The organism is Cohnella laeviribosi DSM 21336, assembly GCF_000378425.1.
Classification (GTDB): domain Bacteria; phylum Bacillota; class Bacilli; order Paenibacillales; family Paenibacillaceae; genus Cohnella; species Cohnella laeviribosi.
Map to the genome: position 1 here is coordinate 1 of NZ_KB899817.1, position 57,671 is coordinate 57,671.

Genomic DNA, 57,671 nt, shown 5'->3' on the forward strand with positions numbered 1-57,671 from the left:
AAGGTCCGCTCGACTTGCATGTATTAGGCACGCCGCCAGCGTTCGTCCTGAGCCAGGATCAAACTCTCCATAAAAGGTCCAACGGACCGGTTTATCGAAGAGCCGTTTGGCTCCAATTCATTCTGGCTTGTCTCGCAAGAAAAACTCTTGCTTGACGGTGTTTTGAATTACGCTCGATGTTCAGTTTTCAAGGAGCAATCGCTTGGCCCGAAGGCCTTGTCGACGTCTTCTCACCAGAGCCGACATCAACCGATTATATCGGCTTCTCAAAAGAATGTCAACACTTTTTTTTCGAAGCCTTAAACATGTTTGTTTCGCTTTGCCTTGTCCGCTCTTTCGAAGCGGCGAAAACTAATTTAGCACGAATCGTCCCCCGCTTGCAAGGTCCTTTTTTATCCAATCCAAATTTGCTTATTATCTTGACTTATTAAATGCCGATGGGTTAAGTTGGTTTTAACGGTTCCATTTTTATTCGTGAAATGGAGGTAGGCCTATGCGGGAAATTCCGATGCCTTACGTTAAAGCCAATCAGGTCGGCATCGTTCTGTTCGTCGTTGTGTCCATCGCTTTGCAGACGCCTTGGCTGCTGGCCGTATTATGGGCGATTCAAGTGGCCGGGCTGCTTACGCGAGGGCGCTTCAATTTGTTTGTACGGATCGCCAAGCCCTTCCTCCGGACGGAAGGGAAAGAAACGCAGGCGGAAGTGCTGCAACGTTTTAACAATACGCTTGCGGTCATCTTCCTGACGCTGTCGCTCATCTCATTCGCGCTGGGCTGGACCGCGGCCGGCACCGTATTTGCCGTTCTGCTGCTGGCTGCGGCGGGAGTCGCGCTGCTCGGATATTGCATCGGCTGCACGATGTACTATCAGTACAAGCGCATCACCCATAAGCTGAGACACGGCTGAATCGCCGAAGGGAAAACAAAGAACCGTCTCCTGGCAATCATCGCCTTGGAGACGGTTCTTTTTTGGTTGCGGCGGTTATTCGGAATCGACGCCGAGCAGCCGCATCAGCTCATCCTCGTCCTCCAGCACCGCAACGCCCAGTTCGCGCGCCTTGGTCAGCTTGCTGCCCGCGTTTTCGCCGGCAATGACGAGATCCGTTTTCTTCGACACGCTGCCCGACACTTTGGCGCCGAGCGCCGCCAGCCGCTTGGCCGCCTCGTCGCGCGTAAGCCTGCTCAGCGTGCCGGTCAGCACAACGGTTTTGCCGAACAGCGGATGCCCCTCGTCGGCTTCAACCGGCTTCTCCGCTTCGGCGCGAACGCCGGCGGCGCGCATGCGTGCGATGCTGTCCCGCATGACGGGATCGCGGAAAAAGCCCGCGATGCTCTCCGCCACGACGCCGCCCACATCCGGCAGCGCGGTCAGTTCCTCCGCTTCAGCCGCCATAATCCGGTCGAGATCGCCGTAATGATCGGCAAGCGTCCGCGCGGTGGCCTTGCCCGTGTTCGGTATGCCCAACGCGTTCAAAAATGCCCCCAGCTCGCGCGATTTCGATTTCTCGATGGCCGCGAGCAAATTTTTGGCCTTTTTCTCGCCGAAGCGGTTCAGCCCGATCAATTGTTCGAGCGTAAGGCTGTACAAATCCGCGGGGTCGCGCACGCCGAGCTCCTCGTACAACTGCTCCGCCGTCTTTCCGCTGAACGTTTCGATATCCATGCAGTCGCGGGACGCAAAATGCGTGATCCGCCCGATGATTTGCGGTTTGCAGCCCAATTTGTTGGGACAATACAGATGAGCACCCCGCATCTCCAGCGGCGTTCCGCAGCCCGGGCAGACAGTCGGAATTTCGATCGTGCCGCCCACTTCCCCGTCGTCCGCCTTCCCCAGAATTTCCGGAATGACGTCGTTCGAACGGCGGATGAACACCCGGGTGCCGAGAGCGTGGCGCAAGTTTTTCCGCTCGATATCGCCGATGTTGTTCAGCGTGCAGTTCTGCACCGTCACCCCCGCCAGCTCCACCGGCTCGACGCGGGCGAGCGGCGTGATTTTGCCCGTGCGGCCGACCTCCCAGGAGACGGATTCCAGTACGGTCGTCGTCTCTTCCGCTTCGAACTTGAAGGCGATCGCCCAACGCGGGAATTTGTCCGTGTAGCCAAGCGCTTCGCGCGTCGCGAAATCGGTCAGCTTGACGACCGCGCCGTCGATCAAGTAATCCAGGTCTTTGCGGATGTCGGCCAACCGTTCCAGCTCCGCCGCCACTTCGTCGATATCGGAGTAGTAGCGGACATAGTCGTTGACCGGGAAACGGTTGCCGCGCAGGAACGCCATCATCTCGCGGTGATTCGCGAACGAAACGCCTTCCGCATAGCCGATATTGTAAAAGAATGCGTCCAGCTTCCGGGAAGCGGTCACCCGGGGGTCCAGATTGCGCAAAGCGCCGGCGGCGCCGTTGCGCGCGTTTTTGAGCGGTTCGGCGGCCGTTTCGTTGTATTTTTCCAACACGGACAGCCGCATGAAGCCTTCGCCCTGCACTTCGATGACGCCGTCTTTGAACGGAATCGACAGCGGCACCGAACGAATCGTCCGCACCTGCGCGAGAATGCCTTCGCCGACGGTGCCGTTGCCGCGCGTGGCGGCCTGCACGAGTTCCCCGTTCCGATAGGTCAAATTGAGCGTAAGCCCGTCGAATTTCAGCTCCACGACATATTCCGGATCGGGCAGCGGACGGTCGGGGTTTTTGGCGTTGTAATCGGCGATCAGCCGGTTCACCCGCTGCGCCCAGGCCCGCAAATCCTCGACGTTCTGCGCCTTGTCGAGGCTCCATAGCCGCGACAGGTGGCGATGCGGCTCGAATCCCTTCAGGATCTCGCCGCCCACCCGCCGCGTCGGCGAATCCGGAAGGACGGTGCCGGTCGATTCCTCGAGGCGAACAAGCTCGTCGTACAAAGCGTCGTACTCCTTGTCGCTGATCGTCGGGTTGTCGAGCGTATAGTAGCGGTAAGCGTGCTCGTTCAGCAACTCCACAAGCTCTCGCATCCGCTGCAGCGGTTCGGTTGCCGTCATGTGCAAAACAGCCCTTTCTCGTGAATTGATCCTATTTTCGTCATGCACAGGATCACCCCGTGATCGAGCGAAAAGAACACGGGGTGACGAATAAACGTTCGTTATCCAACGTTAGACCTTGGTAACCGGCGCGAACGCGGCCAGCAGCCGTTTGATGCCGACCGGCGCGGGAAAAGCGATTTGCAGCTCGGTATCCTTCCCCGAGCCCTTGACGGCGATGACCGTGCCGACGCCCCACTTGGCGTGCCGCACCTTGTCGCCGGCCGCCAGCGGCTCTCCCGCCGCCCCGCCGGGCTGCGGCGCGGCGCCGGCTCCCGGCGCGGTTCCCGCCGCGCCGAAACGTCCGGGCGCGCCCGCAGGCCGCGCGCCGAACGTGCCGCCCGCACCCGCCTGCGGGCGGCTGCCAAATCCTCCGGCGGGCGCGGAACCGGCCCCGCCGCCAAAGCGGGCGCCGCCGGGCCGCAAGCCGAAGCCGCCGGGCCGCAAGCCGAAGCCGCCGCCCGCGCCGTAGCGCCCGCCGAACGAGCCGGCCGTCTCCTTCAGCTCGTCGGGAATCTCCTCCAAAAACCGCGAGGGCGCGTTGCTGCTTGTACGGCCGTAAAGCATCCGCATCCGCGCGCAGGTCAGGTAAAGCTTTTTCTCCGCGCGCGTGATGCCGACGTACGCCAGCCGCCGCTCCTCCTCCAATTCTTCGTTGTCCATGAACGCCCGGCTTCCGGGGAACACGCCTTCCTCCATCCCGATGATGAACACGACCGGGAACTCCAGCCCTTTGGCGCTGTGCATCGTCATCAGCACGACCGCGTCGTCGGCCGCTTCCGGATCGTCGTTCATCGAATCGATGTCGGCGATGAGCGCCAGATCGGTCAGAAAGGCGAGCAGCGATTTGTCGTCGTTGCGCTTCTCGAAATCCTGCGTAACCGACAGAAACTCGTCGATGTTTTCCAGCCGCGCTTTGGACTCGAGCGTATTTTCCCGCTGCAGTTCCATCCGGTAACCGGTCATTTCCAGCACTTTTTCCGTCAGTTCCGTCACCGACAAATAATCCGCCATCGCGCTGAGGTTCGCGATCAGGTTGCGGAATTCGGACAGCGCCGCTTTCGCCCGCGGCGTGATGTCGAGCTGGTACAGACCGTCGAGCAGCCCGTCCCCTTCGCTCAGCAGCCGGTACACCGAGACGCCCCTGCGTCCCGCTTCCTCCAGCACTTTCGCCATCGTCGTCTCGCCGATCGACCGCTTCGGCACATTGATGATCCGGGTCAGGCTGATGTCGTCGTCCGGATTGGAAATCAGCCGCAAATACGCGAGAATGTCCTTGATTTCCTTCCGGTCGTAGAACTTGATGCCGCCGACGATCTGATACGGAATTTCCGATTTGATCAGCACTTCTTCGATGACGCGCGACATCGCGTTGGTGCGGTACAAAATCGCATGATCCCCGTAGCGCATGCCCTTCTCGCGGTTGCTGCGGATTTCCTGCGCGACGAAGTACCCTTCATCGTGCTCCGAATCGGCCTGGTAGACGGTGATCTTGTCTCCGCCCTTTTTGTCGGTCCACAGATTTTTCGCCTTGCGGCCCTGATTGTGCTGAATGACGCCGTTGGCCGCGTCCAGAATGTTCGAGGTCGAGCGGTAATTTTGTTCCAGCAAAATCGTCTGCGCTTCCGGATAATCCTTTTCGAAGTTCAAAATGTTCGTAATGTCCGCTCCGCGCCAGCGGTAAATCGACTGGTCGCTGTCGCCCACGACGCAAATGTTGTGGTGCTTGTCCGCCAGCATCCGGCACAGCACGTACTGCGCGCGGTTCGTATCCTGGTATTCGTCCACGTGAATGTAGCGGAATTTGTTCTGATAAAAGTCCAGCACTTCCGGAACGTCCTTGAACAGTTGAATCGTCAACATGATCAAGTCGTCGAAATCCAGCGAGTTGTTCGCCTTCAGCCGCTTTTGATATTCGCTGTATATCTTCGCGACGATCGTCTGAAAATAATCCCCGACCCGCGATTCGTACTGCTGCGGAGCGATCAGCTCGTTTTTGGCCGAACTGATGACCGCCTGCACCGCCTTCGGATCGAACTTCTTCGTGTCGATATTTTGCTCCTTCATGATGCCGCGTATGACGGACAGCTGGTCGCCCGAATCCAAAATGCTGAAGTTGGAGCCGTAGCCGATCCGCTCGATATCTTTGCGCAAAATCCGCACGCACATCGAGTGGAACGTGCTGACCCAGATGTCGCGGCCTTCCGGTCCGACCAGCTTGGATACCCGTTCCTGCATTTCGCGGGCGGCTTTGTTGGTGAAGGTGATCGCCAGGATGCTCCAGGGCGCCGCCAGCCGCTTGGCGATCAGGTAGGCGATGCGGTGCGTGAGCACCCTCGTCTTGCCGCTGCCTGCGCCGGCCATGACGAGCAGCGGGCCGCTGGTCGCCAGAACGGCTTCCCGCTGCTTCGCGTTGAGGCGCTGGATCGCCTCGTCTATATTTACCGACTCCATTTCGGGTTGTACCGGTTCAAAAAACATGGTCTTGCTCCTTTGCGCTGTTAATCACGGCTTCGACCGTGGAAAGTGCCGCCTCCAGATCGTCGTAGACGACATTGCCGACAACGACCGTATGCGCCGAAAGCGCCGCCTGCCTCGCCTGCTCTGCGGTGCGGATGCCGCCGCCGTAAAACAGCCGGGCCTGCGTCAGCTCGCTGCGCACCCGGCGGACCGCCGCCATGTCCCCGAACGTTCCGCTATATTCCAGATACAGCACCGGCGCCCGCCACAGCCTGTCCGCCACCTGGCTGTAAGCTGCAATCTCGTCCGCGGTCAGATCGGTTTTCGCTTCCGTCAATCGGGCGACCGTCGAATCGGGGTTGAGCACGATGTACGCCTCGCCCGCCACTTGCTCCCACGGCAGCAGCCGCCCATAATCGCGAAGCGCCTCCGCCTGCCGGCCGGCAATCCAGCCTCCCTGTTCCGTATTCAGCACCATCGGGATGAAATAGCCGTCAAAGCCGGGAACGCCGCACTCCGCACTCGATAGTTCAAGCGCGCAGGGCGTCTCGAAACGGCGAATGCGCGACAGCAACTCTACCGTATTGTCAAACGTAACGCCGCTCGACCCGCCGACGAGGATCGCGTCCGTGCCGGAGAGGCACACCGCCGCCAGCCGGTCGTCGTCGATCGGCCGGTCGGGATCGAGCTTGAACACATGACGCCAATTGCCGTAAAAAGGGGAACTCATGCCATCCTCCGTCGGTCGTTTACCCCTAGTCTATGCGTTGCCAAAGAGCGTGTCAATTTGCATTCGCTCTCGTTCGGCTCCCGCTTGTCTGCTTCGTTCCGCTTCCGCATGACGTTGCCGCCCGTTTACGTTTGCAGGTCGTTTGAAAAAACCATAATATTTCATTCTATCCAATTTACTAAATGTCGCCATTATGTGTGGTACACTTGCTGTACAACGCCCGGTAATTCAATGAAAAATCGACAAAACCCCGATTCAGGGCTTTGCCGATTTTGCTCGGTCTATTCCGTTTCTCTGTACACAAAATAATCGAAATCCGCGTGCTTTTTCGTGCCGCCGAGGTCCTGCGCGCACATCCCGACGAACGTGCCCGTAAACCGGATGTACTGCGGATCTTCGTCGCAAAGATGGGTAATGTCGACCGGTCCGCCGACCGCCGTCCAGGGTCCGCCGGCTTCGCCTTCGCCGTAATAGAACCGGACGGTATCGCGGTCAATCGCCGCCTTGAGCCGGAAGCGTTTCCCCTGCAAGCGGATGTCCCGATCCAGCAACTCGTCGTAGACGCCGTGCTTGGACCGGATGATGCCGAGGCCCGCGCCTCCTTCTTCGTGATGCGTCAGGCGCAAATAAACGTAGTCTTTCGTGTCGTAATAGAGAATCAGGCCCGCCATTTGCTGAAAATGCTCCGGTTCGAATTCGAGACACGTCTCCGCTTCGCACCGGAAGGCTTGCTGTCTGCGGGCGACGAGGCTTTGCCGGTGCAGCGAGCTCATCGATTCCATGCCCCGCAGCCTCAGGTAGCCGGGACGCTCCGTAAGGCTTAACCAGGATGGGTCCGCCGGAATCCGCAGCGTATTCCAATGCGGGCTTAGCTTCGGCTCGTCAAAGTCGTCCCGTTCCGGCTCCTTCCCGAACGGATGCGGCGGAAGGTCCGGCGCCGGAACGTAAAGCTGCGGATGCCGCGTTCCGCCGGCAAGGCGCAGCCAGCCGTCCTCGGTCCATTCGCAGCGCTGAATCGCCGTTTCCCGGCCGAGGGTGCAGAACCTGTCTTTGACGGGCCGCCCGCACAGATGAACCATGTACCATTCTCCGGTCTGCGTCTCCACCAGGCTGGCGTGACCCGCTTTTTGCAGCGCCAGATCCGGCCTGCCCGCCGAGGTCAGGATCGGATTGTGCGGATCGGCCTCGTACGGCCCTTCGATGCTCCGGGAGCGGGCCATCGTCGCCGCATGCCCGTACTGGGTTCCGCCTTCCGCCGTGAGCAGGTAGTAGTAGCCGTTTCGTTTGTACAGATGAGGGCCTTCCGTCAGCTTCAGTTCCGTTCCTTCGAAAATACGGACGACCGGACCGACCAGCTTCCGCTGCTCAGCGGAGTACTCCTGAAGAACGATGCCGGCGAATTTGTTGCGCCCTTTGCGGAAGTCCCACAGCATGTTGACCAGCCATTTGCGTCCGTCGTCGTCGTGGAACAGCGAAGGATCGAAGCCGCTGCTGTTCAGGTACACCGGTTCGGACCAAGGCCCTTCAATATCGGTCGCCGTCACCAAATAGTTATGGGTGTCCTTGAACGCGCCGATCCGGCTTTTGACATCGGTATAGACCAGGTAGAAGGTTCCGTTGTCATAGCTTAAACAAGGCGCCCAAACGCCGCCCGAATCGATGTTGCCCTGCATATCGAGCTGCGATTTCCGCGTCAGGACATGCCCCGCCAGCCGCCAATGGACCAGGTCTTTGGAATGGTGGATCTGCACGCCCGGAAACCATTCGAAGGTGGACGTGGCGATGTAATAATCATCTCCCGCCCGGCAGATGGAAGGGTCCGGATTAAAACCGCGCAGAATCGGATTCGTGATCGTGTTCATAGAAACAACCTCCGTGACAAAGGGGCCTTCAAGTCAGGCCCAGCGCTTTTTTCCCCGCTTCGAGGACCGTGACGATCCGCTCCACGTCATAAACGTTGCCTTTCCACGTCCCGCCGCTGACGGCCTGAAGGGCGGCCCAAAGCTTCGTGTCGTCCGGCAGATCGGGGTCCGGCGCCAGGCCGGGGTGGAAGGGGCGCGCGGCCAGAACCGCCGCTCCCTCCTCTGGAGAAAGCGCTTCCTCTCCTTCGCCTACGAAATTCACCGTGCCCTCCAGCTTGTGGCGGTCGATGACAATCTCGATCATATCGCCGTCTCTCAGCTTGCCGATGGGACCGCCGGCCAACGCTTCCGGGCCGACATGGCCGATGCAGGCGCCGGTGGAAACGCCGGAGAACCGGGCATCGGTAATGAGCGACACGTATTTGCCGAACGACAGATGCTTCAGCGCCGACGTCAGTTGATACGTCTCCTCCATCCCCGTTCCGGAAGGCCCGCGGCCGATCAGCACCATGATGTCTCCCGCCCGAATGCCGCCGTTCTTGATCGCCGCGATCGCCTCCCGCTCCGTGGTGAACACTTTGGCTTTGCCTTTGTGGCGAAAGACGCCGTCCTCGTCCAGCACGGAAGGATCGATCGACGTCGATTTGATGACGGCCCCTTCCGGCGCCAGATTGCCGGTCGGGAACGTCACCGTGGACGTGATGCCCATTTGCCTGGCCCGGTCCGGGTCCATAATGACGCTGTCCGGATCGACGCCGTCCGCTTCCTGCAACCGCTTTCGAAACATTCGGCGGCGTTCCGACGATTCCCACCAATCGAGCACGGCGCCCAGCGTTTCGCCCGTGGCCGTCAACACCGATTCGTCCAGCACGCCCAGACGCCGCAGATGCAGCATCACTTCCGGCACCCCGCCGGCCAGAAACACCCGTACGGTCGGATGATAAATCGGACCGTTCGGGAGCACGCTGACCAGACGCGGCACATCGCGGTTGATGCGGATCCAGTCCTGGACCGTCGGCACCGCAAGTCCCGCCGCATGCGCAATGGCCGGAATGTGCAACAGCAAATTCGTCGAACCGCCGAACGCGGCATGAACCGCCATGGCGTTGCGGATCGCCGCATCCGTCAGCACGTCCCGCATTCGGATGCCTTGCGCCTCCAGGCGCATGACGGCGCGCGCCGACTGCCGGCCCAGTTCCTCCCACACCGGCTGTCCGGAAGGCGCGAGCGCGGAATGCGGGACCGAAAGGCCCAGCGCTTCGGCCACGACCTGGGAAGTGCCCGCCGTCCCCAGAAACTGGCACCCCCCGCCGGGGGTGGCGCAGGCGCGGCAGCCGAGATCCGCCGCTTCGTCGAGGGACAATTCCCCGTTCGCGTATCGGGCGCCGATCGTCTGAATCTTCCCGGCGTCTTCCCCGGCCGTCGGCGGCAGCGTCACCCCGCCCGGCACGATGACGCCGGGCAGGTCGCGCATGCCCGCAAGCGCGAGCATCATCGCGGGAAGTCCCTTGTCGCAGGTGGCGACGCCGATTACGCCTTTGCGCGTGGGCAGCGAGCGGATCAGCCGGCGCAGGACGACCGCCGCGTCGTTGCGGTACGGCAGCGAATCGAACATGCCGGCCGTGCCTTGCGAGCGTCCGTCGCACGGGTCGCTGACATAGCCGGCGAACGGCACGCCGCCCTGCGCGGCGATCTCGGCGGCGGCCGCCTTCATCAACAGGCCCACTTCCCAATGGCCCGTATGGTAGCCCAGGGCGACGGGCGTGCCGTCGTCCGCCCGGATTCCTCCCTGCGTGCCCAACAGCAAAAACTGCTTTCCGGTCAGGCGGCTCGGCTTCCATCCCATTCCCACGTTCTGGGTCATGCCGAACAGATCGCCGCTCGGGGCATGGCGCAGCAGTTCGTCCGTAAGGGGCAGCTTCCCTTCCGGCCCCGCAGCGTGCGTGACCACCCGGTAAAGGCCGGGGGAAGCGTCGCCCATGATTTGCTCAATCGGTTCGCGCATAGCCGCCTCCTGTTACGCCTTGACGAAAACGGTCTTCACCGCAGTGAAAAACTCGATCGCCGCCTGGCCTTGTTCCCGGGAATGCGAGCTGGACTGCTTCATGCCGCCGAACGGCGCCTGCAGCTCTACGCCCGCCGTCTCCGCATTCACCCGGACGAGGCCGGCATCCGTCTCCCGGATGAAAGCGAGCATGGAAGCGATGTCCTTCGTGAAGATGGACGCGCTTAGACCGTATTCGCTGTCGTTGGCCAATTCGATGGCTTCCTCCAGCGAATCGACCGGAATGAGCGCCAGCACCGGGCCGAAAATTTCCTCTCTGGCGATGGTCATCTCCTTCGTGACGTCCTCAAACACCGTCGGCTGCACAAAGTAGCCTTCCGCCAGGGCGGGATCGGCCGGCTTGCCTCCGCCGGCGAGCAGCCGCGCGCCTTCCGCAAGCCCTTTCTCGATATAGCCGAGGACGGTTTTCTGCTGCTTTTCGCTTACGCAAGGTCCCATCCACACGCCCGCTTCCATGCCGTCGCCGACTTTGATGGCCGACACTTTGTCCAGCAGCTTGGCTTTAAAGGCGTCGTACACTTCCCGCATAACCATGACGCGGCTGGTCGCCGTACATTTTTGCCCGGTCGATCGCAGACCTCCGCTGACGGTCGCCTCGACCGCCTGATCCAAATCCGCATCCGCCGCGATGATAATCGGATTTTTGCCGCCCATCTCCAGTTGGTATTTGGCTCCCCGCGTCAGGGCAATCTGGCCGATTTGCTTGCCGGTCCGATTCGATCCGGTAAACGTAATGCCGCTCACGTCCGGATGCTCCGCAAGGGCCTGCCCGACGACGGAACCGTAACCGCCGACCAGATTCAGCACGCCCGCCGGCAGCCCCGCTTCTTCGAAGCATTCGACGACTTTGGCCGCGGTGACGGAGGCTTCCTCGGACGGCTTCAGCACGACCGTGTTTCCGTAGACGAGAGCCGGGGCCGTCTTCCAGATCGGAATCGCGACCGGAAAATTCCACGGGGAAATGATGCCGACGACGCCGAGCGGAACCCGGGTGGTAAACATCAGCGCATCGCGGTCGGTGGAGGGGATCACCTCGCCGATCTTCCGCATGCCTTCGCCGGCGTAATACCGCAAAATCGCGACGCCGCGCAGCGTCTCTCCCTTGGCCTCCGGAAGCGTTTTGCCCATCTCCCGGGTCATCGTCTCCGCCACTTCATCCGCGCGCCTTTCCAAAATGGCGGCCGCTTTGAACAACAGATCCCCGCGCTCGGCACCGGACAGCTTCCGCCAGGAACGGAAAGCCGCTTTGGCTGCGGCAACGGCGCGGTCAAGGTCTTCCCGGGACGATTCCTGGACGTATCCGACAATCTCTTTCGGATTCGCCGGATTGAGGCTGGGAATGGTCCTGCCGGTCGAAGCCGCCGTCCATTCCCCGTTCATGTAGTTCAAGTAAACTTGCCCAGCTGCATAAGCACACATGCGCCATTCTCCTTTCCCATGCCTTGTACGGGCTCCGTCCAAGCGCTCATTCTGCGCTTGCGACAGGGTTAATCAGCTTGCCGATGCCGTCGATTTCGATTTCGATCCGGTCTCCGCCGGCCAGCGTGAAATCGTTGGGCGGAACGATGCACGTACCGGTCAGCAGCACCGTGCCGTCCAGCACGACGTTGTCCCGTACCAGATACGCGACCAGTTCATCCAGCTTCCGCTTTAGTTGCTTCGTGCTGGCCGTCCCTTCGAACACCTGCTTCCCGCCGCGGTAAATGCGGCAGGCAATGCCCAGATCGTACGGGTCCGGCACCGTTTCGGCCAGCCGGATCGCCGGCCCGAGAGCGCAGGATTGCCTCCACACTTTGGCTTGAGGCAGATACAGCGGGTTGTCGCCTTCGATATCCCGGCAGCTCATGTCGTTGCCGATCGTATACCCCACGATCCGGCCCCGGCCGTCCAGCACGAGCCCAAGCTCCGGTTCCGGGACCTGCCAGCTCGAATCGCTGCGCAGCCGGACCTCGCCGCCCGGACCGACGGTGCGGGCCGGCGTCGATTTCAGGAACAGCTCCGGACGCTCGGCATCGTAAACCTTGTCGTAAAAAGTGGAGGCGTCCATCTTGCCGCCGGTCGCTTCATAATTTCGCGCGTCGCGGCTTCGCTCGTAGGTGACTCCGGCGGCCCAGACTTCCGGCGCGTCAACGGGCGCCAGCAGCGGCAATGCCGTCCATTCGGCGGCAATCGGTTCGGCCCCGGCGACGATCTCTTGAACCAACGCCAGCGGAGAGGCGCCCCTTTCGTCCGCCGCTTTAACCAGCGACATGAAATCGCCGTACGGAAGTTCGTACCCCTTGCCCTCGTCGGTTACGGCGGCCAGCCGCGGCCCGGTGTCCGGAGCGGCAAATCGGATTATGTTCACGAGAACATGCACCACCCAATTTGTTTTATATTATAAAACCAAGTTTGTAATAACGCGCAAAAAAGGGCTCCTCGGACGTCATCTGCCGAAGAAAGCCTTCGGCGCCTGGCGTCTAAGGCCGATAGCCGAGGAGCCGGGAGATGTTCTTCCCTTCCTCTTGAAGCAGAAGGAGATAGCGGCGGAACAGCCCGTCGTCCACCGCCGAGGTCAAGGTCGAAATGCTCATGGCGGCCGCCACCGCGCCGGTATGGTCGCGGATCGGGGTGGCCCCGCACCTGACGCCGGGCTCGTTCTCCTGGTTGTCAACGGCATAGCCCTGCTCGCGCACCCGCTCCAGTTCCCGAAGAAGCGTTTCCTTGTCGCGAATCGTGGCCGGCGTCTGCGCGGTAAAGGCGTAGTCCCGAAGAAGCGCTTCCGTTTCTTCCCGCTTTCCGAACGCCAGCAACACTTTTCCGACCGCGCTGCTGTGCAGGGGAACCCGGCGTCCGATGCGGGAATACCGAATGGCCGCCTTCTCCCCTTCCACCTTATCGATGTATACGCCTTCCTTGCCGTCGCGTATGACAAGGTGAACGGTCTGCCCCGTCCGGGCCGACAGCGCTTCCAAATGCTTGCGGGCAACCGTCCGGATATCCATTCTCTTGAGCACAAGTTGGCCTTTCTCCAGCATTTTCAAACCGAGCTTGTACTTGCCCGTTTCCTCGTCCTGGTCGATGTATCCATGCAATTGAAGCGTTCTCAACAGCGAGTGAACGGTGCTCTTGTGCAATCCCATCCTGGCGCTGATTTCGGTCATTTTCAGTTCCGTCGTGTATTCGTCGAATAAGTCCAAAATTTGCAAAGCCCGGTCCAGCGATTGGATAATCGGCATGGTTTCTCTCCTAAGCGGTGCATTTTGTTCTATATTATAAAACCAAATTTTGTATTGTACACCATTATCATAATCCGCCGCTTTCCTTTTTTCAATCCCCGCTTTCTTTCTTTTCCAAAAATGAAAATAGGGCCCTCCAAGTCGCGGAACTTGGAGCGCCCCTTCGCTTATTCCTATTCGCCCAGCTTTTCTTTGAGGTACGCCCGCACGTCCTTGGCCAAATCGGGACGCTCAAGCGCAAAATCGATGATCGTCTTCAAATAGCCCAGCTTCTCCCCGGTATCGTAACGCCGTCCTTCAAAGTCGTAGGCGTAAACCGGTTCGCTTTGCATCAGCCGGTAAATCGCGTCGGTCAGTTGAATTTCCCCGCCCGCTCCGGTCGTCTGCGTTTCCAACAGCTCGAAGATCGTCGGCGTCAGGATGTAACGGCCCATGATGGCGATATTGGACGGCGCCGATTCCCTGGAAGGCTTCTCCACGACGCCCCGCACCCGGATCACCGCGTCCTCGTCGGACGTTCCCGGAACGGGATCGACGATGCCGTAGCGGGACACTTCGTCATCCGGCACGCGCTTGACGGCGAGCACGCTTCCGTGCACCTTTTCGAACACGTCCATCATCTGCTTAAGGCACGGAACTTCGCTCTTGACGATGTCGTCGCCAAGCAGCACCGCAAACGGTTCGTTACCGATAAACTTGCGCGCGCACCAGATGGCGTGGCCGAGCCCCTTGGGCTCCTTCTGCCGGATGTAGTGAATGTCCGTCAGCTCGGTCGCCCTTTGCACCTCGGACAGCAGTTCGTATTTTCCTTTCGTGAGCAAATTTTGCTCAAGCTCAAAGGAACTGTCGAAATGGTCCTCGATGGCGCGCTTGCTCTTCCCCGTCACGATAATGATGTCCTCGATGCCCGATGCCACCGCTTCTTCCACGATGTATTGAATTCCCGGCTTGTCGATGATCGGCAGCATTTCCTTGGGCATGGCTTTGGTCGCGGGCAGGAAACGGGTTCCAAGTCCTGCCGCCGGAATAATGGCTTTACGAATTTTCATCAAACGGATAACCTCTCTACGACAATAATGACGACCGGTCAGTCTCCGCCCCGCAGGACTCGGAAGCCGCGCCGGGCAGTCTTCCGGTTCCGATGCAGACGACGCCCTGCGCGTTCAGCGCGGCAGCGTCCAGCAGGTTGCGTCCATCTAGTATTATCGCTCGTTTCATCCGTTTTTTAAAGACGTTTGCTGGAATTTGACGGAATTCCGGCCAATCTGTCGCAATAATGGCGGCATCCGTTCCGTGCAGCGCCTCCTCGGCCGAATCGCAAAGGCGGACGGCGCCCGGCAGCAGGCGCTTTGCCATCCGGCCGGCGGCTGGATCGTACGCCGTCAGCGTGATGCCCGGATGGCGCCGCAGCAACTCGGCCGCCAGCCGGAGCGAAGGGGCCTCGCGGAGATCGTCGGTGCCGGGCTTGAACGCGAGCCCGAGCAAGGCGACCTTGCGCCGCGGCAGATCGGACAGCGCGGCCTCCAGTTTGCGCACCATGCGCAGCGGTAGCAGCGCATTCGCCCGAATGGCCGCAGACACAAGCGTCTGCGGGGCGCCGGCCTCGTCCGCGAGCCGGACGAGCCCGCGGGCATCCTTCGGCAGGCAGGAACCGCCGAAGCCAAGCCCCGCGCCGAGAAAATGCGGCCCGATCCGGGGATCGAGGCCCATCGCCCGCGCGATGGCCGGGTAGTCCGCGCCCGTCTGCTCGGCGAGCGCCGCGATCTCGTTGGCGAACGACAGCTTGACGGCCAGCGCCGCGTTGGAAGCGAGCTTGGCCAATTCCGCGCTTCGGCGGTCCATATGAACGACGGGGCCGGACAACGCGCCGTGCAGCTGTTCAAGCCGCGAAGCCGCCTCCGGATTCGCGGCTCCGATAACGATGCGCGACGGCTCGAAGAAATCCCGGACCGCATGCCCTTCCCGCATAAACTCGGGCACCGAAGCGACATGGACGGGGCAATGCGCGGGCAAGCGGCTTCTCAGTCGCGACTCCAGCCGTTCGGCCGTCCCGACCGGAACGGTGCTCTTGATGACGACGATTCGGGCGTTGCCGTCCGGCCACTCCCCTATCCGATCGGCCGCTTCCCACAAATAGGAAAGCCGAAGCTGCCCGTCGGCGGCGGAAGGCGTGCCCACCGCCATAAATATCACGTCCGCCTCCAACGGCAGGCGCTCCGGATTGCAGCCGAAACGCAGGCGGCCGGCCTCGACGTTTCGGGCTACGAGCGCCTCCAGGTCCGGCTCGTAGTAAGGCACCCGGCCCCGCATCAATTGTTTGATTTTCCCCGCATCCACATCGTAACAATCCACTTGGTGCCCCAATTCCGCAAATCCCGCGCCCGTCGTTAACCCAACGATTCCCGCGCCGATTACCGCCAATCGCATCGTTCCCGCCTCCTTCGACGCTCTTGCTTGCTTCGGTAACGTCGATGATAGCACGGTGGCCGCAACGCATTTCTTTGTTTTTGTAAGGGGAACGTTAACTTTTCGGAGGAAGAAAAACGGCCCGGGATTCCGGATCGAATCCGCGGGCCGCATGTTTACTTTTATTTGACCAGTTGTCCGCGCGTTACGCCAAGCTGATTCGTCGCTTTCAGCTTCCGCCACACTTCGCTGCCGGCGATCCGGCCGTCGATGGCGGCCCGGTACAGCGACAGCACCTCGCGCACCTTGTCCGCGCTCTCTTCGAGAAACTCCACGCGGTACGATTCGAGCCCCAGCTCCATAAAATGGCTCAAATACTCCGCGCCCGACTGCTCGATCGCGTTGTATACCGTGTTCCGGCAGCCTTCGTCCACGCGGACCGGATGCGACATGCCGATGCGGTCCCTGAGCGCGGCGCGATGCTGCTCGCACGGCCGGCCGCAGTTCGTATAGTCGGTCCCCTCGCTCAAAAACGTGCAGTAGACGCAGTGCTCGGTATGGAACATCGGCAGATGCTGGTGGATGACCAGCTCGAGCCTCGACGTGTCGGACTCGCGCAGCAGATCGACCATCTGCTGGATGTTCAGATCGTAGGACGGGGTCAGCCAGTCGACGCCCGCTTCGCGGAACAGCTCGATCGTCTTGTGATTGGCCACATTCAGCGAAAAATCGCCGATCAGAAGCGGATGGCGCTCTCCCGGCTTCTCCGCACGCTCCTTCAAATAATAGTACAGCGCGCCCGTATTGCGGACGAGCACCGCATCCGGCTGCAGCCTCAGAATGTTGCGGTGGTAGCCGTTCTCCCCGGGCATATGGATGCGCGGCGTCGCCAGCGCGATCGGCTTGCCGGCTTCGCGGCAGATGGCGATCGCGTCCGGAAACTGCTTGATAAACTCAAAGTCGGCGTAAATCATCGCCACATCCGTTTCCGCCGCCGCACGCACCTGCTCCAGCGTGCGGCAAAGCGCAGTCAGCCGGGTGCTTTCGGGACGGGCCGGCCGCTTCGGCGCCGCTGCCGCCCGCGGCGGCGGCGTCCGCTTCACGTACCGCGGCGGCTGCTCGCGCAGTCGTTCCAGCTGCTCCGCGGCCAGACGCCGGATGCGGTTCAGCTCGCTTTTCGGGACGATGACGTCCCCTTCAAGCGCTATGTTCAGCCCCTCGAGCCGGAACAGCGTGCCGCCGAGGCGGCCGAACTGCTCCTCGAGCACCTCGCGGCCGAGCGGGCGCTTTTCCGCGCGTGCAAGCGGCATTTCCGACTGCACGACCACGGTTGTTCCCCGCGCCGTATCCGTCCAGATCGTCCGGAGATTCGTCCCTTCGCGGCCTTCGACCGTGACCGACACCGGGAACGTGCGGTACGGTTTATCCGTCTCGAACGTAGCGCGCAGCCGCTTGTCGAGCGCCGGGTCGTTTGTTTTCCAGATCCGGTCGCCTTCGTGCACGCGGTGCAGATCGACGTCGCCCCGGCCCATGACGATTTCGACACGGCTGCCCTCCGCGGCCTCGCCTTCGAGCCGCACGCCGGAGCTGCGCAGATCGTAGACGCGCCCGCCCTCTTCCTTCTTCGTCGGGTCCCCGGCGTCGAAGACGATGCCGTCCCCCCGCTTCAGCGGGGATTCGATGATGCACACGACGCCGTCCTTCGTCACCTTCTCGACGCGTCCGAGATAGACGCCCCGGCTTTTCGGAAACGTTCCGTCCACGAGCTGCTTGTTGTTCGTTCCTTTCAAGAAGCCGTGCGTAAAGCCGCGAGAAAAGCTCTGCTGCAGCTCCCGGATGTCCTCGCGGGAAGGTTTGCTGTCTTTGCCCTCGAAATACAGGTCGATGGCTCGGCGGTATTTGCTCACGACATTGGCCACGTATTCGGGAGATTTCAGGCGCCCTTCGATCTTGAAGGACGTCACGCCCGCTTCGATCAGCTCCGGCATAATGTCGATCGCCGCAAGATCCTTGGGCGACAGCAAATAGGCGATATTGCCCATCGGCTTCTGCACGCCGTCGACGATCAAATCGTACGGCAGCCGGCAAGCCTGCGCGCATTCGCCCCGGTTCGCCGAGCGGCCTCCCCATACTTCCGAGGTCAGGCATTGCCCGGAATAAGAGACGCAGAGAGCGCCATGAACGAATACCTCCATCGGCAGCTTCGCCTGTTCGCCGATCTGGCGGATCTGCTTCAGGTTGTTTTCGCGGCCGAGCACGACGCGTTCGAGGTTGAACGGCTTCGTAAACTCGACCGCTTCCGGGGACGTGATGGTCATTTGCGTCGAACCGTGAATCGGAAAGTCCGGCGACAGCTCGCGAATCAGCTTCACCAGTCCCAAATCCTGCACGATGACGGCGTCCACGCCGGCATCGATGCACGCTTCGACCAGCCTTCTCGCCTCTTCAAGCTCGTCCTCGAAAACGAGAATATTAAAAGTAAGGAATCCCTTTACCCCGTACCGGCGCAAAAACGCCATAATCTCCGGAAGCTCGTCCATCCGGAAGTTGTTCGCGCGCGCCCGCGCGTTAAACTTTTCCACGCCGAAGTAGACCGCGTCGGCTCCGTTCGCAACCGCGGCCCGCATGCATTCCCAGTCCCCCGCCGGGGCCAGCAATTCGATATCTTCACGCCGTATTGCGGCTTTTTCCGTCATCTTTTCCAATCCTCCACGACTCTCTAAAGCCATCCATGATTCCCAGTATACCAAACCGGTCAAGGCGGAGCCAAAAGAAAATGAACCTTTTGCGCCCCAAACGAAAAACGGGCTGAAGAGCCGCGCTCTCTCGCCCGTTTTACACCCCTCTTATAGCTTTAACCGTTACCAGCCGCTGACCATCTTTGCGTCCGCGATCAGGAACACGATCAGCGCAACGATCGTAAAGCCGATGGCGAACAGGTTTTTCTTCGGCTTTTCCATCAGCAGGCGCACGAGTCCGATCACGATCAGCAGCGTAAAAATAACCATAAATATGTCGAACGGAGTAAACAAGCTGGCCGATTCCTCCGCCGCATTTGCTGCGTTTGAAGCCAGGAACATTGGGGGGACCTCCTTTTGTTCATAACATTCCCATTATCCTCTATGTTATCCGCAAAAGTCGGGGGTTGCAAGTCCGAACTTGCGCGCGTAACAACTTTGTCACAGGATGGAAATCCTCCAAATCTTTCGATTGCGAATGGCCGCCGGTTGCTATATAACGAACCGTTAACGTTGCCATCAGGAAGTTTTATAAACCGATTTCCCCGCACGCATTGTCGGCTCTATATAAATATGATACGATCAAATCATACCGGTCATATCGGAATTAGGCGGCCGACTTGAGTTTTACAAGGGGGACGATCGTATGGCATACGAAGCGGTATGGATGAAAAATCCGGAAAAGCTGAACAAATTCGAATTTCATAAAATTCAAAAAGACGGTCTCGATATTATTCGCGACATTCTAGATAAATATTCCAAGGAAGGCTACGACTCGATTCCGGAAGAAGACTTCAACCTGTTCAAATGGGCCGGCGTTTACCGGCAAAAGCCGAACAACGGCCATTTTATGATGCGGATCCGGATTCCGGGCGGCATTCTGACCAGCGCGCAAGCCCGTGTGCTGGCTTCGATCGGCCGCGATTACGGCCGGGGTCTCATCGACGTCACGACCCGTCAAGCGGTTCAGTTCCACTGGCTCCAAATCGAGAACTTCCCGGACATTTTCGACCGTCTCGCCTCCGTCGGCATGTCCTCGATCGAAGCCTGCGGCGACTGCCCGCGCACGATCGTCGGCAACCCGCTTGCCGGCATCGATCCGGACGAACTCATGGATACGGCCCCGATCGTCCGGCAGCTTGAAGCGTTTTTCGTCAACAACCGCGACTTTTCGAATTTGCCGCGTAAATACAAAATGTCCATTTCGGCCAACATTTACAACAACGCCAGCGCCGAAATCCAGTGCCTCGGCTTCGTCCCGGCTTCCAAAGTGATCGACGGCGAGGAAGTGATCGGCTTCCATGCGCTGGTCGGCGGCGGCCTTTCGGCCAAACCGCATCTGGGCAAGCAATTGGATATGTTTATCCGGCCGGAAGAAGTGCTCAAAGTCGCCATCGGCGTCACGACGCTGTTCCGCGACCACGGCTACCGCGAGAAACGCCACTATGCGCGCCTGAAATATTTGGTGGCCGACTGGGGCGTCGAAAAATTCCAGGAAGAGCTCGTGAAACTGATCGGACCGATGCCGCCCCGCGGCGAAAACCGGGTCGTCGGCTGGAACGGTTCCTACTTCGACGGCGTTCACAAGCAAAAGCAGGAAGGCCTGAACTATATCGGCCTGAACGTGCCGGTCGGCCGGACCAGCAGCGACGAGTTCGAGCAGCTTGCGGACATCGCCGACAAGTACGGCAACGGCGAGATTCGCACGACGATCTCCCAAAACGTGATCCTCACCGGCATTCCGGACGACAAGGTGGAGGAAGTGCTGAAGCATCCGCTGCTTGAACGCCTGTCGCCGAACCCGAACCGGTTTATGAGCCGCACGGTATCCTGCACGGGGAACGAATTCTGCAACCTGGCCATCGTCGAGACGAAGGAGCGCGCCCGCCGCGTGGCGCAATATCTGGACGAACACGTGAAGCTGGATCAGCCGGTGCGCATTCACTTCATCGGCTGCCCGAACGGCTGCGGCCAGAAGCACGTGGCGGACATCGGTCTGCAGGGCTCCCTGATCAAGACGCCGGAAGGCATGGTCGACGCGTTCGACATCGCCGTCGGCGGCACGCTCGGGCCGGGCGCCAAATTCAACACCGTGCTCAAAGGTCGCGTCAAAGGCGAGGAAGTGCACAAGGTGTTGGCGCAGTTGATCGAATTCTACAAAGAACAGCGGACTTCCAGCGACGAATCGTTCCACGATTTCGTACACCGCGTAGGCATCCCCGTTCTGCAGGAAAAGCTGACGGAAATTTTGGCGGTTGCATCCTGACCGACCGGCCTTTTGCCATCCCCTTCGTTGCGGCCTGGCCGCGGCGGAGGGGATTTTGGTTTTCGGGCGGCTATACTCGCCCCATCCGGCATCGACCCAGCAGTCCAGGCGGAGCCCGGCACGCGCGCGTCACGGACCGGTCTATCGCGAGCACGTCATGAACCGGACTATCGGAACAGCTACAAACCGTTTTATCGCGAACAGCCACGACCCGCTCTATATTGGATTTCATCCAACAAAATCGACCACTCCGTTCCATTTTCTCGTCTATATTGGATAATTCCAGCCTCGTTCACCCATTCAAGCTCAAAAGAGCTCCAATTAGACAAATATATTGGATAAATTCCAGTATAGCTGTCCATCTTCCGCGCATTTGGATTATACATTGGATAGTTTCCAACATAGACACCTATGCGTCTTACAGTGCCAGCAAAGCCCGATAGGTCTGCACCAGAAGAAGAAGATCTGCGTCGCAACCTCCGGAACCGACGATTTCACGCGCCAGCAACCGAATGTGTCCAAATAAACGTAGCACGATACAACAGCATTCCCCCCGGGAAACGCAACGTGTCCCGAATTGCTCCTTGTCCGCATCGCGCCTGAACGGTATACTGAGGTTAAGACGAAGAACGTCCCGAAGCCTGCGAAGGTTTGGGGACGTTTCTTTTTTAGGAGGAATGGAAACGATGGCAAACTTCGATCAGGCGCTTCAGGCATTTATGGAATGGCATGCATCCCGTCGCCAAGGGGAACGTAGAGGGCGATTGCGAAGAGGAAACCGGTATGCCGAGGAATTGTTTCTCCGAAACGTGTGGTGGCCGCTGTTCGGACACTTTGACCACTTGCACCCGGAATACGAAGTATACGATTGGAACCGCAAGTCCCAATTTCTCGACTTTGCCTTCCTTCCTCCTTTCGGCCGATTCGGCATCGAATGCGACGGCTTCCAGGCGCACGTTAAAGATATGGATCGCGAAAAATTCAGCTACAGCCTGAACCGCGACAACTTTTTGACGGGGCTTGGATGGAAAATGCTCCATTTCTCCTTTGACGATGTGCAAACCCGCCCCGAAGTTTGCCGCACGCTTCTGCAGCTTGCAATCGGACAAAATATGCTTCGTTTCTCTAACGGAGAATCGGCTGCTTCTTATATGGAAAAGGAAATCCTTCATTTCGCCTGGAGGCTCGGGCGCCCGGTGCGTCCCAAAGACGTGTCCGAACAATTCGAGCTGGACTTTCGGACCGCCCGTAAGCATTTGCGCGCTATGTGCGCTAAAGGCATGCTCCGCCCCGCATCCAAAGGGAATACGGTCCGCTACTACGAGTTGGATGAAATGTCGCTCGAGCGTCTGCTATAAACCGTCCGCAAGCCGGACACCGCGAACGGTTGGAAAAAGAGCTAAGCCGCCAAGTCAAACAACTGCCCGCTGCCATCGGCTAGCCCTGTCGGACCGCCGTTGCGGGGCCATAGCCGCCAAGCTCTTGCGGACGCAAACAAAACCGCTCGCCATCCTTGTCCGGAGCGCACCCGTTTTAGCGGAGATGATTCAGAAAAAGAACAAAAAAGCCCCCGGAACACCGCAACAAAGGCGGCGCCCGGAGACCGTATTCTTTTCGCCGTATATGATTAAGGGCCTAAAACATTAAACCTGCTGAACCTTAATCAGGTTGGTCGTACCGGATTGGCCGAACGGCACGCCGGCGGAGATGACGATCGTGTCGCCCGACTGCACAAGACCCGTCTTCAGCGCGCCGCGTACAGCGGAATCGAACAATTCGTCGGTTGTCGTCACGGGTTCCCCTTTGACCGGGATCACGCCCGACAGCAGGCTCATCTTCGACAGCACTTCCTCATGCTGCGAAATCGCGATGATCGGCGCCTTCGGCCGATACTTGGATACCATGCGCGCGGTAAAGCCGCTTTCCGTTGCGGTGACAATGGCTGCGGCATTCAGCTCAAGGGAAGCGCTGACCGCGCTCTGGCTGACGATCTCCGTCGTGTTGGTCGCGTGGTGGGCGATTTTCTTGAGGAACTGTTCCTTGTAATCGATCATGCCCTCCGCTTTTTTGGCGATCGTCGCCATCGTCCGGACGGATTGGACGGGATACTTCCCGGCGGCCGACTCGCCGGACAGCATGACCACGTCCGCTCCCTGCAGCACCGCGTTGGATACGTCGCTAACCTCGGCTCTTGTCGGCCGCGGGTTGACCTGCATCGACTCCAGCATGTGCGTGGCGACGATAACCGGCTTGCCGGCGAGGTTGCACTTCTCGATCATTTCCCTTTGAATAAGCGGCACTTCTTCAATCGGCACTTCTACGCCCAGGTCGCCGCGGGCAACCATGATGCCGTCGGACGCCTCGATAATCGCGTCGAGATTCGCCACGCCCTCTTCGTTCTCGATTTTGGAAATAATCTGAACGTGTCCGGCGCCGTTCTCTTCCAAAATGCGGCGGATTTCCAAAATATCCTCGGCCTTGCGGACGAAGGATGCGGCGATCATCTCGACGCCATGCTGAAGCCCGAAATAAATATGCTGCACGTCCCGCTCCGTCACCCCGGGAAGCGACGTCTTGATGCCGGGCAGGTTGACGCCTTTTCGCGGCTTCAACGTCCCGCCGTTTACGATCGTACAGCGGATTTCCGTTCCTTCCACCGCCCGCACCGTCAGTTCGACAAGCCCGTCGTCGATCAAAATCCGGTCGCCCGGCTTGACGTCTTTCGGCAGATCCGGATAGTTCACCGGCAGGCGGGACGCATCCCCCAGCACATCCTCCGTCGTCAATACCAGCTCTTCGCCGGCTTTCAGCTCGCACGACGCTTCCTTCAGCTTGCCGATCCGCACCTCCGGACCTTTGATGTCCATCATGATCGGAACAAACGTGTTCAGTTCCCGGGCGGCCTGACGAATTTTCGCGATGCGCCCGGCATGGTCTTCCAGCTCTCCGTGAGCCATATTTAAACGGGCAACCGTCATTCCCGCCAAAATCATTTCCTTCAAAATGCCTACGTCCTCGCACGCGGGTCCCATGGTACAAATGATTTTCGTTTTGCGCATGTCCAGTCCTCCTCGTCTTACGTCTATTTTACGACGAAAAAACGGAAGGAACTATGAAATATAGTATAATGAATGCAATATAGTACGATACGGGAGAGAAAAGAATGGTAGAAATCGCGGAAGTCCGCCAGGACAGCGGATTTGACTGGTATCAGGAAGGGAACGCGGACCGGGAAACCTATTATCTCGGCCTGGCAACGTACGGCAAATGCCTCTATAGAGCCGATCGGGACAAATACATCTTGGAAAAAGGAGAGCTTCTTCTCATTCCGCCGCATATCCCGTTTTACGGCAAAAGCATCCCTTCCGTGCTGCATACCAAATTCGGCCTTCTGTTCAAGGCATCAAGTGCGCGCTCCGCCCTTCCCATCCTGAACCTGCAAAAACCGCTCAAGCTGAAACTGGGCGGCTACGATCTGATCCACGAACGCATCAAAGCCGCATGGAACCAGTGGCAGGAGCGGCCGCCCTACTACCGGACGATGGCGGAAGCGCTGATGACGGAAGCGCTCGTCTATGCCAACCGCGAATGGGACCGGGGCGCCATCCCGGCGGAGAAGCTGCGCCATGTGGAGAACATGAAGCAGTACATTCAAAAGCACCACCGGGAAAAAGTAACGAAGCGGGAACTGGGCGAAGCGATTCAAAAAACCCCCAACTATGCGGCGGCGCTGTTCCGGTCCGTCACCGGGCAGACCATCAGCGAATACGTGCACGGCCAGCGGATCAAGACCGCCATCTACATGCTGACCGAATCCCGGCTTTCCATCAGCGAAATAGCGGCTTTCGTCGGCTACAGCGACGTTTCTTATTTCCATCGCCTGTTCAAGCGGATGACCGGAAAGTCGCCTTCCGAATTTACGGACGAGCGGCCGCCGACCCCATAACGGCGGCGTTTCGGGATCATCCCCGCAGCGGGGAAACGGCACGGGCCGGGGACTAAGCGTTTAAGACTTCGACCGTGCCGTCGCGATGGCCGATGAAGACCGCCGAGGTCATGCGCACGAACAGGCCGTTTTCCACGACGCCCGGAATTTGGTTCAGCAGCACGGTCAGCCTTTCCGGGTCCGCGATGGAACCGAACCGGCAGTCGGCAATATAGTTGCCGTTGTCCGTCCGGTAAGGCTGCTCGCCATCGAGGCGAATGGCGGGTTTGCAGCCCAGTTCCTTGAGCCGGTTAAGCGTCAGCCGCGTCGCAAACGGAACGATCTCAACCGGAAGGGGAAATCGCCCCAGCGTCTCCACCCGTTTGGACTCGTCGGCCACGATCAGGAGCTTGCCGCTGCTTGAGGCAAGCACTTTTTCCCGCAGCAGCGCGCCTCCCCCGCCTTTGATCAAATGAAACTCGGGACCGATCTCGTCCGCCCCGTCGATCGTCACGTCGATCCGGTCGATTTCCTCGATGCCGATGAGCGGGATGCCCCACTCGGCCGCCAAACGTTCGGAGCGCACGGAGCTTGCGACGGCCTTGATGTCGAGCCCTTCCCGCACGCGCTCCGCGATTCGTTTGATCGCCCAATAGGCGGTCGAACCGGTGCCCAGTCCGACGATCATGCCGTCCTCCAGCCATTCCACCGCTTTTTCCGCCGCCAGTTTTTTCATGTTCGGTTCCATCCGTTTACGCCCCCTGTTCGTTCTCCTGCGCCAAAGCAAAAAAAAACCGCGCGATGCGCAAGAAGACGAAGCCGCTCCGGCAAGAGCGCTCCGTCTTCATTCTGTTCCGCTTATACTTTTGCCATCGCCGCTTCGGTGCGCGCGCGGTCCCGTTCCAAAATCGGGGCGAGGTACTTGCCCGTGTACGAATTTGGATTGGCCGCAAGCTCCTCCGGCGTGCCTGTGCCGACGATGGTTCCGCCTCCGCTGCCGCCTTCCGGGCCGAGGTCGATCAAATAGTCCGCCGTCTTGATGACGTCGAGATTGTGTTCGATGACCAGCACGGTCTCGCCGGAGTCGACCAGCCGCTGCAGCACCTGCAGCAGGCGGGCGATGTCGTCGGCGTGCAAGCCTGTCGTCGGCTCGTCGAGAATGTACAGCGTCTTCCCGGTGCTGCGGCGGTACAGCTCGGCCGCCAGCTTCACCCGCTGCGCTTCCCCGCCGGACATCGTGGTGGACGGCTGACCCAGCGTCATATAGCCCAATCCCACGTCAAGCAGCGTTTGCAGCTTGCGGTGAATACGGGGAATGTTCTGGAAAAACACCGTTGCGTCCTCGATCGTCATCTCCAGCACTTCGGAAATGTTTTTCCCTTTATATTTGACTTCCAGCGTCTCGCGGTTGTAGCGTTTGCCCTTGCAGACCTCGCACGGAACGTATACGTCCGGCAGGAAGTGCATCTCGATCTTGATGATGCCGTCGCCTTTGCAGGCTTCGCAGCGTCCTCCCTTGACGTTGAAGCTGAAACGGCCTTTCTTGTAGCCGCGGACTTTGGCTTCGTTCGTCATGGCGAAGACGTCGCGGATGTCGTCGAACAGCCCGGTGTACGTCGCCGGATTGGAACGGGGCGTGCGGCCGATCGGCGACTGGTCGATGTCGATGACCTTCTCCAGATGCTCGAGCCCTTTCAGTTCCTTGAACTCTCCCGGACGCGTCTTCGCCTTGTTCAGATCGCGGGCAAGCGCCTTGTATAAAATCTCGTTGACCAGCGTCGACTTGCCGGAACCGGACACACCGGTCACGGCCGTGAACACGCCCAGCGGGATTTTGACGTTCAGGTTTTTCAGGTTGTTGGCCTTTGCGCCCCTGATTTCCAGCCAATTGCCGTTCGGCTTGCGCCGCTCCAGCGGCACGGGAATGAACTTGCGCCCGCTCAGGTACGCCCCGGTCAACGATTTCTCGTTGGCCATCACTTCCTGCGGCGTCCCCTGGGCGACCACGGTCCCCCCGTGAATGCCCGCTCCCGGCCCGATATCGATCAGATAATCCGCCGCCAGCATCGTGTCCTCGTCGTGCTCGACCACGATGAGCGTATTGCCAAGATCCCGCATATGCTCCAGCGCCTTGATGAGCCGGTCGTTATCGCGCTGGTGAAGGCCGATGCTCGGTTCGTCGAGAATGTAGAGGACGCCCATCAGGCTGGAACCGATCTGCGTCGCCAGCCGGATGCGCTGCGCCTCGCCCCCCGACAGCGTGCCCGCCGCACGCGACAGCGTCAGGTAATCGAGCCCCACGTTCACGAGAAAGCCGAGCCTGCTGTTGATTTCTTTCAAAATCAAATTCGCGATCGCTTTCTCCTTGTCGTTCAGCTTCAGCTCGGAGAAAAACGACTGCGCCTCCCCGATCGACAGCGAAGTCACGTAGGAGATGTTTTTCCCGCCGACCGTAACCGCGAGCGACTCCTTCCGCAAACGGTGGCCTTTGCAGGTTTCGCAAGGCCTGGAGCTCATATACTGCTCGACGAACTCGCGGATGAAATCGGACGCCGTCTCGCGGTAACGCCGCTCCAGATTGTTGACGATCCCTTCGAAGGGAACCATGGCGTCGCGCGTATGGCCGAACTCGTTCTCGTAGCGGAAACGGATCTTCTCCCCGCCGGTTCCGTACAGGATCATGTTCATCTGCCGGTCGCTGAGCTCGGAGACGGGAACGTCCATCGGAATGCCGTAATGCGCGCAGACCGCCGCCAGAAATTGCGGGTAGTACGTGGAGGCGCCGCCCGCCCAGGCGTCGAACGCGCCCTCTTCGATGCTCTTGGTGCGGTCGGGCACGAGCAGGTCCGGGTCGACGACCATCTTGACGCCCAAGCCGTCGCAATCGGGACAAGCCCCGAAGGGCGAGTTGAACGAGAACATCCGCGGCGTCAGCTCGTCCATGGAGAACCCGCAAATCGGGCAAGCGAGCTTGGAGCTGAACATCAGCTCCTCCTTGTCGATGACGTCCACGATGACCTTGCCGTCCGCCAGCTTCAGCGCCGTCTCCAGCGAATCCGCCAGCCGGGCCGCCACATCCTCCTTGATGACGATGCGGTCGACGACCACTTCGATGGAATGCTTCTTGTTTTTCTCCAGTTCGATCTTCTCGGCCAGATCGCGGATTTCCCCGTTTACGCGCACGCGGACAAAACCCTGCTTCTGCACGTCGGCCAGCAGCTTGCTGTGCTCGCCTTTGCGCCCGGATACGACAGGCGCGAGAATCTGCAGGCGGGTGCGCTCGGGATATTCCATAATGCGGTCGACCATTTGCTCCACCGTTTGCGAGGCGATCTCCACGCCGTGCGTCGGGCAATGCGGCCGGCCGATCCGCGCGTACAACAACCGCAAATAGTCGTAAATCTCGGTGACGGTCCCGACCGTCGAACGCGGGTTGCGGCTGGTTGTCTTCTGGTCGATGGAAATGGCCGGCGACAGCCCTTCGATCGAATCGACGTCCGGTTTGTCCATCTGGCCCAAAAACTGGCGGGCGTACGCGGACAGGGATTCCACGTAGCGCCGCTGTCCTTCCGCGTAGATGGTGTCGAACGCCAGCGAGGATTTGCCGGAGCCGCTAAGCCCCGTCAGCACGACAAACTTGTCCCTGGGAATGGTCACGTCAATATTTTTTAAATTGTGGGCGCGAGCGCCCTTAATGACGATATTCTCGTTGGCCAACGATTTAGCCCCTTTCGCTTTACGGGCAAGGCGGGGCTTCGCAATCGCCCACAGTTGTCCGTACATAAGAATATGTGTTCCCATTTATTATAGCGAAGCCGGAATTAGGATGCAAATGGAAATGAAAACCTTGCCGCGTCTGTTTTTTTGCCATTATCGCTTCGGAAAATGCCGCCGGTTGTCCGGCGCGGGGGAGCGCGGTACAATCAGAACAGGTTGATTGGAGTCGGACGGAAGGGACGTGGAAACGTGGAGAATCCCGGAACGTTGGAGATTGCGTTTGCCCGGCTGGAAGATTTGCCGGCCATTGTCGACATTTACAACAGCACGATCGCGGGAAGAAGAGCAACCGCCGATCTGGAGCCGGTTACGGTGGAAAGCCGGCTGCCATGGTTCAAGGCGCATACGCCGGACCGCCGGCCGCTGTGGGTGGCCAAGCAAGGGGAAACCGTCGTCGGTTGGGCGAGTCTGAGCGACTTCTACGGCCGCCCCGCTTATAACGGAACGGCGGAAATCAGCATTTACGTAAGCGAGGCCTGCCGCGGCTCCGGGGTGGGCAGCCTGCTGGTGGAGCATGCGATCGCGGAGTGCCCGAGGCTTGGCGTGAACACGCTGCTCGGCTTCGTCTTCGCGCACAACGAGCCCAGCCTGCGCTTGCTGCGCAAGTTCGGCTTCGAAGCCTGGGGCCATTATCCGAAGGTAGCCGTGCTCGACGGGGTCGAGCGCGATCTGACGGTGCTGGGCAAGCGCTTGGGGGGACCGGTCCCGCCGGCAATCGGTTAGTGGATGGACCGAAGGCTTACCTGGAATTTCGGCCTGTATGGACGCCTCGAATCCGCCCCGAATCCGCCCCGATAACCGGGGCGATTCGCAGTCCCTCCCTATTCGCTTTGCCTTTCCCCGCTGCGTTCCCTTTCGGCCTACATCTCGGCCTTCAGTTCCAGCAAGGCGTCGCGCAGCTCCGCGGCGCGCTCGAACTGCAGGTTTTTGGCCGCCTCCTTCATCTCCGCTTCCAGTCGCTGAATCACCGCCTGGCGCTCTTTCTTCGACATCTTGTCCACGCCCTTGACGCCGGCCAGATAGGAGCTCTTCTGCTCCGCCACTTTGGTCGCCTCGATCACGTCGCGCACTTTCTTGCGGATCGTTTGCGGCGTGATGCCGTGCTTCTCGTTGTAAGCCAACTGGATTTTGCGGCGGCGCTCGGTTTCGGAAATGGCCTTTTCCATCGATTCCGTAATCTTGTCGGCGTACATGATGACGCGTCCCTCGGCATTGCGCGCCGCGCGCCCGATCGTCTGGATGAGCGACCGCTCCGCCCGCAGAAAGCCTTCTTTGTCCGCGTCCAATATCGCCACCAGCGAAACCTCCGGCAGGTCAAGGCCCTCCCGCAGCAGGTTGATGCCGACCAGCACGTCGAACTCGCCGAGCCGCAGATCGCGCAAAATCGCCATCCGCTCCAGCGTTTTGATGTCGGAGTGCAGATAGCGCACCTTGATGCCGACTTCCTTCAAATAGTCGGTCAAATCCTCCGCCATCTTCTTCGTCAGCGTCGTCACCAGCACGCGTTCGTCCTTGGCGATGCGCGCCCGGATCTCGCCCAGCAAATCGTCGATCTGCCCCTTGGTCGGACGAACCTCGATGACCGGGTCGACAAGCCCCGTAGGACGAATGATCTGCTCGACCACCGTCGGACACTTCTCCAGCTCGTACGGCCCGGGCGTCGCGGATACGTAGATCAGCTGATTCGCCTTTTGCTCGAACTCCTCGAATTTAAGCGGCCGGTTGTCCTTGGCCGACGGAAGACGGAAGCCGTGTTCGACGAGAACGTCTTTGCGCGCCTGGTCCCCGTTGTACATGGCCCGGATCTGCGGCAGCGTCACGTGGGATTCGTCGATGACGATGAGGAAGTCCTTGGGGAAAAAGTCCAGCAGCGTATAGGGCGTAGACCCCCGCTCGCGGAACGTCAGCGGCCCCGAGTAGTTCTCGATCCCGGAGCAGAAGCCCATCTCCGCCATCATCTCCAGATCGTAGCGCGTCCGCTGCTCGAGCCGCTGCGCTTCCAGCAGCTTGCCGGCCGCGCGCAGTTCGGCCAGCCTCTCCTCCAGCTCCCGCTCGATGTTGACGAGCGCCAGCTTCATCTTCTCCTCGGCGGTCACAAAGTGGGTCGCCGGGAAAATCGCGACGTGCTCGCGTTCGCCCACGATCTCGCCCGTCAGCGTATCGATCTCGGTAATCCGCTCGATCTCGTCGCCGAACAGCTCGACCCGGATCGCCCGGTCGCTTCGCGAAACCGGGAAAATCTCGATGACGTCTCCCCGCACCCGGAACGTCCCGCGGACGAAGTTGATATCGTTGCGCTGATACTGAATGTCGACCAGCTTGCGGAGAATTTCGTTCCGCGGCCGCTCCATGCCGACCCGCAGGCTCAGCCGCAAATCGCGGTATTCCTCCGGCGAACCCAAGCCGTAAATGCAGGAAACGCTCGCCACGATAATGACGTCCCTGCGCTCGAACAGCGCCGAGGTCGCTGAGTGGCGCAGCTTGTCGATCTCGTCGTTGATGCTCGAGTCCTTCTCGATGTACGTGTCGGTAGACGGAATATACGCTTCCGGCTGATAGTAATCGTAATAGCTGACAAAATATTCGACCGCATTGTCCGGAAAAAACTCTTTAAACTCGCTGCACAGCTGGGCGGCCAGCGTTTTGTTGTGGGCGATGACCAGCGTGGGCCGGTTCGCCCGGGCAATCGTATGGGCAATCGTAAACGTCTTGCCTGTTCCTGTCGCACCCAGCAGCGTCTGATGCTTGACGCCGGCTTCGAGACCCTCCACAAGCTTCCGGATCGCTTCCGGCTGATCCCCTTGCGGCTCGTATTCGGACACGACCCGGAACCGCCCGTCTTTCGGCGAAGAATCCGCCATCGCAGGTACACCCCCATATGTTCCGAAACAGAATATGTGTTCCCGTACCATTATAAAGGTTTCGTTTTCCCCCGTCAAAACCGCCCTCCCTTGGTTCGTTCGCCGCCGGTTTCGCCAATCGAAGGACGATAGGCAAATCCGGTATTCAGGATCAGGAATTGTAAAGTATAATAGGTTTATGGGAATAAAGGAGGCCGGAGCATGGGGCTTTTTTCGTTTTTTCGGGGTCAATTTGTCGAAGTCGTTGAATGGCGGGAAGACACGAACGCGATGGTGTACCGTTTCCCCGCATACGATAGCGCGATCAAGATGGGGGCGAAGCTGATCGTTCGCGAAGGGCAGGCCGCCGTCTTCGTCAACGAGGGGCAGCTGGCGGACGTGTACGGGCCGGGCACCTATACGCTGAATACGCAAAACATGCCGCTGTTGACCGCCCTGAAGTCCTGGAAGCACAAGTTCGACTCCCCTTTCAAGGCGGACGTCTACTTCGTCAATATGACGAACTATACCAACCAGAAATGGGGCACGGCCAATCCGGTCATCATGCGGGATGCGGAATTCGGGCTCGTCCGGATTCGCGGCTTCGGCAGCTACTCGTTCCGGGTGAAAGATCCGGCGCTGTTCCTCCGCGAGATTTTCGGCATGAGAGAAGAGTTTACGGCCGAAGGAATAACCGCGCACCTGAAATCGGCGATCGTCTCCGGCATCAGCGACTTGCTGGCCGAATCGAACATTCCGGTGGCCGACCTTGCTTCCAGCTACGAGGAGCTTGGGCTTAGCGCCGCCGAACGGCTGCAAAAGCATTTCGAAGCGATGGGACTGGCGCTGTCGTCGCTGACGATCGAAAACATCTCGCTCCCCGAAGAAGTGGAAAAAGCGATTGACCGCCGCTCGTCGATGAGCATTGCCGGCAATCTCGAGCGGTATACCCGGTACCAGGCGGCGGAAGCGATTCGCGAAGCCGCGGGCGGCGCGGAATCGGCGATGGCCGCCGGCGCCGGGCTCGGAGCCGGGATGGCCATGGGGCAAATGCTGCAGCAAGCGCTGAACCCGTCGCCTCAGCCGCACCATTCCGGCGCGGCGGATGCCGCCGGCGTGGAGCCCGACGCCGCCTGCGGCGAATGCGGGCACCGGCTGAAGCCGGCGGAGAAATTTTGCCCGCAGTGCGGTACGGCGCGTCCCTACGCCCGCTTCTGTTCGGAATGCGGCGAGCCGGTCGCCGCAAGCGCCAAATTCTGCTCCGCCTGCGGAACGAAGGTGTAGCCGGCGATGACAGTGGAAGCGAAAGCAAAAGCGGAGCCGACCGGGTTCCCCTGCCCGGCATGCGGCGGGTCGTTGGCCTTCGATTCGGAAAGCCAAAATCTGAAGTGCCGGTATTGCGGGCGGGAAGAAACGATCGAGCATTTGCTGGAAACGCCGGCCGAGCATGCGCTTGATCTAAACGACGGGCAAGACGACGAGCGACTGGACTGGGGACTTGCGCAGCAAGCGATCCGCTGCGAAAGCTGCGGCGGCGAAACCCTCATTCCGGCGCACCGGACCGCGGGGGAATGCGCGTTTTGCGGATCGCCGAAGGTCCTCGCGCAAGACGATGCGAGAAGCATACGCCCCGAATCGGTCATCCCCTTCCAAATCTCCAAGGAAGAAGCCGCCGCCTCGTTCAAAAAGTGGAAGCGCAAGCGCTGGTTCGTGCCGAACGCGTTCAAACGGCGGGACGTCCGCTCCGAGCTGACCGGCATTTACATCCCCTTCTGGACGTACGATGCCGATACGGTTTCCGCGTACCGCGCGGAACGGGGAGACTATCACTACCGGACGGAAACGCGCACGCGCGTCGTCGACGGGAAGACGGAGACCTATACCGAGACCGTTCGCTATACGGTGTGGCGATGGACCCGCGGCACTTACGGCCGCGCGTTTGACGACATCCTCGTTCCGGCATCGAAACAGCATGAGGGCAAACTGCTGGAACGCCTCTCCCGCTTCGATCTGAGCCGGCTTGTCGGCTATCGGCCGGAATATTTGAGCGGCTTTATCGCGGAGCGCTACACCGTTTCCCGCAGCGAAGGCTGGAGATCGGCGCAGGAACGGATGGACGATCAGCTTCGGCGCGAAATCATCCGGGAAATCGGCGGGGACGAGGTGCGGAATTTAAGCATCTATACCGCCTATTCCTCCGTAACGTACAAACACATTCTGCTCCCGGTCTGGAATGCCAGCTATACGTACAAAAACAAGCTTTACCGCTACATGGTCAACGGACAAACCGGGCTCGTCACGGGCCGCGTCCCCCGCAGCCCCGTCAAAATCGCCCTGTTTGTTCTGTTCTGCCTGACGATCGCGCTTTTGGCTTTATATCTATTGGGATCGACCGAGTAGCGCCGCCGCGCCGCAGGAAGAGGAAAGATGCTGTCCCACAAGTAGCCAAAACAACTGCGGGGCGCTTTTTTGTTGAGGGCAATAAGCAACTGCAACTCCGCCCGGCCGGTCCGACGAGCCGAATGTCCGATCTCTTGCTTTTGGCGCCGGAATCGGTTATTCTTTATTTAGACAATTGACTAAATATCAAAATTAAACCCGGCATTGAACGGAAAGAAGGAGGTTCTTCCCTGTGAACGACGCGTTTAAGGCGCTGTCCGATCCCACTCGCCGGCAGATCATCCAGCTGCTGAAGGAACGCGATTTGTCCGCCGGGGAGATTGCCGAGCATTTCAACATTTCCAAGCCAAGCATCTCGCACCACCTGAACATTCTGAAACACGCGCATCTCATTCAGGATGTCCGGCACGGACAAAACATCATTTATTCACTCAACCTGACCGTCGTGCAGGAAACGCTGAACTGGTTTCTCAACCTGATCGGCACGAAAGGAGACGATGAAACATGACGCAACAGCCGCAAAACGAAACCAACAAGAAATGGACCAAAGACATATGGGCATTGCTCATCGTCAATTTCGCCATTTTCGCAGCCGCCTTTCTGGTCTTCGACCGTCAATTGCCCGACGTCATGCCTTCCCACTTCGACATGAACGGCAATCAGGACGGGTCGATGCCGAAGTGGCAATTCTGGCTTTTCTACGGCGGCTTGGGCGTACTGCTCCCGCCCGCGGTCGCCGCCATGCGCTTTATCGATCCCCGCAAAGAGAACTATGCCCGTTTCGAAGGCTTCTACAAGCTGTTGCGCTGGGTGATCAGCCTGTTTCTGCAAGGTTTGTTCATCACGATCATCCTTCACGGCCTGGGCCATTCCATCCCCGTCCACAAAGTGATCGCAGGCGCGCTCGGGGTGCTGTGGGTTGTCATCGGTAACCGGATGGGGCAAGTGCGCAGCAACTTCTTTATCGGCATCCGCACCCCTTGGACGCTCGTCGACGAAAACAACTGGAACCGGACGCACCGGCTGGCTGCCAAGCTGTGGGTGCTCGCGGGATTGATCATGTTCGTCATGGCCTGGTTTGCGACCGGGACCTGGGTTACCGTTCTCATTTTGGTTTGCGTACTGGGCAGCTCGATCGTGCCGGTGGTTTACTCCTACCTTCTGCATCGGCGCGCGAACCCTTAATGGCCGAGCAGCTTTAAACCGACCGCGGCGGAAATGACGAGAGCCAGGAAAAAGATCCGGCGAAGCTGGCGCGACTCCCCGTAGAAGATCATTCCGATCAGCGTCGCGCCGACCGATCCGATCGCGGTCCAGACCGCATAGGCCGTGCCCATGGAAAGGGACTTCATCGCCATGCTGAGCAACATAAAGCTGGCGGCAAAGCCGAGAATCATGATCAGAAACGACCTCGTGTCGCGCCGCTTGTTCAGCAGGTTAAGCCCGGTGACGCCGACCACCTCGCCGAGACCCGCCAGAATCAGCCATACCCATGCCATTACGAATCCGCCTCCTTCTCCTGCTCCGGATGTCCAGTCGTCATCTTCAAGCCGGCGATCCCGATCACCATCAGGATGACAAGCGCTAGCTTCCCGGCATCCAGCTCCACGCCAAAGAAGATCGATTCGCATAGCACCGTTCCGGCCGCCCCGATGCCGGTGAAGACCGCATAAGCCGTGCCGACAGGCAAGGCGCGGGATACGGCCATCAGGCCTGCGAAGCTCAGCCCGATCGCGATCACGGTCAGCAGCCACGTCAGCCAGCCGTCGGCATACTTAAGGCCCGTTACCCAGCCGACCTCGCAAATCCCGGCTCCTACGAGCAACAGCCAGTATCGATTCATATCCAATGTCCTCCTTCAATTCGAGTCTAGACTTTGTCGCCGTATGCCGTTCCATTCGAAAAAGCGCAAAAAAACCGGGAGCGCGCGCATGGCGTCCGAAGAACCGGCGGCTTGCGCCGCCGCAGCCTTTCGGTGATGCACGCGAAACTCCCGGGTACATGAGAAGGATATCAGGACAACGGCTTTCTTGACCGCCTCGGCGGCAAACCGGCTTCTTCCGGCGCCGGATTGGCGCTTGTGCCCAAGCCGGACGATGCCGCCGCGCGTTCTTCGGCCAAGCGGCCCGCCTCCGGCTCCGCGGCTTCGATGCCCGCCGCAGCCGCAGCCAATTCCCCGGACGCGCCGGAAGCTTCTCTCAGCGCTTCGTCTGGGCGCGCGGCGTGCGCCGGTTCCGCGCCCCTGCGGCGCCTCGCGCCCGCCTGCCGAAGCCCCCGCCAAATCGAGGCCGAGCGGGGAGCGGCGACGACGTCGGCGTCCTCGTCCGGGGCCAAAATGATCCCGAGCTGATAATGTTCCCCGGCGTAACGGGCGCGCTGAACGAATTTCACATGGCCTTCGCGGTTGACGACTTCCAGCTTCGAGAACGCCGACTGCAGCTGCAGCGCATCGTGCAACTGTTCTTTCGTCCGGACCTTCATGCCGTTCACCCGCGTGATCCGCTCGCCCGCCTGCAGTCCCATCTCCGCAGCCGGGGTGCCCGGAAGCGTCGCCAGCACCGTCAGCCCTCGGCCGTCCTGCGCGTAGACCGGCTGACGGCCGCTTTCCCGCCAGCGGCCGAGCAGCAGCACGCCTTCGTGCATCGCGAAGGCGCCGAGCGCCGCAACGGGCGCGAGCGGCTCCCAGAAGGCGGCTCCCGCCGCCAGCACGGCCACCGCGAGGCCATACAGCATGAGCGTATTGCCGGATTCGCGAGCCTTGTCTTCGGGCCACCGCGTCTTCGTCCGATCGGTAAAGCCGATCAACACCGGGAAAGCCAGCAGACTCCATCCGGCCGCGTCCGAACTCGAGAACAGCGGGGTCCAGGGCAGCGCCAATCCGTCCGTCCCTCCCGCCGGAACCAGCCACAGCAGCGGAACCGGCCATAGGCCGGACAGCGAGTAAGCGCCGATCGGCTTGCCTCTTTTTCCTTCGAGAAACAACGGCACCGCCTGCTTCGCTCCTTGCAGCCGAACGAGCGCGCCTTCCGCCACATGCAGCAGGCCGGCCAAAAACAGCAAGCCCGGCACGTCGATTTGAAGCAGCGCCCGAATAGCTGGGCCCGCCGCACCCGCCGCATCGCCGCTCCACCCCGTCCAGGACAGAACGGCCTGAACGAGGCCGAGCGCGCCCGCGGCATAGGCCAGGCAAATATATCGAAGCCGAAACAGCGCAAGAACCGCCATCGCGAGCCAGACGCACAGCAGCGTCTCGTTCGTCAGTTGCGCCCCCGCGCCCAATCCGATCAGGGAAAGGCAAAGACCCGCGCCCAAACCGGCCAGCGTCCGGCTGATCAGCAGCGAAAGCGATCCGTACATCCGGACATGAAACATTTGGCGCTGGAGCACGACGCTGTTCCGCGCATGCCACCAGGCAAACAGAACCGCTATATAGAAATAAGGCAACGTAAACAAGCCCGCTGCGGCGCGTCCCGCTTCCCGCAGCCAGTCAAGATAAGGGTCCATCCCTTTCCGTCCCCTTTCGCACGGTATCCGTATCTACATTCGACGGGGGAGACGAAATTCCTTTAGCCGATTTTTTCCGCCATCCGCAGCGCAATGTCATGCGCCGCCGACCACTGCGCATCCCGAGCCGGATCCTGAAGCGCCATGAAAAACGCCTCCTCCAGCCGTTCCGCCGTCCGCTCGTCGACTATTCCGGTTTCCGGCAGCTTAGCCGCTTGCTGAAACCGTTTGACGGCCTCCTCCGTCGCCTTGCTGTAATAGCCGTCCGTCCGGTCGGCCGCAACGCCGACGCCTTCGAGCATCAGTTGCAGGTTCCGAACGTCTTCGCCCGTCTCGTCCGGCTTCAGGACGCGGTCTCGGGGCAGGCGGGAAGCGGAAAAATAGTCCGGCTGGCTCACGGCGACGTCCGGCGCGAGGCCCTTGGCGTCGATCCAGCTGCCGTCGGGCAGCAGCCACTTGGATACGGTCAGCTTCACCAGGCTCCCGTCGTCCAGCCCTTTTTCGAAGCTGATCTGCACCGTTCCTTTCCCGTAGGTCGTCTCCCCGAGAAGCGCCGCCCCGGCCGACTGCTTGAGCGCGCCGGCCAGGATTTCCGCAGCGCTGGCGCTTCCCTTGTCGATGAGCACGACAATCGGATACGGCTTCACCGTCCGCAAGCTTCCTTCCGAAAGCTCGGTCTTCCGGTTTCCGTTCCCGTCCTCCGTGATAACGACCGGCTTTCCGCTCGGAACGAACAGCTCGGCCACTTCAACCGCCGTCTGCATAACCCCGCCCGGATTGCCGCGCAGATCGACGACCAGCGCCTTCATCCCCCGGCCTTCCATCTCCGTCAAGGCTTCGACCGCTTTTTTCGCGGTATCGAACGAGAACTGGACAATCCGCAGCTTGCCGACGCCGTCGCCGCCGAGTTCCCCGACCGCCGTCGCCTCCGCAATGCGGTCGCGGACAAGCTCCAGCTCGAGCGTCTTGTCCGCACCCGGACGCTGCACCCGCAGCTTGGCTTTCGTGCCTTTGGGCCCGCGGATCTTGGCGACGGCTTCGCGCAGGCTCAGTCCCTCCAGAGAAGTTCCGTTCACGGACAGCAAAATATCCTTCGCCTGAAGGCCGGCCCGCTCCGCCGGAGTGCCTTCCAGAACCTGACGGACGACAACCTCGCCGTCCTGAACCTCGAGCCTTGCGCCGATGCCGGTGAACGTCCCTTCGACAGCGTCGGTAAATCGGTCGGCTTCATCCCGCGTCATGTAGACGGAATACGGGTCGCCAAGCGCCCCCACCATTCCCCGGATCGCTCCGTCCAGCAGCTCTTCCCGGTTTACCGGGCGCATATATTGCTGCTCGATCAACGCATAAACGCGACGCAGCTTGTCGAGCTCCTTCTCCGTGAAACCGCCTGAAACGCCGCCCTCGGAAGCGCCTGCGGCGAGACCGGAAGAGGACGGACGGAAGGTTTTTCCGGAAGCGTTCAGAATGCCGATCGTCGCGACGCACGCCAGCAGCGCCGTGCATGCGGCAATGGCCAACACCGTGCGGCCCCGAAACACCATCGTCCCCACCCTCTTTCGTTCATCTTCATATTCCTATGACCTGAACGTTCGGCTTATCCCGGCGCGAAGCCGCCCGCCGCTCCCGAAAAGCCAAAAACAGCCGCCCCTCCGCGCCTCTTCCGTCAAAAACAGAAGAAAGAGGCCGGAGGAACCGGCCGGATGACGACGGCTGCGCCGTCTTTCTTATTTCAGGTAAGGCGCCGGATCGACCGGATTGCCGTTCTTGCGCACTTCAAAGTGCAGATGGTAGCCGGTCGCGGTTCCGGTCTTGCCGACAAGCCCGATTTTTTCGCCGCGTTTGACCGTTTGGCCTTTTTCGACCAGGATGCCGCCCGGTTTCAAATGGCCGTACAGCGTCCACAGCCCGTTCCCGTGGTTGATGACGATCGTATTGCCGTACCCGCTCCACGTCTGGGCGACGATCACGACGCCGGATTCGGCCGCGTAAACGGGCGTGCCCTCAGGAACGGCCATATCGATTCCGGTGTGCAGCTTCCTCTTTCCCGTAACCGGGTGTATCCGGTAGCCGAACGGCGAGGACAGCCGGTATTCCCGCTTGAGCGGAAGCCCGAGCTTGCCGCCCGTATAATAATTGCGGATCTTTTTCTTCTTCTCCAAAAGCTCGGAATATTTCTGGCCGAACTCCATGAGCGCCTTCTCGGCTTCCTCGCTGATCTCCTCGGTTTCCTCGATCTTCTCGTTAAGCTGCGCGATCAGAACTTCCTTTTGCCGCTCCTTAAGCTCCAGATTCGCTTTGCGGGTGGCCATCTCGGCGTAGAGGTTCCGCACCTCTCCGAGCTCGGCTTCGACCTGCGCTTTTTTCTCGGCGACGAACGCCTCGTATTGCTTGCTCTGCTCCAGCACGGACTTGTCCTGCTGCATAATGAGCTTCATGGCGTTGAAGCGCGTCAGAAAATCGTCGAAGCTGGTCGAGCTGAGCAGCACGTCAAGGTAAGAGACCGCGCCGTTCATATAGATCATGCGGATGCGCTTTTGCAAAAGCTCGTCGCGGCTTTCGCGCTGCTCCTCGGCGGCTTCCAGCTCTTTGGTCGTCCTCATCAGCCGCTCCTCGGCGGCGTCGATTTTCGCCTGGGTGGCAACCAGTTCCTCGCCGGCTTTGGCGATTTCGTTCATCAGCCGGACGATGTCCTCCTTCGTCGCCGCTTTTTGCGCGGACAACTGCCGGACGTTTTGCTCGGCCTGCTTCTTTTCCTGCGCCGCCTTGTTCATTTGCTGCTGAATCTTTCGGATCTCTTTCTCGATTTTCTGGACTTCGGTTTCCGCGCGACTATCGTAAGGCTGCCCGAGAAACATAATGACGACAAATATCGCGAGGACCGGTAGCAGCTTCTTTCTCACGGTCGTCCTCCTTATTTCAGACCTTTAGATATTTCCGGACGGAGACGGTGCTGCCCCAAATGCCGAGCAGCGCGCCCAGCGACAGCAGCGTCGCGGCGATAAAGCCGGATACTTCGTCCACGCTGGAGAGCTGAATCATCATCAGCCCGAGATCGTATTGCGTCGTCTTCAGGAGCTGCGAATAACCGTAAAGCAGGATCGCGGTCGTGATGGCCGAGCCGCCTAGCCCGATCAGAACGCCTTCCACAAAAAACGGCCACCGAATGAAGCTGTTTGTGGCCCCTACCAGCTTCATAATCGCGATTTCGCGGCGGCGGGCCAAAATCGTCATCTTGATCGTCGTCGAGATCAGGAACATGGCCATGACGGCAAGCCCCGCCACGATGACCAGGCCGATATTCCGCACCGCGTTGGTGATGCGGAACAGCTTCTCGACGGTGCCCTGGCCGTAATAGACCCCGTAAATGGGCTTGTCCGGGTCGGTTTCGTTAAACGCCTTAATTTGCTTGGCCACATACGCGACCTTCTGGGGATCGAACACCTCGACATCGAAGCCGTCCGGCAGCGGATTGTGCTCGTTCTCGTAGCCGTCGAGCGCGCTTCTGGCGTCGTCGTCCAAGCTTTGGCGCAGCCGCTCGAGTCCTTCTTCCTTGGATACAAAGGTGACCTTTTTCACTTCCGGGATGCGGCCGATCTTCCGGTTGACCTCTTCGATCTTCGCCTTGTCGGCGTTCAAATCCATATAAACGCGGATTTCGACCTGGCTTTCGATCTGGTCCGCCAGCTTGTTGACATTGAGCGCAAGCAGCATGAACACGCCGAGGATAAACAGCGATACGACGATGGAGCCCATCGACGCGAACGACATCCAGCCGTTGCGGAAGACGTTTTTGACTCCTTCACGCAGATGGCGCACGTAGGTTCTAACTGTCATAGCCGTATTCCCCTTTCGGCTCGTCGCGAACGATGGTTCCCCGTTCGATTGCGATGACGCGCTTGCGCAGGGTGTTCACGATGTCCTTGTTGTGGGTAGCCATGACGATGGTCGTACCGCGAAAATTGATTTCCTCCAGCAGCTTCATGATCCCCCAGGACGTTTCGGGGTCGAGATTGCCCGTCGGCTCGTCGGCGACGATGACGGCGGGATTGTTGACGATTGCGCGGGCGATGGCGACCCGCTGTTGCTCCCCGCCCGAAAGCTGGGCCGGCAGGCTGCTTGCCTTATGCTTCAGGCCGACCAGTTCGAGCGCTTCCATCGTCCGGCGGCGGATGACCTTTTTCGGCGCCTCGATGACTTCCATCGCAAAAGCGACATTCTCGTATGCGGATAATTTCGGGAGCAGACGGAAATCTTGGAAGATGACGCCGATGTTGCGGCGGATGAACGGAATTTTGCGCTGTTTCAGCTTGCCGATATTGAACCCGTTGACGAACAGTTGCCCTTTGGTCGGGACTTCCTCCCGATAGATCAGCTTCATGAACGTCGATTTGCCGGCCCCGGAAGGACCGACGATATATACGAACTCGTTGCGGTCGATCACAACGTTGATTCCGCTTAGGGCGGTAGTTCCGTCCGGGTATGTCTTGGCTACATCGTGCATTTCAATCACTTGGAATCACACCTTGTTTGAATTCGGACTTTTGATACTTCGACATTGTGCCTAAAAATCCTTTATTTGTCGACTCGTCTTGGGTAAAGCGCACGAATTTTTGTCGCCGCAAAGCGTTGGCCGCCATGGGACTTGGGAAATTTTTAAAAGTTTTTTAATCTGTCGGGTCCGCGCTCGCGCGATGGAATGTTCAGGATTTCCAGAAACAATTTAGGGAGGAAGTGCGGTGCGAAAAGGTTGGATGGGGCCGGTCGCCATCGCGGCGGCTCTGGGAATCGGCGCCGGTACGGCGCTTGGCTGTGCTATGCATGACGGAGACGGGAAATGGGCGCTGAGCTTGTCCGCAGGCGGGCATCGAGAGCGATGGGGCGAGACGGCGGAGGCGCTGCCTCTAGCGGCGGCCGTCCCGGGCGGGGCGGAGACGAGGCAGACGCCCGTCGCTGCGGGTGCGGCGGACGCGCTGCTTGCAGCGGTGCGCCGGCAGGCGACCCTCGCAGCGGGCGGCGAGCGGCCGGACGCGCGGCCCCTGGCGGGGGCGGCGGAGATGCTGCCGGCCGGTCTGTCTCTGGCGGCAGCCGTACCGGACGCGGCGAAGACGATGCCAGCCGGTCTACCTCTGGCGGCGGTAGTACCAGGCGCGGCGGAGAAGCTACCGGCCGATCTGTCTTCGGCAGCGGCCGCCACCAGTGCTCCGGAGCAGAAGCATCGGGACGAAGAACGCCCGCGCAAAATCGCGGCGTTTTCCACCTCCTTTTCGGCAAGCGACGAAGGCCGCTCACATAACATCGAGGCTGTGGCACAAGCGCTTGACAACACGCTGCTGATGCCGGGCGACGTGTTCGATTTCGGCAGCATCGTCGCCAAGGCGGAACGGGAACGCGGCTTCAAGGAAGCGCCTGTCATCGTGAGCGGCAAGCTGAAGCCCGGGATCGGCGGCGGCATTTGCCAGGTCAGCAGCACCCTTTACAACGCCGTGCTGCGCGCGGACGGCATCGACATCGTGGAGCGGCGGAACCATTCGCTCCCGGTCGGCTATTTGCCTGTCGGCCTGGACGCCACCTTCGCGGACGGCTTCATCAACTTCCGCTTTCGCAACGCCACGGGCAAACCGCTTCGGATCAAGACGGAAGTCCGGAACAAAACCGTGACCGTCAAACTGCTCGGAGCCATGAACGAAAACGTGGAGTACCGGATCGAAACGGTGATGCAATACATCATCGCGCCCAAAATCGTTTACGTGGCGGACCCGCATCTGGCCGAAGGCCAAAGCAAGACGCTGCGTCCAGGCGCGGAAGGCTACGTCGTCGACACATACCGCGTGAAGCTGGTCAACGGGGAATTCGCGAAACGGGTCCGTATTTCGCACGACACGTACCGCTCGCAGGATGCGCTCGTCGCCGTCCATCCGGACGATCCGCGTCTGGAGCCTTCTGCTGCCAAACAGCCGGCTCCGCATGGGCTTCCCTCTTCGGATTCCTCTGCGCCGGAATCGCACGCTCCGGTCCCTCTTCACGGCGGCGTGCCGGTCGAACCGTTGTAAAAGCGGGGTTGGAGCCCCGCCTTTTCCCGGTATCCCGTCCCTCGGGCTCGCCCTTTCCACATCCTCTGCTTTCCGGTAACAGCCTCATCCTTGCCTTTCGGGTACCGGATCGCCCTCCACTCCTTTGCCCCCTAAATTCGTTCTCCTGTACGGTGGCCCCGAAACGAAACTGTAGTTGCACAAATAGCAATTGCACGACTGTTTTCCGCTTTTTCGCGTTTGCAGTTGCTATTACGGCAATTCGACGGCCCGACACCTCGTTCGGAGACCGAAATCGAAACTGTAGTTGCACAAATAGCAATTGCACGGCTGTTTTCCGTTTTTTCGCGTTTGCAATTGCTATTACGGCAATTCGACGGCCCGACACCTCGTAAGGCGACCCGCTGCTCAAGCGTGAGCCCTCGGGGATGAACGCGGGCTGCGGAACGGAAACGGCAGGCAGCCGCAATGTTGCGTAGATAATGTTGCGAGGGCAAACGATCTGCTCGATGGATGTAGGTGGCGGTAAAGGCGCCCTGGGGGATGAAGCGGAATTTGGAGAACATGCGGAAGCCAATGCAGGCGCACTCCCGGATGAACGTCCTGCATGCAAGGAGCCAATAACGGCGATTGAGCGGCAGGCAGGCAAAAAGGTACGGCGGAGCTTCGGATTCCGGGAGGCTAAAAATGCAGCAAACCGCCGGGCATCGCGCCCGGCGGCGTTGCACAAAACGGAGCCTGATGAACTCCGCGCTTGCGGCCCTTCGCTTATTTGCACTTTTCGGCGTACTCCGCCGTCCAGGCGTGAACGCGCGCGAGCTCGGCTTCCGCCCGTTCGATCGCGGCGGCTACCTGTTCCGTCGCCGTGCCGCCGTAAACGTTGCGCGCGTTGACGACGTTTTCCGGCTTCAGCACTTCGTAGATCCGGTCGTCGAACAGCGACGAGAATTGCTTGAATTCGTCCAGCGTCAGGTCCAGCAGGAACTTGTTGTTCTGGATGCAGTACAGCACCGTCTTGCCGATCACTTCGTGCGCCTGGCGGAACGGCATCCCTTTGCCGACCAGGAAGTCGGCGATGTCCGTCGCGTTGGAGAAGTCGCGGTCGACGGCCCGGCGCATTTGCTCCTTGCGGACCTTCATCGTCGCGATCATCGGCGCAAACAGCTGCAGAGCGCCCTGGAGCGTCTTGACCGTATCGAACATGCCTTCCTTGTCTTCCTGCATGTCCTTGTTGTACGCGAGCGGCAGCGACTTCAGCACCGTCAGCAGGCCGACGAGATGGCCGTACACCCGCCCCGTTTTGCCGCGCACAAGCTCGGGCACGTCCGGGTTCTTCTTCTGCGGCATGATGCTCGATCCGGTGCAGAACGCGTCGTCCAGCTCGATAAATTGGAACTCCGTGCTGGACCACAGCACCAGCTCTTCGCTAAGCCGCGACAAATGCGTCATAATCAGCGAGGCGTTGGCCAGAAACTCGACGATAAAATCGCGGTCGCTGACGGCGTCCAGACTGTTTTCGTACACCCGCCCGAAATTGAGCAGCTTCGCCGTGTACAGGCGGTCGATCGCAAACGTCGTGCCGGCCAGCGCGCCCGCGCCGAGCGGCAGCGTGTCGATGCGCTTGTAGCTGTCCTGCAGACGCTCGATATCGCGTCCGAACATGGAGACGTAGGCCATCAGATGATGCGCGAACAAAATCGGCTGCGCCCGCTGAAGATGCGTGTAGCCCGGCACGATCGTGTCCAGGTTGGCTTTGGCCTGCCCGATCAGCGCCTCCTGCAGCTTCGCGAGCAGATCGACGAATTCGACGACCCTTTTGCGCAAGTACAGGTGCATGTCCGTCGCCACCTGGTCGTTGCGGCTGCGTCCCGTATGCAGCTTGCCCCCGACCGGCCCGATCTCGTCGATGAGCGCCTTTTCGATGTTCATGTGAATGTCTTCGTCGGCGATCGAGAACTCCTGCTCGCCCCGCTGGATGCGGTTGCGCACCTTCAGCAAGCCTTCCTTGATTTTTTCGACGTCGTCCGCAGGCAGGACGCCGCAATGGCCCAACATCGAGACATGCGCGAGGCTGCCCTGGATATCCTCTTCGGCCAGCTCTTTGTCGAACGTAATCGACGCCGTGTATTCCTCCACCAGTTGGTCGGTTTTTTTCGTAAACCGGCCTCCCCAAAGCTTGCTCATATCCTTCGTGACTCCCTTCGTATCTTCAGCCGGCGATCGGCCCGGTCCCGTTCCGCGCCGCTGCGAAAGCGCACCGCTCCGATCCCGAAGGCAAAACCGCCAAAAAACGCCGGCTGCAAGCTGAAACTGCCGGAACGCATGGCGTCCATGTTCCGTGCAAGCACTTTCCCATTATACATGATACAAGCCAACCGGGCCCGTTGCACAAGAAAAAGAACTGCGGTGCGCAGTTCATCGGTACAGATCGGGAAAAAGGGCCCGGGAGCGCCGCCGGCGTCCAAAGACCGTGCGCCGCTCCCTTTCCGATGCGTTCGTGCCCCTCCCGTTTACCCGTTGTTCAGGCCGGAAGCGCCGTTTACGCCGGCCGAAACTTTCAGGCGCAGCGCGTTCAGGCGGATGAAGCCGGTCGCGTCGCTTTGATCGTAAGCCTGCGTCGGGTCCGCCTCCATCGTCGCGATGTGCGGGTTGTACAGGCTGACCGGACTTTTCAGCCCCGCCGCCATCACGTTGCCTTTATACAGCTTCAGGCGAACGGTGCCGGTCACGTTCTTCTGGCTTTCGGTGACGAGCGCTTGAATGGCGAGGCGCTCCGGCGCGAACCAGAAGCCGTTGTATACGAGCGAAGCGTACTTCGGAATGAGCGAGTCGCGCAGGTGCATGACGTCGCGGTCCATCGTCAGCGACTCCATTTTGCGGTGCGCCGTGAACAGGATGGTGCCGCCCGGCGTCTCGTATACGCCGCGGCTCTTCATGCCGACAAAACGGTTCTCGACCATGTCGACGCGGCCGATGCCGTGCTTGCCGCCGAGCTCGTTCAGCTTTTCCATCACGCCCAGCGGGCTCAGCTTCTCGCCGTTCACCGCCACGCAGTTGCCGGCTTCGAACTCAAGCTCCACGTATTCGGGCTGATCCGGCGCCTGCTCCGGCGATACGCTCAGCACGTACATGTCCTGCGCCTCCGGCGCGCTCGAATCGTACCACGGGTCCTCCAGCACGCCGCTCTCGAAGCTGATGTGCAGCAAATTGCGGTCCATCGAATACGGCTTGGCCGCCGACGCCTGAACCGGGATGCCGTGCTTCTCGGCGTAGGCGATCATTTCGGCGCGGCCCGGGAACGCTTTGCGGAACGCCTCGTCGCGCCAGGGCGCGATCACCTTGATGTCCGGCGCCAGCGCCGCGGCCGTCAGCTCAAAGCGCACCTGGTCGTTGCCTTTGCCGGTGGCGCCGTGCGCGATCGCCGTCGCGCCTTCGGCGCGGGCGATTTCGACCATGCGTTTGGCGATCAGCGGACGCGCGATGCTCGTGCCGAGCAGGTACTGCCCTTCGTACAGCGCTCCCGCCTGGAACATCGGGAAAATAAAATCTTTGGCGAACTCTTCCCGGAGGTCGTCGATGTAAACTTTGGACGCGCCGGTTTTGATCGCTTTTTCCTCGAGTCCGTCGAGTTCTTCCTTCTGGCCGATGTCGGCGGTGAAGGTGATGATTTCGGCATCGTACGTCTCTTTCAGCCAGGTCAGGATGACGGACGTATCGAGCCCGCCGGAATATGCCAACACGATTTTTTCTTTGGCCATGATGGGCAACGCTCCTTCTTTTTTTCTGAACATCATTCCGCACAATGGAAGCCGCCGGACTCGGCCGTATCGCCCGAACCCGACGGCGTCCGCGTTTCAGGTTACATGATGGCGGCCATGATCGCTTTTTGCGCGTGCAGCCGGTTTTCCGCCTCGTCGAAAATGACGGAATGCGGACCGTCGATCACGCCCTCGGTCACTTCTTCTCCGCGGTGAGCCGGCAAACAGTGCATGAACAGGAAATCCGGCTTGGCGTATTGAACGAGCTGCTCGTTGACCTGGTAATTTTGGAAGGCGCGCTCCCGTTCCTTCTGCTCTTCTTCAAAGCCCATGCTTGCCCATACGTCGGTATAGACGACGTCCGCGCCTTCGATCGCTTCGCGGGGGTCGCGCAAAATGTCGATCCGGCTGCCGCTTTCCCTTGCGAAGTCGCGCGCCAGCTTGACCTGCTCCGCGTCCGGCTCGTAGCCTTCCGGGGACGCGCTCGCAAAGTGAATCCCGAGCTTGCTCGCGCCGATCATCAGCGAATGCAGCATGTTGTTGCCGTCGCCGATGTAGGCGACCTTCAAGCCTTCGAGACGTCCTTTTTTCTCCAAAATCGTCTGATAGTCCGCCAGCGCCTGACACGGATGGGATTGATCCGACAGCGCGTTGATGACCGGCACGGTCGCGCTGCGGGCCAGCTCCACGACATTGCGGTGGCCGAACGTCCGAATGATGATGCCGTCTAGGTAGCGGGACAGCGTCATCGCCGTATCGCGGATCGTCTCGCCGCGTCCCATCTGGATATCGTTGCGGCTCAGAAACAGCGCTTGGCCGCCCAATTGGTACATGCCGACCTCGAACGAAACGCGGGTGCGGGTCGACGATTTTTCAAAAATCATGCCGAGCGACTTGCCTTTGAGCGGCTGATACACTTCCCCGGCTTTGAGCTTGCGCTTCAATTCGATGGCCAGATCGATCAAGTAGCGAATCTCTTCGGACGAGTAATCGACAAGCCCCAGAAAATCCCGGCCCTTCAGTCTTGCGGCCAATTCTTCCGCTTTTGCGGCTGGTTGCACGACAACCCCTCCTTCACGATCGTAAAATTCCGTCCCGGAAAGCCTCTCCCGGGCTTTATCTTAACATCTGTCGGGTTCCGTGCTTTCGGATTCCGACGTTATTCCGACGTTACTCCGACGGTTATTCCGCCGGCGTTCGAACCGCCGCCCGCTCCTTCAGCACGGCAGCGATCAGGCCGACCGCTTCGTCGATCTCCTCGCCGGTGACGAGCAGATTCGGCAGCAGGCGAATGACATTCGGCCCGGCCACCACGACGAGCAGGCCGCGGCGGTACAGCTCGGCAACGGCGTCGGCGACGGGTTCGTCGCAGACGATGCCGACCAGCAGGCCTTTGCCGCGGACTTCGAGCACGCCGGGCACGCCGTCAAGCGCTTCGCGCAGCTTGCCGATCAGCCGCTCGCCCGCTTCGGCGGCACGCTCCGGGGCCTGCTCGATCAGCAGCGTCTCGATCGTCGCGGCGACCGCCGCCATCGCGATCGGCGTGCCGCCGAACGTGGAGCCGTGCGAGCCGGCGGAGAACGCCGGCACAAGCGGCGCCTTGGCCAGCATCGCGCCGACCGGAAAGCCGCTGCCCAGGCCTTTGGCCAGCGTGAAAATATCCGGTTCCACGTCGTAATGCTGGTACGAGAACAGCTTGCCCGTGCGGCCCATGCCGGTCTGGATTTCGTCGATGATCAGCAGCAGCCCGTGGCGGTCGCAAAGCTCCCGCACGGCGCGCAGAAACGCCGGATCGACCGGAATGACGCCGCCTTCCGCCTGCACCGTCTCGAGCATGACGGCGGCGGTCCGCTCGTTAACGGCGGCCTCCAGCGCCGGCAAATCATGCAGCGGCACGTGTACGAAGCCTTGCGGCAAGGGCAGGAAGCCTTCCTTGACCTTGTCCTGTCCGGTCGCGGTCAGCGTCGCGAGCGTCCGGCCGTGGAACGATTGCGTAAAGGTAATGATCTCATGGCGCCCGTTCCCGAGCACCTTCTGATGATAGCGGCGGGCCAGCTTGATCGCCGCTTCGTTCGCCTCCGCGCCGCTGTTGCAGAAAAAGACGGCGTCGGCGCAACTGTTATCCGTCAGCAGCTTGGCCGCTTTCTCCTGACCCGGTATCTGAAACAGGTTCGACACATGCCACAGCTGGTCGAGCTGGGCCACCAGCGCCGACTTGACCCGATCCGGAACGTGTCCGAGGTTGGTGACGGCAAGGCCGCTCATAAAATCGAGATACTCCTTGCCCTGATCGTCCCACAGGCGGCTTCCCTTGCCCTTCACGATCGTGATCGGGTAACGCCCGTATGTCGGGAACAAATGGCTCATGCAGAACACTCCCTTCGCTTCTATGGTTATTCGCGCACGATCCGGGTGCCGATGCCGCCCTCGCGGACCGCCCTGCTCAGCACGCGGGGCTCCGCGCCGTCGACGATCAGCACTTCCCGCACGTTGCCGTGCAGGCATTTCATGGCTGCGCGCACCTTCGGAATCATGCCGCCGTAAATCTCCCCGCTCGCGATCATCTCCTCGATGTCCGCGAACGTCGCCTGCGGCATCACCTGCTTCACGCCGTCCCGCGTCCGCATAATGCCGGGCACGTCGGTGACGACAATCATCGTCTCGACGCCCAGCTTCGACGCCACCGCGCCGGCCGCCGTATCCGCGTTGATGTTGAACCGCTGGCCTTGATCGTTGATGCCGATCGGGGCGATCACGGGCACATATCCGAGCGCGATCACGCCCTCGATCAGTTCGGCGTTCACGTCGGTCACGTCGCCGACAAAGCCGATCTCGTCCGCATTGGCAACCGGCTCGGCCCGAATCAGCAGCCCGTCCGTGCCGGACAGGCCGAGCGCCTTGGCGCCGCTTTGCTGCAGCTTGCGCACGATCTCCTTGTTGATGCGGCCGGCAAGCACCATCTCCACGACGTCCAGCGTCGCTTCGTCCGTCACTCTCAGGCCGTTTGCGAACCGGCTCTCGATGCCGAGCTTGCCCAGCGTTTCATTGATGGCCGGCCCGCCTCCGTGCACGATAACCGGCTGCGTTCCGCTTTCCTGCAATTCCCGCAAATCCTGAAAAAAAGCGTCCGGCAGCGCCGCAAGCGTGCTGCCTCCGCACTTCATCACAAACCGCGCCATATCCGTCCTCCCGCAAAACCGGCGAATTTTTCAGCCGCCGGCCGATTCCGCCCGGGCCAGGCGAGATGCGCCCACCGCAACCGGCTTCCGCCGCGAAGCCGTCCCGGAACGGATTACGTCCGGTACGCCGCGTTGATCCGCACGTAGTCGTAGGTCAGATCGCAGCCCCAGGCGACGGCCCGGCCGCTGCCCATGTTGAGGTCGACATGAATGGCGACCGTGTCGCCCTTCAAATATTCCAACGCGGCCTCTTCGTCAAACGCAACCGGCCGCGACTGCTCCAGAACGGAAATGTCGCCGAGCCGGATGTCGACCGTATGCACGTTGAGCGGCACGCCCGCGCGTCCGGCGGCGGCGATAATCCGCCCCCAGTTGGCGTCGGCGCCGAACATCGCCGATTTCACAAGGCTGGAGCCGATGATCGTCTTGGCGATCGCCCGGGCCGCTTCGTCGCTCTCCGCGCCGGTGACCGTCGTCTCGATCAGCTTCGTCGCCCCTTCCCCGTCGCGGGCGATCGCCTTCGCCAGTTCCCGGCACACGTAGCGGAACCCGTCCGCAAACGCGGTCCAATCCGCATGATCGCGTGACAGCTCGCGGTTGCCCGCAAGCCCGCTCGCCATCGCGATCACCATGTCGTTCGTAGACGTATCGCCGTCCACCGTAATCATATTAAACGTGACGTCCGTCGCTTCCCGCAGCAGCTCCTGCAGCAGCGCGGCGGAAATCGCGGCATCCGTCGTGATAAAGCCGAGCATCGTCGCCATGTTCGGGTGAATCATCCCGGAGCCCTTGGCCGCTCCGGCGATCGTCACGGTCTTCCCGTCGACGTCCAGACGCACGCAAGCCGTCTTCTTCACCAGGTCCGTCGTCAAAATCGCCTGGCAGAAATCGTCCGAGCCCTGCGCGTCGCCGCGCAGCTTCGCGGGAAGCTGCGCAATGCCGGAGGACACCCGGTCCATTTTGAGCAATTCCCCGATTACGCCCGTCGACGCCACCGCGACCTGATGCTTCGGAACGCCGAGCGCCTCCGCCAGCTCCGCACGCATCGTGCGGGCGTCTTCTTCGCCCTGCTTCCCGGTGCATGCGTTGGCGTTGCCGCTGTTGACCAGCACCGCGCGCAGCACGCTCTCCTCGGCAAGGCTCTCGCGGGTCACCTGAAGCGGCGCCGCCTGAAACAGATTCGTCGTGTACACCGCCGCAGCCGCCGCCGGAACCTCGCACACGATCGCTCCCAAATCGTGGCGGTCCGTTTTCTTCAGCCCGCAATGAAGGCCGCCGGCCTTGAATCCTTTCGGCGCCGTAATGCCGCCTTCCGGAACAATCTCATACGTTTTCCCCATGTCGCTTCTTGCGCCTCCGAATACCGTTACGGATATACCGGGGTGAATTCAAGCCCCAGCGTTTCGTCCCAGCCCATGATGAGATTCAAGTTTTGGATCGCTTGCCCGGCCGCTCCCTTGACCAGGTTGTCGATGACCGAAATGATCGTAATCCGGCCCGTCCGCTCGTCCACCGAAACGCCGATATCGCAGTAGTTCGAGCCGTACACTTCCTTGGTCGCCGGATAAATGCCGGTCTCCCGCACCCGCACGAATTTCCGCCCCTCGTAGAACTCGCGGTACAGCCGCGTAAAATCCGCGCTCGTCCGGCTTCGATCCGTCAGCTTCGCGTACATCGTGCTCATAATTCCCCGCGTCATCGGCGCAAGATGGGTCGTGAACGTCACCGCTACCGGCCGCCCGGCCGCGCGCTCCAGCACCATCTCGATTTCGGGCGTATGCTGATGCTGGTTGACCTTGTACGCCTTTAAATTTTCGTTCACTTCTGAAAAATGCGAGCCCAGGCTGAGGCCGCGCCCCGCTCCGGAAACGCCCGTCTTCGCGTCGATCACGATCGTATCCGGATCGATCCAGCCCGCCTGCACCGCCGGGTAAAGGCCGAGCGCCGTCGCCGTCGGAAAGCAGCCCGGGTTGGAAATGAAATCCGCTCCCGCCGCTTCCTGCCCGAACAGCTCGCACATGCCGTACACCGCGCGGTCCAGATAAGCTTGATCGGGCGCTTCCTTTTTATACCACTGCCGGTAAACCTCCGGGTTCTTCAGCCGGAAATCGCCGGACAGGTCGATGACCTTCAAGCCCGCCTCGAGAAACTGGGGCGCGAGCTTCGCGCTGACGCCGTGCGGCGTGGCGAGAAATACGACATCCGCCTTGCCGCGGATGAGCGCGGGATCGACCGCGTCGAGCTTGTCGGTCACGATTTCCGTCAAATGCGGAAAACCTTCCGCAAACGAAGTCCCGGCGCTGGACGACGAAACGACCGAGGACACGGACACCTTCGGATGCGCAGCCAGAAGACGGATCAGCTCGACGCCGCCGTAGCCCGTCGAACCGACGATGGCGGCGCGGACCGCTACAGATTGTGACATGGCGAAAATCTCCCTTTTTCCTTGTATAAAGTAAAAATCATGCACGTCATGCTCGGAAAAGCGGATTCGAAACGCCGGTGCGGAAATGCCGAAGCCGAATCCCGAAGGCCGGTTCCTGCGCGCCGACTCCCAAGTGCCGATTTCGAAGCGACGTTTTCCAAATGGCGTTTTTTCATCTTCGCAATGGCGTTTTCTCGTTTTTCGCAATGGCGTGTTCTCAAGTGCCGCAATACCGCTTCCTTAATGCGCCGCCCCGACTGAGGAGTTGCCTAAAAAGCACTTATTTTGCCCTTAGTCTTCACAAGAGGGGATCTAGTTGCCTTTATCGCAATTAAAAAGCCGGATGACGCCGATTTCGAATCGAAAGCGAACGTTAGTTGCCAAAAAAGCACTTAAACAGAAGCCTCTAACGGAGAAAGCCGTTCCAATTGCAAAAATGTCACTTCAATCCGACAATTGCGACGAAACGCGGTCAGTCCGTACCGAATCCGGGGCGCCTGAAAGCTGCGCTAACGGTTCAGCATGCCGAAAGCCGGCATTTGACGGCAGGAGCGTCGAAAGCTAACCTTAGGGCCGGCACAGTGCCAGCTTTACTCGCAACCGATACCCGAAGGCGACACCGGCATGTGCGCTCGGAAACGCAAAGCTCCAGCACCTTTGCACCCGTCTTTTGCGGACCCGTTCGTCCAACTCAAAAACCATCCCCATTGTACCTAATTCAGGAAGGGATGTAAAAGCAAAACCGCTCTTTCCGTGCCTGCTTTTCATTCCTGAATTATTATACATAGAAATGAGTTTTTATTCAATGGTTTCCGCCGAATAATTGCGCGGGCTCAGCCAAATAATCGGCATTCGTTAAGCCCTCCTTCGCCGCTCCTATTTTCGCGTAAAAAGCTTCGTATGCGGGGGATTTCTCCGAAGCCATTTCCTGCTTCCATTTGCTGCATTAAATATTTCCTATGCTCATTTTTTCTGTCCTCAAGCTTTTTCCTGTACAAGCTTTCCTAGACCGGTGGCGAATAAACCGAAATAGGTGAAAATGGAAATCATGAATGAATTTGCCGCCAAACCGCAACTTGTCACAGAACCGCGACTTGAAGCGCGAACTGCATTTGATCCGTTATTGAGGCGTAAGCTGAAAATGGCGGTATGACTGCAATTGAGGTGCGAACCGCGATTGAGACCCGCAGATGAGGCGCGCACGAAAAATGAAAACGCGATTGCAGCTTGAAGCTGAACTGCCGACGCAAAGCATGCGCCGTTCTTCCGGATAAGCCGGTTGGGCGGCGCTTTTTATTTTTTCCCTAAGGAGGATGCAGGACATGACGACAGGGTTCGAATTCAAACATGCCGAGTGGCTGGAACGGCACTTGTCCCGGCGGCAAGGCGAGGCGCTGCGCAGACTGAAAGTCGGCCACGCCCATGCGGAACAGGCGATGCTCAAGCATATTTGGTGGCCGGCGTTCGGGCATTTTCGGCATTTGCATCCCGAATACGAGGTAACCGATTTTCTGGAGGGACGCCGCTACTTGGATTTCGCGTATATTCGCTCCGGCATCCGCATCGCGATCGAAGTGGACGGCTACGGCCCTCACTATCGCAGCTTGTCGCGAAAAGAATTTTGCGATCAATGGGTTCGCCAGATGCATCTGATCAATGACAACTGGATCGTGGTCCGGATCGGTTATGACGACGTGATCGAGCGTCCGCGCATGTGGCAGCAGTTGCTTCAGCAGATGATCGGAACGTTGTTCGGCAACGATGACTCGCAGTCTTCCTCGCTCACGGTCCGGGAACGGGAGCGTAAAGCTGTCGCTTCGCATGGACAGGCCGATCAAGCTATCGGACGTAAAGACGCTTCTTCATTGCCAGTATCGCAGCGCCCGATCGCATCTGCAGCGCTTGCAGGAGAAGGGCTGGCTCATTCCCGACGGCACGGGGAAAACGCGCACGCACTTCTGGCGGCCGAATCCGGAGCGAAAATTCAATTGGCTGTAGAAACGAACAACGGAATCGGAATCCCGCGGTTGCAAAAAAAGCAGGCAGGCTTGTTCCTTGCTCCTTCCGGCAGCATGCTCGCTCATTGCGATCCCGGCGGTACGTTTCGGCTAGTTGCCTCAAAAGCAATTATTTTGTTGTCCTACCGTTTTTTCGTACATGCAGTTGCATTTACAGCAATTAAAAGGCCAAACCACGGAGAAATTTGCACGCACAACGGTTTTAATTGCTTTTACAGCACTTCCTCGCGGCTGCTCACAGAAGATGACGTTGCAATTGCCAAAAAAGCAATTCTATCGCTGGCTCAGTCCAGAAGACGGCTCCGCTATTTTCGTTTCATGAAAACGCGCCGAAGAAGGCGAAGAGAGCAGCTCGCCCGTAAAGCCCGAAAAGGGCCCTCGACGGGCCCCTTTCCGCGAAAATCCGTTCACTTGTCGATAAACGCCAACGTCTCCAGCAGGCGCTTCAGCATCACGACCGCCTGCGCTCGCGTCGCGCCTTCGGACGGCGCGAGCCGGCCGCCGCTGCCGCCCTGCATGAGGCCGGCCTGCACGGTCCGGGCGACGGCATCCCGCGCCCAGGCGCTGACGGCCGCGCCGTCGGCGAACGCGGCAAGCGTTTCGCCCGCCTGCGGCGCTCCGCCCGCAGCTGGTTTGCCGGCGAAGGCGAGCGCCTTCGCGGTCATGACGGCCATCTGCTCCCGCGTGATGCCGTCGCCGGGACGGAACGAGCCGTCTTCCGTTCCGTTCACAAGCCCCGCTTTCGCCGCTGCCGCCACGGCGCCTGCAAACCAATCGTCCGGCCGGACGTCGCGGAATCCGCCGGTTCCGTCCGCTTCGGCCATGCCGAGCGAGCGGACAAGCAGCGACGCGAACTCCGCGCGCGTGATGCGCCGGTCGGGAGCGAACAAGCCGTCCTGGACGCCTTGGACGATGCCCTTGTTGGCAAGGAGCAGGATATCCGGCCGCGCCCAATGATCCGCGACATCCGCAAAGTCGCGTTCCGAGGAAGCGACAATGTAGACGCTGTTGCCCGGCCGCTTGAACGCGACGGCGGTTTGCCCGTTGCCGGCCGCCGTAAACAAAGCGGGCACGAAGCTCAGCTTGTTCGCCTCGTCGTCAACCCGGAACACCGAGGCATGCCGCGGATCGACGACGCCCTTCAGCGTCATGCTCCGCTCCGCGTAAACGGAACCGAAGCTCGCCAGCTCCGTTTCGCGTTCGCCGGCCGAGGCGACGACCGTATACGCGATCGGACCGCCCAGCACTTTCGCGCCCGCCGCCTCGACGAGCGCTTGCGCCCGCTCGGCTTCCGCTCCTGTTAGCACGCTTATGCTCACCGTAAGCGTGACGTCTTCGACGGAAACGCCCAGCTTTTTCGCAAGCTCCTCCGGGTCGAGGACGGACAGCGGCAACGCATAGCTGCCGTCTGCGGTCGCCAAGCGAACGGCTGCGGCCGGAGACGCGGCTTTCCCCGCAGCCGCCGCTTTCAGCGGAATCGCGAACCGGACGCTGTCCTTCGTATCCGGAAGCCGGATCTCGACCTCGCCTTTGCCGTCCTTCAAAGCGGCGATGGCCGCCGCCAGCTTCTCGCCGTCCACTGTCGCGACGGTAACCGTGTTGCCCTGCCCATCCGTTTCGGTGTCCCGTCGGGCCACAAGCGATCCGGAAGGAGCGGAGGGCAAAGGAACGATGACAACCGGAGTGCCGGGACCGTCGCCCCCATTGCCGCCGTCACCGCCATTACCGCCATCTCCTCCGTTACCGCCGTCTCCGCCGCCACCACCGTTACCGCCATCTCCGTCGTCCCCACCGCCGCCGTCTCCGGCGGTTCTCGTAATGCGTAGCGCAATCGACTTGGTCGCCTGGCCTTTGCGGCCTTGATCCTTATACCATTCCTGCGCCAGCGTCTCCGCCGTCGGTTCGATATGGAGGATGAACGTATTCTCGCCCGGCTTCAGCGGAATTTTTTCCACGTAGACGTTGCCCCGGTCGTCCATGGCGCCTTTCGGCAGCGGCTGGCCGTTGATCGTGAACGCGACGCCGTACGGAACGTTCGCCTTCAGATCGAAGGCGCTGTCGGACGTGGCGAACGCGATATCCTCGCCGTACGAAATCCGCGGCATCGTGACGATCATCGGCATATCCGCCCAGCGCAGCACGTAGTCGTCGACGATCATTTTGCCGCCGCCCTGATTGCGGATCGTCAGCTTCATATTGGTTTTTTCGTCGCTGTACGCGTAGTTGCTCACATCCGTCGTATCGTTCGGGACCCGCGCATGGCTGGTCAGCGCCTCCGTCGCCCATGTGCCGCGCGTGTACTTGTATTCGATCGTCTTGCCGGCCATCATCTTGAAGGCATATTGGACGACGCTGCGGCCGGTCGCGCCGCTCGGCACGGTCAGCTTGCCGCCGCTCGCGTTCCAGTTGTTCAAGGTTCCCGCAATATAAATCGAGTCCGTCGCTGGCGTGTAATCCGGCAAATGCAGCCGCAGCGTCACGTCGACCATCACCAGTTGCGGCGTAACGGTCTGCTCGTTCGACCAGCCCCGGTTGTAAGCCGCGTCGAAGGCCGCGATTTTGTACGTGTAGGAAGTGCCGTTCGTCACCGTGTAATCGATATAGGAAGTGGCCGTCCGCAGCGTGGCCAGCTTGCGGAACGTCGCTTCCCCCGCCGCCTTCCGGTACACCTCGTAGCCCGACGTCTCTTCTCCCGCCGGCGTCCAGTTCAGCGCCGCCTGGCCGGATTCGACCGTGATTTCGCTTAAGATAGGCGCCTCGGGTCCCGACGTATCGTTCGGGTCCGCAAACGCCTCGAACGAAGCCGTCGCCGAATCCGTAAACGTCTCTTCGTTATCCGTCGACACCCGGACGAAATAGTTGTATACGCCCGCTTCGGTCGGCTCGAACTTGGCCGCGTACCGCTTGGCGTCTCCTTCGTCCGCCTTGTACGCCATCGAAAGCTCGGCAACAGGTTCCGAAGCGTCCGACTTGGCCACGATCAGCTTCACGCTCAATCGCGGCGCTTCCCGCCCGGCAA

At 60.3% G+C, this 57,671-nt stretch carries 43 protein-coding genes and 1 rRNA gene (1 of these 44 running past the window's edge); 11 read left to right on the top strand and 33 right to left on the bottom strand.

Going from position 1 to position 57,671, the window contains the following annotated elements:
- Window positions 1–74, bottom strand: a 16S ribosomal RNA gene (locus tag F560_RS0108300); the annotation flags it as partial.
- Window positions 75–493: 419 nt separating this feature from the next.
- Here F560_RS0108300 and F560_RS0108305 point away from each other — a divergent pair.
- Window positions 494–907, top strand: coding sequence for a DUF4395 domain-containing protein (locus F560_RS0108305; RefSeq protein ID WP_019005259.1), 414 nt, complete (start codon window positions 494–496; stop codon window positions 905–907).
- A 75-nt stretch (window positions 908–982) separates the two neighbouring features.
- Here F560_RS0108305 and ligA read toward each other — a convergent pair whose 3' ends face one another.
- The 12 genes from ligA to F560_RS0108365 form a co-directional block, all read right to left on the bottom strand.
- Window positions 983–3,010 (bottom strand): NAD-dependent DNA ligase LigA, encoded by a 2,028-nt coding sequence (ligA, locus tag F560_RS0108310; RefSeq protein ID WP_019005260.1) that lies wholly within the window; start codon window positions 3,008–3,010, stop codon window positions 983–985.
- 111 nt (window positions 3,011–3,121) lie between these two features.
- A complete protein-coding gene (gene pcrA / locus F560_RS0108315; RefSeq protein ID WP_026298165.1) occupies window positions 3,122–5,503 on the bottom strand; it encodes a DNA helicase PcrA in 2,382 nt (793 codons plus the stop codon).
- Window positions 5,504–5,519: 16 nt separating this feature from the next.
- Entirely contained in the window at window positions 5,520–6,239 is a 720-nt protein-coding gene (gene pcrB, locus F560_RS0108320; protein WP_019005262.1) for a heptaprenylglyceryl phosphate synthase, read from the bottom strand.
- Window positions 6,240–6,520: 281 nt separating this feature from the next.
- Window positions 6,521–8,101: a glycoside hydrolase family 43 protein gene (locus F560_RS0108325; protein WP_019005263.1), complete on the bottom strand. Its 1,581-nt coding sequence runs from the start codon at window positions 8,099–8,101 to the stop codon at window positions 6,521–6,523.
- 28 nt (window positions 8,102–8,129) lie between these two features.
- The gene (locus F560_RS0108330; RefSeq protein ID WP_019005264.1) at window positions 8,130–10,106 is read right to left on the bottom strand and encodes a YjhG/YagF family D-xylonate dehydratase; all 1,977 of its coding nucleotides are present in this window, start codon (window positions 10,104–10,106) and stop codon (window positions 8,130–8,132) included.
- Window positions 10,107–10,118: 12 nt separating this feature from the next.
- Entirely contained in the window at window positions 10,119–11,585 is a 1,467-nt protein-coding gene (gene gucD / locus F560_RS0108335) for an alpha-ketoglutaric semialdehyde dehydrogenase GucD (protein WP_019005265.1), read from the bottom strand.
- A 46-nt stretch (window positions 11,586–11,631) separates the two neighbouring features.
- Window positions 11,632–12,513 (bottom strand): fumarylacetoacetate hydrolase family protein, encoded by an 882-nt coding sequence (locus tag F560_RS0108340; RefSeq protein ID WP_019005266.1) that lies wholly within the window; start codon window positions 12,511–12,513, stop codon window positions 11,632–11,634.
- Between the two features lie 112 nt (window positions 12,514–12,625).
- The gene (locus F560_RS0108345) at window positions 12,626–13,384 is read right to left on the bottom strand and encodes an IclR family transcriptional regulator (protein WP_019005267.1); all 759 of its coding nucleotides are present in this window, start codon (window positions 13,382–13,384) and stop codon (window positions 12,626–12,628) included.
- Between the two features lie 173 nt (window positions 13,385–13,557).
- A complete protein-coding gene (gene galU / locus F560_RS0108350) occupies window positions 13,558–14,433 on the bottom strand; it encodes a UTP--glucose-1-phosphate uridylyltransferase GalU (RefSeq protein ID WP_019005268.1) in 876 nt (291 codons plus the stop codon).
- A gap of 16 nt (window positions 14,434–14,449) precedes the next feature.
- Window positions 14,450–15,811: a UDP-glucose dehydrogenase family protein gene (locus F560_RS22820; RefSeq protein ID WP_019005269.1), complete on the bottom strand. Its 1,362-nt coding sequence runs from the start codon at window positions 15,809–15,811 to the stop codon at window positions 14,450–14,452.
- A gap of 161 nt (window positions 15,812–15,972) precedes the next feature.
- The gene (locus F560_RS0108360; protein ID WP_019005270.1) at window positions 15,973–18,486 is read right to left on the bottom strand and encodes a U32 family peptidase; all 2,514 of its coding nucleotides are present in this window, start codon (window positions 18,484–18,486) and stop codon (window positions 15,973–15,975) included.
- A gap of 165 nt (window positions 18,487–18,651) precedes the next feature.
- Window positions 18,652–18,870: a hypothetical protein gene (locus F560_RS0108365; RefSeq protein ID WP_019005271.1), complete on the bottom strand. Its 219-nt coding sequence runs from the start codon at window positions 18,868–18,870 to the stop codon at window positions 18,652–18,654.
- Between the two features lie 304 nt (window positions 18,871–19,174).
- On the opposite strand from F560_RS0108365, the gene F560_RS0108370 reads away from it, so the two are divergent.
- Window positions 19,175–20,794 carry a nitrite/sulfite reductase gene (locus F560_RS0108370; protein WP_019005272.1) on the top strand — a complete coding sequence of 540 codons (1,620 nt, stop codon included), beginning with the start codon at window positions 19,175–19,177 and terminating at the stop codon, window positions 20,792–20,794.
- Window positions 20,795–21,480: 686 nt separating this feature from the next.
- The gene (locus tag F560_RS0108375) at window positions 21,481–22,152 is read left to right on the top strand and encodes a PDDEXK family nuclease (RefSeq protein ID WP_019005273.1); all 672 of its coding nucleotides are present in this window, start codon (window positions 21,481–21,483) and stop codon (window positions 22,150–22,152) included.
- A 285-nt stretch (window positions 22,153–22,437) separates the two neighbouring features.
- Here F560_RS0108375 and pyk read toward each other — a convergent pair whose 3' ends face one another.
- A complete protein-coding gene (pyk, locus tag F560_RS0108380) occupies window positions 22,438–23,853 on the bottom strand; it encodes a pyruvate kinase (protein WP_019005274.1) in 1,416 nt (471 codons plus the stop codon).
- A gap of 104 nt (window positions 23,854–23,957) precedes the next feature.
- Between pyk and F560_RS0108385 the strand changes: the two genes are divergently transcribed.
- Window positions 23,958–24,740: a helix-turn-helix domain-containing protein gene (locus F560_RS0108385; RefSeq protein ID WP_019005275.1), complete on the top strand. Its 783-nt coding sequence runs from the start codon at window positions 23,958–23,960 to the stop codon at window positions 24,738–24,740.
- 52 nt (window positions 24,741–24,792) lie between these two features.
- Here F560_RS0108385 and rpiA read toward each other — a convergent pair whose 3' ends face one another.
- Together rpiA and uvrA are read right to left on the bottom strand one after the other, a co-directional pair.
- A complete protein-coding gene (gene rpiA / locus F560_RS0108390; protein ID WP_019005276.1) occupies window positions 24,793–25,467 on the bottom strand; it encodes a ribose-5-phosphate isomerase RpiA in 675 nt (224 codons plus the stop codon).
- A 110-nt stretch (window positions 25,468–25,577) separates the two neighbouring features.
- Window positions 25,578–28,436, bottom strand: a complete 2,859-nt coding sequence (gene uvrA, locus F560_RS0108400; RefSeq protein ID WP_026298168.1) for an excinuclease ABC subunit UvrA — start codon at window positions 28,434–28,436, stop codon at window positions 25,578–25,580.
- A gap of 249 nt (window positions 28,437–28,685) precedes the next feature.
- Between uvrA and F560_RS0108405 the strand changes: the two genes are divergently transcribed.
- A complete protein-coding gene (locus F560_RS0108405; protein ID WP_019005279.1) occupies window positions 28,686–29,219 on the top strand; it encodes a GNAT family N-acetyltransferase in 534 nt (177 codons plus the stop codon).
- Between the two features lie 137 nt (window positions 29,220–29,356).
- Here F560_RS0108405 and uvrB read toward each other — a convergent pair whose 3' ends face one another.
- A complete protein-coding gene (gene uvrB, locus F560_RS0108410) occupies window positions 29,357–31,357 on the bottom strand; it encodes an excinuclease ABC subunit UvrB (protein ID WP_019005280.1) in 2,001 nt (666 codons plus the stop codon).
- A gap of 201 nt (window positions 31,358–31,558) precedes the next feature.
- Here uvrB and F560_RS0108415 point away from each other — a divergent pair, with 201 nt between their 5' ends.
- From F560_RS0108415 to F560_RS0108430, 4 genes are all read left to right on the top strand, one after another.
- A complete protein-coding gene (locus F560_RS0108415) occupies window positions 31,559–32,620 on the top strand; it encodes an SPFH domain-containing protein (protein ID WP_026298170.1) in 1,062 nt (353 codons plus the stop codon).
- A gap of 6 nt (window positions 32,621–32,626) precedes the next feature.
- A complete protein-coding gene (locus tag F560_RS0108420; RefSeq protein WP_019005281.1) occupies window positions 32,627–33,736 on the top strand; it encodes a primosomal protein N' in 1,110 nt (369 codons plus the stop codon).
- A 232-nt stretch (window positions 33,737–33,968) separates the two neighbouring features.
- Window positions 33,969–34,244 carry an autorepressor SdpR family transcription factor gene (locus tag F560_RS0108425; protein WP_019005282.1) on the top strand — a complete coding sequence of 92 codons (276 nt, stop codon included), beginning with the start codon at window positions 33,969–33,971 and terminating at the stop codon, window positions 34,242–34,244.
- A complete protein-coding gene (locus F560_RS0108430) occupies window positions 34,241–34,921 on the top strand; it encodes an SdpI family protein (RefSeq protein ID WP_019005283.1) in 681 nt (226 codons plus the stop codon). Before F560_RS0108425 ends, F560_RS0108430 begins: the two co-directional genes overlap by 4 nt.
- On the opposite strand, the gene F560_RS0108435 is transcribed toward F560_RS0108430, so the two are convergent.
- The 7 genes from F560_RS0108435 to ftsE all read right to left on the bottom strand — a co-directional run bounded on the left by F560_RS0108435 (window position 34,918) and on the right by ftsE (window position 41,753).
- Window positions 34,918–35,235, bottom strand: coding sequence for a DMT family transporter (locus tag F560_RS0108435; protein WP_019005284.1), 318 nt, complete (start codon window positions 35,233–35,235; stop codon window positions 34,918–34,920). The two genes, F560_RS0108430 and F560_RS0108435, sit on opposite strands and share 4 nt — an antisense overlap.
- A complete protein-coding gene (locus F560_RS0108440) occupies window positions 35,235–35,579 on the bottom strand; it encodes a DMT family transporter (RefSeq protein WP_019005285.1) in 345 nt (114 codons plus the stop codon). The genes F560_RS0108435 and F560_RS0108440 overlap by 1 nt, the downstream gene beginning before the upstream one ends.
- Window positions 35,580–35,749: 170 nt before the next feature.
- Entirely contained in the window at window positions 35,750–37,240 is a 1,491-nt protein-coding gene (locus tag F560_RS22825; protein ID WP_019005286.1) for a PDZ domain-containing protein, read from the bottom strand.
- A gap of 62 nt (window positions 37,241–37,302) precedes the next feature.
- Window positions 37,303–38,784, bottom strand: coding sequence for a S41 family peptidase (locus F560_RS0108450; RefSeq protein WP_019005287.1), 1,482 nt, complete (start codon window positions 38,782–38,784; stop codon window positions 37,303–37,305).
- A gap of 183 nt (window positions 38,785–38,967) precedes the next feature.
- A complete protein-coding gene (locus F560_RS0108455) occupies window positions 38,968–40,143 on the bottom strand; it encodes a murein hydrolase activator EnvC family protein (RefSeq protein WP_019005288.1) in 1,176 nt (391 codons plus the stop codon).
- A 16-nt stretch (window positions 40,144–40,159) separates the two neighbouring features.
- Window positions 40,160–41,077 (bottom strand): permease-like cell division protein FtsX, encoded by a 918-nt coding sequence (ftsX, locus tag F560_RS0108460; protein WP_019005289.1) that lies wholly within the window; start codon window positions 41,075–41,077, stop codon window positions 40,160–40,162.
- Window positions 41,067–41,753, bottom strand: a complete 687-nt coding sequence (gene ftsE, locus F560_RS0108465) for a cell division ATP-binding protein FtsE (protein WP_026298171.1) — start codon at window positions 41,751–41,753, stop codon at window positions 41,067–41,069. Before ftsE ends, ftsX begins: the two co-directional genes overlap by 11 nt.
- A gap of 226 nt (window positions 41,754–41,979) precedes the next feature.
- On the opposite strand from ftsE, the gene F560_RS24535 reads away from it, so the two are divergent.
- Window positions 41,980–43,293, top strand: a complete 1,314-nt coding sequence (locus F560_RS24535) for a VanW family protein (protein WP_019005291.1) — start codon at window positions 41,980–41,982, stop codon at window positions 43,291–43,293.
- A 747-nt stretch (window positions 43,294–44,040) separates the two neighbouring features.
- Here the strand turns inward: F560_RS24535 and argH are convergent.
- From argH to F560_RS0108520, 8 genes are all read right to left on the bottom strand, one after another.
- A complete protein-coding gene (argH, locus tag F560_RS0108475; RefSeq protein WP_019005292.1) occupies window positions 44,041–45,456 on the bottom strand; it encodes an argininosuccinate lyase in 1,416 nt (471 codons plus the stop codon).
- Between the two features lie 326 nt (window positions 45,457–45,782).
- Window positions 45,783–47,030, bottom strand: coding sequence for an argininosuccinate synthase (locus F560_RS0108485; RefSeq protein ID WP_026298172.1), 1,248 nt, complete (start codon window positions 47,028–47,030; stop codon window positions 45,783–45,785).
- 101 nt (window positions 47,031–47,131) lie between these two features.
- Window positions 47,132–48,091, bottom strand: a complete 960-nt coding sequence (argF, locus tag F560_RS0108490) for an ornithine carbamoyltransferase (protein WP_019005295.1) — start codon at window positions 48,089–48,091, stop codon at window positions 47,132–47,134.
- Between the two features lie 121 nt (window positions 48,092–48,212).
- Window positions 48,213–49,397, bottom strand: a complete 1,185-nt coding sequence (locus F560_RS0108495; protein WP_019005296.1) for an acetylornithine transaminase — start codon at window positions 49,395–49,397, stop codon at window positions 48,213–48,215.
- 26 nt (window positions 49,398–49,423) lie between these two features.
- The gene (gene argB, locus F560_RS0108500; RefSeq protein ID WP_019005297.1) at window positions 49,424–50,209 is read right to left on the bottom strand and encodes an acetylglutamate kinase; all 786 of its coding nucleotides are present in this window, start codon (window positions 50,207–50,209) and stop codon (window positions 49,424–49,426) included.
- A 113-nt stretch (window positions 50,210–50,322) separates the two neighbouring features.
- Window positions 50,323–51,549, bottom strand: a complete 1,227-nt coding sequence (gene argJ, locus F560_RS0108505; protein ID WP_019005298.1) for a bifunctional ornithine acetyltransferase/N-acetylglutamate synthase — start codon at window positions 51,547–51,549, stop codon at window positions 50,323–50,325.
- 26 nt (window positions 51,550–51,575) lie between these two features.
- Window positions 51,576–52,634 (bottom strand): N-acetyl-gamma-glutamyl-phosphate reductase, encoded by a 1,059-nt coding sequence (argC, locus tag F560_RS0108510; protein ID WP_026298174.1) that lies wholly within the window; start codon window positions 52,632–52,634, stop codon window positions 51,576–51,578.
- Window positions 52,635–53,938: 1,304 nt separating this feature from the next.
- Window positions 53,939–54,457, bottom strand: coding sequence for a hypothetical protein (locus tag F560_RS0108520; RefSeq protein ID WP_019005301.1), 519 nt, complete (start codon window positions 54,455–54,457; stop codon window positions 53,939–53,941).
- On the opposite strand from F560_RS0108520, the gene F560_RS25530 reads away from it, so the two are divergent.
- The gene (locus F560_RS25530; protein ID WP_019005302.1) at window positions 54,456–54,632 is read left to right on the top strand and encodes an SgrR family transcriptional regulator; all 177 of its coding nucleotides are present in this window, start codon (window positions 54,456–54,458) and stop codon (window positions 54,630–54,632) included. The genes F560_RS0108520 and F560_RS25530 overlap by 2 nt on opposite strands.
- A gap of 427 nt (window positions 54,633–55,059) precedes the next feature.
- Here the strand turns inward: F560_RS25530 and F560_RS0108530 are convergent, their stop codons facing one another.
- Window positions 55,060–57,671 carry the end of an alpha-amylase family glycosyl hydrolase gene (locus F560_RS0108530; protein ID WP_156828932.1) on the bottom strand. It continues 4,180 nt past the right edge of the window, so only the last 2,612 of its 6,792 coding nucleotides appear in the window; the start codon falls outside the window, past its right edge; its stop codon occupies window positions 55,060–55,062.

What these genes read in the sequence shown, in the direction of transcription:
- ftsX (WP_019005289.1), bottom strand. Translation starts at nt 41,077, where the DNA reads ATGACAGTTAGAACCTACGTGCGCCATCTGCGTGAAGGAGTCAAAAAC.
- F560_RS0108415 (WP_026298170.1), top strand. Translation starts at nt 31,559, where the DNA reads ATGGGGCTTTTTTCGTTTTTTCGGGGTCAATTTGTCGAAGTCGTTGAA.
- argB (WP_019005297.1), bottom strand. Translation starts at nt 50,209, where the DNA reads ATGGCGCGGTTTGTGATGAAGTGCGGAGGCAGCACGCTTGCGGCGCTG.
- F560_RS0108420 (WP_019005281.1), top strand. Translation starts at nt 32,627, where the DNA reads ATGACAGTGGAAGCGAAAGCAAAAGCGGAGCCGACCGGGTTCCCCTGC.
- F560_RS0108520 (WP_019005301.1), bottom strand. Translation starts at nt 54,457, where the DNA reads ATGCGAAGCGACAGCTTTACGCTCCCGTTCCCGGACCGTGAGCGAGGA.
- F560_RS0108485 (WP_026298172.1), bottom strand. Translation starts at nt 47,030, where the DNA reads ATGGCCAAAGAAAAAATCGTGTTGGCATATTCCGGCGGGCTCGATACG.
- F560_RS22825 (WP_019005286.1), bottom strand. Translation starts at nt 37,240, where the DNA reads ATGGACCCTTATCTTGACTGGCTGCGGGAAGCGGGACGCGCCGCAGCG.
- argJ (WP_019005298.1), bottom strand. Translation starts at nt 51,549, where the DNA reads ATGGGGAAAACGTATGAGATTGTTCCGGAAGGCGGCATTACGGCGCCG.
- uvrB (WP_019005280.1), bottom strand. Translation starts at nt 31,357, where the DNA reads ATGGCGGATTCTTCGCCGAAAGACGGGCGGTTCCGGGTCGTGTCCGAA.
- F560_RS0108495 (WP_019005296.1), bottom strand. Translation starts at nt 49,397, where the DNA reads ATGAGCCATTTGTTCCCGACATACGGGCGTTACCCGATCACGATCGTG.
- argH (WP_019005292.1), bottom strand. Translation starts at nt 45,456, where the DNA reads ATGAGCAAGCTTTGGGGAGGCCGGTTTACGAAAAAAACCGACCAACTG.
- F560_RS0108330 (WP_019005264.1), bottom strand. Translation starts at nt 10,106, where the DNA reads ATGCGCGAACCGATTGAGCAAATCATGGGCGACGCTTCCCCCGGCCTT.
- F560_RS22820 (WP_019005269.1), bottom strand. Translation starts at nt 15,811, where the DNA reads ATGCGATTGGCGGTAATCGGCGCGGGAATCGTTGGGTTAACGACGGGC.
- F560_RS0108435 (WP_019005284.1), bottom strand. Translation starts at nt 35,235, where the DNA reads ATGGCATGGGTATGGCTGATTCTGGCGGGTCTCGGCGAGGTGGTCGGC.
- argC (WP_026298174.1), bottom strand. Translation starts at nt 52,634, where the DNA reads ATGTCACAATCTGTAGCGGTCCGCGCCGCCATCGTCGGTTCGACGGGC.
- F560_RS0108440 (WP_019005285.1), bottom strand. Translation starts at nt 35,579, where the DNA reads ATGAATCGATACTGGCTGTTGCTCGTAGGAGCCGGGATTTGCGAGGTC.
- F560_RS0108450 (WP_019005287.1), bottom strand. Translation starts at nt 38,784, where the DNA reads ATGGTGTTTCGGGGCCGCACGGTGTTGGCCATTGCCGCATGCACGGCG.
- F560_RS0108360 (WP_019005270.1), bottom strand. Translation starts at nt 18,486, where the DNA reads ATGACGGAAAAAGCCGCAATACGGCGTGAAGATATCGAATTGCTGGCC.
- F560_RS0108325 (WP_019005263.1), bottom strand. Translation starts at nt 8,101, where the DNA reads ATGAACACGATCACGAATCCGATTCTGCGCGGTTTTAATCCGGACCCT.
- gucD (WP_019005265.1), bottom strand. Translation starts at nt 11,585, where the DNA reads ATGTGTGCTTATGCAGCTGGGCAAGTTTACTTGAACTACATGAACGGG.
- F560_RS25530 (WP_019005302.1), top strand. Translation starts at nt 54,456, where the DNA reads ATGGACAGGCCGATCAAGCTATCGGACGTAAAGACGCTTCTTCATTGC.
- pcrB (WP_019005262.1), bottom strand. Translation starts at nt 6,239, where the DNA reads ATGAGTTCCCCTTTTTACGGCAATTGGCGTCATGTGTTCAAGCTCGAT.
- F560_RS0108305 (WP_019005259.1), top strand. Translation starts at nt 494, where the DNA reads ATGCGGGAAATTCCGATGCCTTACGTTAAAGCCAATCAGGTCGGCATC.
- F560_RS0108375 (WP_019005273.1), top strand. Translation starts at nt 21,481, where the DNA reads ATGGCAAACTTCGATCAGGCGCTTCAGGCATTTATGGAATGGCATGCA.
- F560_RS0108385 (WP_019005275.1), top strand. Translation starts at nt 23,958, where the DNA reads ATGGTAGAAATCGCGGAAGTCCGCCAGGACAGCGGATTTGACTGGTAT.
- F560_RS0108370 (WP_019005272.1), top strand. Translation starts at nt 19,175, where the DNA reads ATGGCATACGAAGCGGTATGGATGAAAAATCCGGAAAAGCTGAACAAA.
- galU (WP_019005268.1), bottom strand. Translation starts at nt 14,433, where the DNA reads ATGAAAATTCGTAAAGCCATTATTCCGGCGGCAGGACTTGGAACCCGT.
- pcrA (WP_026298165.1), bottom strand. Translation starts at nt 5,503, where the DNA reads ATGGAGTCGGTAAATATAGACGAGGCGATCCAGCGCCTCAACGCGAAG.
- F560_RS0108430 (WP_019005283.1), top strand. Translation starts at nt 34,241, where the DNA reads ATGACGCAACAGCCGCAAAACGAAACCAACAAGAAATGGACCAAAGAC.
- F560_RS0108365 (WP_019005271.1), bottom strand. Translation starts at nt 18,870, where the DNA reads ATGTTCCTGGCTTCAAACGCAGCAAATGCGGCGGAGGAATCGGCCAGC.
- pyk (WP_019005274.1), bottom strand. Translation starts at nt 23,853, where the DNA reads ATGCGCAAAACGAAAATCATTTGTACCATGGGACCCGCGTGCGAGGAC.
- F560_RS0108345 (WP_019005267.1), bottom strand. Translation starts at nt 13,384, where the DNA reads ATGCCGATTATCCAATCGCTGGACCGGGCTTTGCAAATTTTGGACTTA.
- ligA (WP_019005260.1), bottom strand. Translation starts at nt 3,010, where the DNA reads ATGACGGCAACCGAACCGCTGCAGCGGATGCGAGAGCTTGTGGAGTTG.
- rpiA (WP_019005276.1), bottom strand. Translation starts at nt 25,467, where the DNA reads ATGGAACCGAACATGAAAAAACTGGCGGCGGAAAAAGCGGTGGAATGG.